Genomic DNA, 57,671 nt, shown 5'->3' with positions numbered 1-57,671 from the left:
CACAGTCGGTAAAAGATATAGCTTTAGAAGCTTCAAAATACAAGCAGAACTAAGAATTATACATAACAATAAAAGAATTTTTCATTAATGAAATGTCTGACAGATAGTTAAAAATCAATTAATGAAAATTTCTTTTCTTTCATTAACAGAATTGAAAATAAGTTGTTTAGAGTCAAAAAATAATTTTTAAAAATGGAACATATTAATTTCCTTGCGTTTGCAATGCCTGCGTTTTTCATTTTTTTATTTTTGGAATATAAGTTGATGCAGCGCAGAAAAAAACCAGAGATTTTCAATTACGAAAGCTCGGTTTCGAATATTAGTATTGGTATTGCAGAAAGATTAATTAATCTTTTTATTGCTGCAAGTTTTTATCAGTTATATTATTTTATTTACAACAATTACAGGCTGTTGGATATTCCGAGCAATATTTTTGTATGGTTTGCCTTAATTCTTGCAACTGATTTTGTGTGGTATTGGTATCACAGGCTTGGGCATGAAGTTAATTTTTTCTGGGCGGCACATATTGTACATCACCATAGCGAAGAATTTAACTTTACTGCTGCTGCCAGAATTACTACTTTTCAGGCTGTCGTAAGAACTGGTTTTTGGTGTGTTCTTCCGCTTGCCGGGTTTCATCCGGCTATGGTTATTACTATGCTGATTGTGCATGGAGCCTATTCATTTTTTACCCATACACAACTTATCGGTAAAATAAAATGGCTGGAATATGTTTTTGTAACACCTTCTATTCACGGAGTGCATCACGCCTCTGACGAAAAATATTTAGATAAGAATTACGGAGATATGTTTACTTTTTGGGATCGTATTTTTGGAACTTTTCAAGAAGAGGAGGAGAAACCAAAATACGGTTTAACCCATCCGTTAAAAAGCTATAGTTTTCTGTGGCAGCATACTCATTATTACTTCGAGATTTATGAATTATGGAAACGCTCAAAGGGTTTTAAAGCGAGATGGAAAGCTGTTTTTGGTAGTCCTGCACACATGGATCAGGATATTAGGCCAACATTAGAAAAACGATTTTTGCAGGATAAAAGCAATCCACATCAAAGATTGCGATTTAGAAATTACCTTTATATTCAATTAGGAATCTGTACTTTGATTCTAACTGTTTTTACTTATTATTTTGATCTTTTAGATGGGATTGATAAAGTCTTTGTATTAGCATTTATCCTGATTACATTAGTGAATTGCGGTGCTTTACTGGAACAGCGAAAATGGATGTATTATCTGGAATATGGCCGAATTTTTATTGTAACAACCTATTTTTTATATGAAGAAGATTTAACTTCATTCTTCTTTATCCCATTAGCCATTATGATTTTTGTTGAACAGTTGTTCTCGCTTAGTAAACGTTATCAAAATGTGGTGCTTCAATTGGATAATTCAGAATATAAGGTAGAATAAAAGAAAAAATGAGTCGTTTGATTTACAAAATCAAACGACTCATTTTTTGAAGATTAAAATTATTCGTGCTGAACGCAAAAAGTTTTTTATTCTCAATCATACTCAATTAGTAGGTTTCCTGTGTTGTTACACACGATTATAATCCCCCTTCCAATTTACAATAGCTTGTTTGATGGCATCGCCGGATAGATTTTCTGCAAGGGCACGATCAATTAAAGATAAAAACTCAGTGTCTGAAGCAAATCGAAAAGCAAAAAGCTGGTCTTCAGTAAATTTATATTCAATAGTTTCAAATCTGGTTCCGGTAAGTACAAAGTAGCGATACCGAAGTTCAAGTTTAACGATTCTGTTTTGTAAAATCAAAGCATAATGCTGGCGCAGCATAAAGGCGAGACAAAAAAGGAATATAAAAATCACGGTTATAAATCCCCATAAAAGTTTCTCAGTAGTTGTAAATGCAAAGTAAATTGCAAAAAGCATGAACACTATCAAAATTGGATAATATACAAAATGATGCGGTGGGTAAAACCGTACATGATTTTTGTAAGATTGTGTTTTCATAATTATTTTCTTGTAAATCTAAAAAAAGCTATCCTAAAATAGAATAGCTTTTAACCTAAATAAATCTAAAGTAACCAATTTTATTTTTTATCTAAATCCTGCTTAAGTTGTTTAGCATGTTGAAGATGTGCAGTCAAAGCGGCAACATTATTTGAAGCCCATGTTTTTATTTCCGGATCATTTGCTTTTTCTGCGGCTTTAGTGAATTTATCGATTGCTTTTTCGTGACCGTCAATCATCATATCGGCAAATTTTTTGTCAAAATCGACACCGGATTTTTCATTTAGTTTGTTATATTCTTCTTTCCCTTCTTCAGTAATCGAAGTTGGTAATGAAAAATTTCTGCTGTCTGCAATAGTTTTTACTTCTCCGGCTGACTTTGTATGTTCGTCTACCAGCATTTTACCAAATTTTTTGACTTCGGCATTTGTACTTTTTGATTGAGCAAGTTTTCCAATTTCGATTTCAGCCAGATTTATTTCTGTTGCATCAACTAAAAATTCAGAATCATCTTCTTTTGAATCAATGCTGTCAAATTTAGCTTCATTTTGGTCTTCAGCAACTTCTTTTGGATCTTCTTGTTTTGATTCATTTTTACAAGAATTTAAACTCAATAACAAAATTCCTGTTCCTAAAACTACTTTGCTTATTAAAAGTATCTTTTTCATAATTTATATGTTTAAAATTTATAATGATAAAATTATTTAAACATCTGCCTGATATTTTACATTTTGAATTCATAATGTTATATCATTCAAACCTATATAAATTCTTTGATGGTTTTCCATTCATTCAGCTTTGTGTCAAATGATTTGCCGGCATTGGCAGGACTTGTTGAAGGCATGGTTATAAAATGATAATCAGTGGTTTTTAATGAAACATGTTTTTTAAAAAAGGCTGCTGCTTTCTGTCCGTTAAAAACAATAGTTTTAATATTGGGGTACTGCTTAAAAAAAAGTTCAAAATCATTTGTGATTTCATTTTTAATAGCACTGTCCAGACTTCCAATTCTATCACAAAATTGCAAAACATCCCATAAGGCGATTTTATTTTTCAGTAAAAGGACCTTTCTCATTTTATAATCAGTAGAGAAATCTTCCTCCAAAATTTCAAACATAAACCGCCAGAAATTATTTCTTATATGACCATAATACTGTTGTATTTCAAGTGATTTTGTACCGGGCATTGTTCCTAAAATCAGAATTGTTGCATTGGGTTGAGCAATTGGAGCAAAAGAAAAACTTTTCATATTTAAACGAATAAGAGAATGTTATAGAAGTAATTATAAAACAAAACTCAAAAATTATATAACATAATTAATGGTGTTCTGAACGAATTTTGTAGTTCAGGTTTTTTTCAATTAAAATAATGAATCTGTGTTTTGTTGACTAAAGATATATTTAAAATTTAAATCCGCCCAAATGAAAATAGTAACTATACATAACGATAAGATTAAAAATATATTTGAAGAACTAACATTAAGCTTAGGAGGAGAAATAATTTTTGATTCAGACGAATATGCCTTAGAAGTCAGCAATAATTTTGCCAAAGGCAGCATTGTAGGATCCTCTTTCAGTGATTCAGTTTCTTGTTTACAGTTTGATATGACTTTTTCTGAAGATGTAAAAATCAGTATTGGGAATCCGGATATTTCGCCAGTTTATTTTGCTTATTGTTCTAAGGGAAGTTTATCACATAGTTTTGGAATGTCCGGAGTTGAAAGAAAGTTAAAAAAATTTCAGACTGCGATAGTTTCATCAAAGCAAAAAGAAGATAATATTTTATTTTTCGACAAAAACACCAATACCAGAGTTACTTTAATTGTAGTAGGAACTCAAAATGCTGATACATCTGAAAATAATTTTTTCAATTTTAAAGTAAAAGAAACTTTCTTTGAAAAAAACAGGGATGGAAATTTTTTCTATCTCGGTTCATATAATTTGAAAATAGCAGAAAAAATAGAACAATTAAATGCTGTTACCCAAACCGGAATTGTTCGGAATTTGTTGAAAGAAGGTATTTTGAAAATTATTCTGGCAATGGAGATTCAGCAGCATTCTGATGATATGAATAATTGTTTGAAAGAAACAAACTGCCTTACTCTAAAGGAAATGGAAGAAATAAAAAAACTTTCAGATCTTATAAAAGAAACTCCCGAAGAGCAATTTACCATTAAATCGCTTAGCAAGAAATCAGGTTTATCACCAAACAAACTGCAGGAAGGTTTTAAAATGATCCATGACAGAACGGTCAACGATTTTATCACTCATATGCGAATATTAAAAGCCGAAATTTTAATTAAAAACTCAGATTTAAATATTTCCGAAATAGTGTATTGCATTGGTTTTACAAGCAGAAGTTATTTTTCTAAAATCTTCAAGCAAAAATTCAACTGTAGTCCAAAAGAATATAAATTCAATCAAAATCAGTTCGCTATTACCGCATAACTACTTTTTTCCCCAATTAGAATTATCTAAAAATTAACCCTGGTCTAATAATTCAATCAGGGTTAATTTTTAATGCATTGTAGTTTTAAAATGGTCAAAAAATTATGGGTAGTTTTTTATTTTGTTTCGATGTCAAATATTTTTTGTCCTTTATCTCCTAAATAATGTTTTAGTAAAGGTTCATATAAGTTACCACCTGTGTCCGAATTGGTAAAAATCAAGAGGCCTTGTTTTGTCTTTGGAAGAATAAATACAATTGTTTGAACACCATAGTCAGAACCTCCGTGAGATAATGCATATTCCTGATTGCCCAAATCATAAATTTCAAATCCCAAACCAAAATGTTTTCCTTTTCTACTTGCTGTCTGAGGTGAATTCATTTCATTAAAAACTTCTTTAGAGAGTCCCTCTGCGTTCATTACATTTACTAAAAAGTTTCCGTAATCTGCAATTGTAGTTAATAAGTCGTCTGCTGCATTTGGTGTTTTGTTTTTTACTGTTTCATAAGCATTACCCTCTTTATCATAGCCAACAGCAAGTCTTGATACATCTACATTTTTATCCCAGATATATTTTGTATCAGCCATATTTAATGGTTTAAAAATGATTTCATCGGCTAATTCCTGAAGTGATTTTTTGAATTTTTTTTCCAATGCTTTTCTTAAATATTCCATTCCTTCACCTGAATATTGATATTTTGTTCCAGGCTCAAACTCAAAACCAAGTTTTTTATCTTCGTTCATCCATCGCCAATTTGAAAAACCTGTCTGATGGCTCAAAATAAGCCTTGTTGTAAGTTTTTTATTTCTCGGGTCGTTTGCAATATCCGGATCAGTCCAATATTTATAAATAGGTTCATCTAGTTTCCATTTCCCTAAACTCACCAATTTTAAGGCAACTATTGCAGTAACAGGCTTGGTTAAAGAAGCTACATTAAAAATAGTATTGTAGGGTGCAGAGATACCTTTTGTAATTTCTCCAAAAACCTTTATCTGTTTCAGTTTTCCATTTTCAATAATTCCTAATCCTAATGTTGGTACATTATTGTTTTTCAGCCATTTTTCAATTTCGGTATCGTTATCAAAAATTGGTTTTTCTATTCGTTTATTTTCATATGGCTGATGATCAAAACTAAATGATACAGCTAATTTCCATACATCATCTTCTAATTTCCAAAGATTACTGAATTTTGCAATTCCGCTTTGAGTTTCCCGTTTTTCAGAAAACAGATGTTCTCCATTATGCACCGCTCCATAGAGTATTCCATTTTTATAAAGCGGAAAAATCTGCGTACTTTCCTTTACTAAAGTTCTTTTTACCTGACGAGTTTCAGGACTTTTGCAAAGCCCGTTTTTTAGATCAGAAAGAAATTTTGCTTTATCAGAAAAGCCGTCTTTGTCATGGTAAAATTTTAGATTTTCACTCAACAAAATTTCGAACTGTTTTATATCACAGGTATTAAAACCAATATTGAATAGTAAACTGTCTTTTGACAGGATTGTTTTATAGAGAGCTGAATTTTTGTCAACCTGAGCTTTACTGTTTAGACTAAAAATAAAAGCAACGATAATGCTTAAGAGAATTTTTTTTGCCATAATAAATTTTGTATAATTATTTTTGACAAAGGTTAAAAACTCCTCTTTGCAGACCTAAAATTCTACCCGACAATAACCCGACAATAATCCGACAGGATTTATATCATGTTGAAATTCAGTTTGTAATGAAGCTTTTTGGTCTTGTCGATTTCTATTGCATTCCGAAGAACAATAAATACATTAGACAAAGCAATAAGTATCATTAGGATTAAAGTAAACTTGTGGCCAAGTTTCAAAAAAATGCCTGTCATAAACACAATAGGTGCTAAAATTGTCCAAACGATTTGAATTGAAATGAGTTGTTTTGATAAAACGTTTTTTTGTTTCATAGTAAACATCAAAACTAACGGAATAATAATATTTAACGGTGGAGTTATAATAAATGGAATTGAAGACAGGTTGATTAATTTTAGATACGAATAGTTCACCGGAATCGATTCTTCTGAGTTTTCTTTTTCTTCTGCAATTTGTGCAATGTTTTGTTTTGACTCTGTGCTAAGTAATTTGTTTTCTTCTACTTGCAATACTTTTGCCAGCATACGAAGGGTATAGCCTTTGGGATTTTTTCCTGTTTCAATACGTTGAATAGTTCTTACCGAAATTCCTGATTTTTCAGATAATTCTTCCTGAGTCAGATTATGTGATTCTCTTATTACTTTAAGTTTTGACATACGATGGCTATTACTGTTAACAGCAGTTTGTTCTTTTTATTAATCAATCAGATAAATGTAACTGATTTGAATTACAAAAATAAAAATTTACGGTTTATAGTATCAGGACAATCCTCAGCAAATTTTACCTGCCAAACCTGTAATATTCCAAATCAGGATTTTCTTTGTCTTTAATAGAATCCATAATCGAATTCATTGCCATTATGCTAAAAGTAATTCCGTTACCGCCAAATCCCAAAATATAGTGTTCGTTTTTATCCGGATCCGGTTTCCCAAAATAAGGCAGACCGTCTTTAGTTTCGCCAAATGTTCCAGCCCAGGAGTAATCTATCTTGAAATTGATTCTGGGAAATTTTTTTTGAAATTTATTTAAAAGAAACTTCTCCTTTTTTGGTAGAAATTTGTCTCGTTTTTTTGGGTCTTTAAAATCTTCATCGCCACCGCCCATTATTATTCGATTGTCAGTAGTCGACCTAAAGTATAAATAAGGTTTAGAAGTATCCCAAAAAACAGCATTTTTAAATATACTTGATAAATTAGGAATGCTTTCAGATGCTATAACATATGTACTTTTTAGATTTACGACTTTTTCTGTAAGTGTTTCGGTACTTTCGTAACCGCTGCAATGTATGATATGATCAGCAACGATATTATATTTATTTTCGGTTTGTGCAATCATCTTACCGTTTAAATCCTTGGTTGATGTTATATTGGTACGATCAAAAATTTTCATTCCGTTTTCTCTGCAATAAACAAATAAATCGTGCGCAAACCTATACGGATCTAATACAGCCGCAGTATTGGATTCGATAGCTGCGAGAGCATTTAATCCAAATTTTTCCAAATCCCATCTTTCTAGCCAATTTACATCAAAGCCATACTTTTTTCTTGCAATAAATTCATTTTTTAGAAAAGGAAGGTCTTTTTTAAAAGAACAAAAATAAATACTCTTTTTAAATTCAAATTGGCAGTCACTTTTTATATCATCAATAATGCTTCTTAAATCGAAAATTGCTTTTTTTCCGTTTTTATAGCTGTCAACGGCACATGCTACACCTCTTAAGTTTATTAGCTCATGCAGAGGAACATCAATTTCATATTGAAGCAAGGCCGTACTTGCTGCAGTACTGCCATTAGCTATATCACGTCGGTCGACAAGTACTACCTTTTTTCCTTCATTAATAAGTTTATAAGCGATTAATGCTCCGGTAATTCCACCTCCAATAATTAAAACTTGCGTATTTATATCTGAATCTATGGATGGATAACTCGTATCCATTGCATGTTTTAGTGGCCAGAAACTTTCTGTTGAACGTAATTTCATGTTTTAGTAGGTTTGACAACGATTTATATAAATATCTTTTCGTTGATGTTTTTATTTTGCCTTAACTTTTTCTTTCCTGACTACTTTATTGCTTTTTTCATTGTAGACAGCATCGAGTATTTCTTTTCCGGTTTTACTGAATATTTTTATTTTAGGATCCTCATGAGTACCCGTAATGGTAATTGGAAAACCAATAATTCCAAAAGGAGGGAGTCCTAAACGCATCCTAAGATCTAAAAGTCCATCGAAACTGGTCGTTCCTTTTATTGTGGGTTTAAAACTCGCCACGCTAAAAGTAAAAGGAGTAATGTGGATGAGGTTATTATCAATTCTTGATTTGATTTCAATGCCTTGCATATCAGGGTTATTCAATCCCTCCTGTCCAGTTTTTGAGCTTATTCCGTCAAATAATTTGAGGCCTTTAATTTTTACATCGCGTAAATTTATAGTACCCATTCCTTCAAAAGACTCATAAATAGGGCTCATGTTTCCATTTAAATCACCTTTAATTTTATAATCCACGGAGATAATTCCTTCTGCTTTTTCTGCAGCGGTGACCATATCATGAAACATCGGAATTTCTTTGTAGGCTCTTTGAACGCTAAAATCTTTTGCTTTAAAATGAGCATCAAAACGTGCTGCTGTAGACGATTCATCCTTATAGGAAGCATCAATCACCAAGGCACAGTCAATAATATTGAATACAGCATTTTCTAAATAAAAATTTCCTTTAGAAATACCGGTTTTTCCATTAAGTTTATTAAAAACAAGCCCATTGTATTCAATTTTATCAGCATTTGCAGTAAGCTTTACATTTAAGTTTTTTGGTACAATTACTACTCCGCTTAATTTAGGATGGTCTTCTTTTGCGTAGGCAACTTCTAAATTCCGATCTTTGTTTTCGCCTTTTTCAAGTGCCATAAATTCGTCAACATTTATAAGTTTGGATTTCATATTGAAATTTCCGCTCAAAGTTCCATTAGATTCTAAAAAATAATTGATTGTATTTATCAGATAGCCGTTGATGTCAAAATCGGATTTTCCATAAGAGGCATAAAATTTTTCAAACCACATTTTTTCGTTTTGAAATCTGAAGTTTCCCTGTTTGATAAAAAATGCTTTTGGAAAAAGTTCTGATGTTGTTTTGATATTTTTTAATAAAATAGTGCCCCTGTTATTTAATTTGTCATACTGACCGGATGTAGCGTAACTTTGTTTTCCCTGAAGCGAAAGATCCGCTTTTGCATAACCTGAAATGTTCATTCCCTTTCGGGCAAATACTTTATAAATGTTGCCCACATTAAGTTCACCTTTTACTTTTGCATTATATGCCAGATCATTAAAGTCAGAAAGTGCTACATTTACATACACTGGATTTCCTTCAAAAACAAAAGAAGCTGGCGCAATTGCTACAATCAGATCCTTATAAGTACCGGCTTTGTTAAGTACATTGGCTACAAAAGTAATGTTAGTAACAGGGTTTGGATAGGAATCCGTTTTTAGCCAGCCGTTGTGTAATGCTATTCCGCCTCTTGTTTTAGGAAATAATTTTTTTGAAGCACTAAAAGTGCCCTTTGCCTGAATATCAGTTCTCAGGGTTCCTTTTAAATCGAGAGCATATAATCCCAAAGCAGCATCAAGTGTAGCGAGATCTAATGCTCCTTTTACACTCGCATCTACATTCATTTCGTTAAAACCTTTGCTTCGTAAATAAGCTGTGAAATAATCTTTTTCGCCAACTTTAAATTTGAAAGTTTTTAAATTGATTAAAAGTTTTTCAATTTCAAGTGAAGGCATAATAGCATTCAGATTCATTTGAAAATCCGTTAATGGGGCAGGAGCATTCTGATAATTAATGGCTCCTTCATTAATTTTCAAATTAAAAGCAAGATCCGGTTTTTGCTTTTTAGCGACATTGTAATTTCCTTTAAAAGTAAAAAGTAAATCACTTTTACCTGAAATTTCGGTCTCTTCAAGCCATGTTAAATATTCCGGAGGCATAACCGAGAACAAATCTTTTACAGTTGTATTTTTTGATGCTGCGTTGATATTGATTTTATATCCGTCTCTTAAAATGGTAAATAATCCTGTAAATTCTAAAGGTAATTTGTTGATCTTTAATTCATTTTTTTGAAGAATAAAAGAAAGAGCATGTGTGTTGATTCGGGTAATTAAATCAGCACGCAGTTCTTTTTTTTTAAGATACGCAGTTCTGTCATAATAAAAGTCAATGTTATCAATTTTGGCATCAGTATTCAAGTCGAAAATATCTTCACTTAAATTTCCTTTTCCAATGTAGTTAAAGCCTTTTGCATCTATCAGTATTTTAGCCGAACGATCATTGTATTTTACATGACAGTCTTTTAAATCAATGCGCTCCAATCGAATTGCGGTTCCTTCTTCGGTAGTGCTGGTGTCTTTTTTAATGTCCTTTGGGGCGATGTAAATATTATAATTGGCTTGCCCTTTTTGATTTACCATTAAATTTATATCTGCTTTTGAAACATACAGTTTGTTGATTTTTACTTCATTGTCAAATAATAATCTTTTAATATTTATTCCAAAAGCAACCTGTTCTGCTTTTAATAAAGTATCCTTTTTAAAAGGTGCTGATCCGGTAAGTGTAACGTCATCGAGGGAGACTGTCAATGATGGAAAATGTGTAAAAAAAGAAAATCTGGATCTAGAAAATTCTATTTTGCTGTCAAGTCTTTCGTTAGCAATTTTTTTAACTTCAGAAGCTACTTTTCCGGGAAAAAGTAACGGAATCAAAAATAGTAACAGCAAAACTGATGCTATTACTATTCCTGAAATTTTGGCAATTTTAAGGCTTATATGTTTCAATTTACTTTGCATATAAATATTTTTTATTCACTGCTGGTTGAAAAATTATTGAAGCTTGATCTTCATAAGGAGTAGATTTTGAATCATTTATTTTTTATCTTTTTCTTTTTTGGCTTCTTCAGCCTTTTTTGCTTGTTCCTCTGCTTTTTTCTTTTCTTCTTTTAATTTTTCCTCTTTTTCTTTTTCAAGCTTTTCAAGTTGTTCTTCCTTTTTTTCTTTTGCTTCTTCCAACTTCTCTTCTTTCTCTTTTTCTTTTTTCTTAAAATAACCTTTTAGCAGGAAATTACTTTTAGCAGCTTCCATGTTTTCGCTAAAACCTTTTGTTCCTTTTTCCAGATTGTTAAGTGTTTTATCCATAGCATTTGCCATTCCCGGATCACGAATTAGTTTTGCCAAAGCACCATTTCCATTGTTCATACTATGACTGAAAATGGCCAATTCTTCAGAAATTACGCCTACATTATCCATGCTTTTTTTGACACTTTTCATGATGTCGTTCATTTCAATTCCACTTAATGAGGCAATTTGTGCATTATTTTCAACTATTTTTTGCGATTTGACACCAGGTGTGATGGTCAATACTTTATCACCCATTAAACCATCAGAACCAATACTGGCTTTGGCATCTGTTTTAATAAATTCGCGAACATCATCCTTAATTATCATTCCCACTACAACAGTAGAGTCGTTTACCAGCTGAATTTCATCTATAGTGCCAATGTTGATACCGGAGAATCTTACGTTATTACCAATTTCTAAACCACTCACGGTTTTAAAACTTGATGTAATGCGGAAGGTAGAACCAAAAAGATTTTTTTGTTTTCCGATAAAATAGACCGCCAGTATAAAAAGCAGCACACCTATTGTTACAAACATTCCTAATTTCCAAGTATATCCAGATTGCTTCTCCATGATTTTGATTTTATATTTTATTCAAAGAATGAGCGTACCCATTCATCTTCACTTTTTTCTAATTCTTCGTAAGTTCCTTCTGCCTGAATTTTACCTTCTTTTAATACAATTATACGATCTGCAGTCAATTTTGCACAGGCCATATCATGTGTGATAATGATAGAAGTTGTTTTACGTTTGTGTTTTATATCCAGTATCAATTCGCTTATTTCTCTTGATGTTATCGTATCCAGACCCGTTGTGGGTTCATCATACAAAATGATTTCGGGCTTTAAAATCAAGGTGCGGGCAAGTCCAATTCTTTTGCGCATTCCTCCGGATAATTCTGAAGGCATTTTATCGATTGCCTCACTTAAACCTACATTATCAAGAGCTTCAATAACTTCTTTCTCTACTTCCTCAGGTTTTAAGTCACGTTTGTGTTTTCTTAGTGTAAAAGCCAGATTTTCTCTTACGATCATGGAATCGTACAAAGCACCACTTTGAAATAAAAAACCAATTTTGACTCTCATTTCGTTTAATTCTGCTTTTGGAAGCTCTAAAATGTTTTCGCCAAATACATTTATTTCGCCTTTATCAGGTTGTATTAAACCTACGATGCACTTTATCGTTACTGATTTTCCTGAACCGGAACGTCCTAAAACAACTAAATCCTCGCCTTTATAAACAACAAAATCTACCCCTTTGAGAACATGATTATTTTTTCCAAAAGTTTTGTGCAAATCTTTGATTTCTATAATGGCTTGTTTATTGTCTGTCTTAGTCGCCTCAGTTGTTATATTTTCTTCTTTTATCATCTTAAAAAAATAAATCGGTTACTTGAACAGCTAACATGTCTATAATAAAAATGCTTAAAGAAGCGGTGACTACAGCAGAATTCGCTGCTTTGCCCACACTTTCTGTACCGTTTGTGGCATTAAAACCTTTGTAGCATCCAATCATTCCAATAAAAAATCCAAAGAAAAAAGTTTTGATTGTCGCCGGAATCAAATCCAGGAACTCAAGTGATTGGAATATTTTGGTGATGTATCTGTAAAAGCTAACATCTCCATGAATATTTATACCCACATATCCACCAAAAATTCCAACAGCATCTGCAAAAAATACGAGGATCGGAACCATTAAAGTGGTAGCTAGAATTCGGGTCACCACTAAATAATTGTAAGGATTAATAGCCGAAACTTCCATGGCATCTATTTGTTCTGTTACTTTCATGGAGCCTAATTCGGCACCTATTCCGGATGATATTTTTCCTGCACAGATCAAAGCAGTAATGACCGGAGCAATTTCACGAATTAAAGAAAGCGCCACCATTCCGGGAAGCCAGGATTCAGCACCAAATTTTACTAATGTTGGTCTTGATTGTAAAGTAAGTACCAAACCCATGATAAAACCTGTTATAGCCACCAATGGTAAGGATTTATATCCCATAACATAACATTGTTTCAGAAATTGTCTGGTTTCATAAGGAGGTATAAAAACCTCTCTAAAAAACCGCGTTGCAAATACAGTTGCATTTCCGATTTCTTCGAATGTATTTTTTAAGGTGAGTATCAAAATGTTTCGTGTTTAAAGTTGTGTATAAGCTGAAAATCAGTTTTTTAACAGTTTGTGCTTCTTTTTTTATTATAGATGAAAGTTACCTCTATACTTGTTAAAATTCTTTACACAACTTTTAACTAACCTTATATAATTTTCATTCTGTATACTATTTATATTAAAATGCCGTTTGCGTAATTTGCTTAACAAAAAAATCCCTTTTCGTTAAAAAAGGGATTGGTTTACAATGTTTTAGTTTTTATGAATTGATAATCATATCTGCCTTTGTTTTGATCAAATCAATTACCCGTGATTCGGACTCCTTAAAATTTTCCATCAATAAACGAGCAGTTAAAAAACAAACTGTCGATTCAGCTCCCTGGTTTAGGTTTACATTTTCTTTTTCAAGACCATCATAACCGCCGCCGCTTATAGGATTGTACATAATTTGATTTAAATGATTTTTTCCTAAAAACCAATTAAAGGCCGTCTTCATATATTCTTTATGCAACGGATTTTTAAAAGCTGTGTAGAAAGAATTTAAAGTCTGAATAATGTAAGAAACATCAATAGGCTGCTCGCCATACTCCTGTGGTTGAGAATCTTTATGATACCAGCCATTATTTGAAATTACTTTGAAACCTTTTTTAGTAAACATTTTTGAAAGTAAAAATTCAAGCGATTCTAATGCTATTTTTTTATAAATAGGTTTGTTTGTAACCAGATAGGCAAATAACATTGATTCCGGTAAAATACCGTTTCCGTATGTCAGATAATTTTCAAACCATTTCCAGTCTTTTGTTGCATGAATTTCGTAATTGGAAACCAATTTTGAATTCAGTTTATTTATAATTGCAGATACATATAAATTTGGAATTGTGCTGTTGTACAGGTAAAGTCCTTTAGTCGCAAAACCAATTGAACGGGGAGACTCGATAGTTTCAGCCCATTTTAAACTGTTTAAAAAGCTAGTTGAGGCCTTTTGAACGATTCCTTCGGGTAAAATATCTTTTATTGAAATCAAACTTCCCAGGGCCCAAACACCTCTTGCATTAGAATCTTCAAGATTTACTTCTGCATTTTGCTCCATATGCTCTCTATTATATTGATCTATATAGTTTGTAAAATCTCCTTCCGGATTTTGACAGCGGATGATAAAATCAAGATAAATTAGTATATAAGGTAAATCGGCTTTGTCGTTTGTCAATTTATAATGCATGCAAAGTGCCACCAATGCTCTGGCGTTGTCATCTAAAGTATAACCTGTTGATAAATCAGGAACAGAAATTTTACTAAACTGAATAATTCCTAAATCGGTTGTCATTTTTTTAACATGAGCCAATTCAATAGAAGGGTAGTTAAATTCAATTTCTGAAGGGTTAACCATTAGGTTTTTATAGGTTTCCATATGTTTTATGGCAACATTTTCCCAAGATGAAGCTCTGGTTTTACGAAAAGCATTAATACCCATTTCTTCTCTCAGGCTATCATCAGAAAGCAATTTTATAGCGGCTTCTGCAAATTGATCACTATTTCCAATATCAACTAATATTCCGCAATCAGAAGTTAAAACTTCTACAGTATGAGGAATTTTTGATGCCACCAGAGGACATGCACAACTCATTGCGTAAGCAAAAGTGCCGCTTACAGCCTGATTAGGGTCTTTTGAAGTAAACATGTAAACATCAGTAGCTTTTAGATAGTTTAAAAGCTCGTTGGTATCTAAATATTGATTTATAAATCGAACATTTTTTTCCAGATTTAAATCCTTTACAATACCTTCCAGTTTATCACGATACGCATCTACACCTTCTTCAATCAAATTTGGATGTGTTCTTCCAATGACAAGATATAAAACATTTGGATGGTTTTTGATGATTTTCGGTAATGCGTGTAAACCGGTTTCAATACTTTTACCTTCACCTAAAAGCCCGAAAGTTGACAAAACCATTCTGTCCTGCAAATCAAATTTTGCTTTGGCTTCTTCCGGTTTTTCATAAATTACAATATGGGTTCCATGTGGTACACAAGTAATAATTTCCTTTTGAATGTCATAATCTTTCATCAGAATTTCCTGAGATTTTCTTGTCATTACAAAAACTGAATTGCTGTAAGAAAGTAATAGCTTTACAAAAGTCTTTAATTCACTATTTGGATTTTGAATTACACTGTGAAAAGTAAATGTTACAGGCTTTTTTATCACATTTAGAAAATCTAATAAATGATCTCCATAGTTACCATCAAATAATCCAAACTCATGTTGAATATGAATCAATTTTACAGCATCATCATTGTTGATTTCATTTGCAACACGTGTATAATCTTCTCTGTTTTTAGTATTTAATGTGTAGGCCTGAGTTGGGGTTTCTAAAGGAGATTTTACCAGCTCGCAAATTTCACAGGTAATTGAATTTCCGTAAACATCATTAATTCCTTTTATGGTATCCTGCGTGTAAGTAGCTATTCCACATTGTGTAGGTGGAAAAGTAGACATAAAAATTATCTTTGATTTAGCTTGTATCGTTTTCATAGGAATTATTTTTTAGTTCGTTTAATAAATCATTTTGGTTTATACAGAGAGAATTTTACCATTTAAATGCTTAATGAATTTGTCAAATGTTTTGCTAAGCTTCCATTTTGATTTCTTTTTAAACTCAGTTTTTTGTGGCTAATTTCTTCGATTAAAAATATTTTGTATAAAATTATTCTACAAATAGTCCTATACTTAATCCAATCGGCTAAAAAATTAACTCAAAAGATTTTATATGGGAATTATATAAGAATACCAAAGGGTCTGCATGAACTTTTATAGTCAATAATAAAATCAATAGGATTAAAGCGAATCATTTTATTAAACAAAATTTGTATTGAGCTTAAAAACATTAATTTTTTTTCAGGCTTCAATCAATAATAAAATACATTATGAAGGCTACTACAAAATCTCAGGAAAAATTAATGACCCTTTTAATTACAAAACCTGAATTGGCTATAGAGAAATTAGATCTGGTTTATGTAAGTGATAAATCAATGCCTATAGAAAGATGTAAGGAAGGAAATACTTTTGTTTATAAAAAAAATGGAAGATGTATTAAACAAAAGAGCGAATTAAAACGAATTAATAGCCTGGTGCTTCCCCCTGCCTGGGAAAATGTAAAGATTTCAGAATTATCAAACGGGCATCTTCAGGCTGTTGGTTTAGATCAAAAAAACAGAAAGCAATATCGGTATCATCCGAAATGGAATTTAATTAGAAACCAGACCAAGTTTTATAAAATAGCAGATTTTGGAACAAGATTGCCTGCTATAAGAAAACAAGTCGATGCCGATTTAGAAAAAAAAGAATGGTCTAAAAATAAGGTTGTAGCACTCGTAATTCGTTTAATGGAGGAAACCCATATCAGGATAGGAAATGAAAAGTACGCCAAGGACAATAAATCGTACGGACTTTCTACTTTAAGAAAAAGGCATATTAATATCAATAAAGATGCAATACGTTTTGAATTTATAGGAAAAAAAGGAAAACAGCATTCAATTACGATCAGGAATAAAAAACTGATTAAACTAGTTAGTAAATGCGAGGAGATTCCAGGTTGGGAAGTTTTTAAATATTATGATGAGAATGGGGAGCGAAGAATCCTGGACAGCCATATGGTCAATGTATATCTCCATGAAATATCAGGCGAATATTTTAGTGCGAAAGATTTCAGGACCTGGTCTGCATCTGTGATTTTCTTTGAAACCTTAATGGAATTAGGTATTACTGAAGATGAAAAAGAAATCAAAAAAAATATTCTTACGGCCTATGATGCTACAGCAGAAGCTTTAGGAAACACAAGAACTGTTTGTCGAAGTTATTATGTACATCCTTTAATAGTGTCGACGTATGAAGACGGATCGATTAAGCAATATTTTGAAAAGGTTAAAAATTGCCGCAGTAATGAACAATATTTTTCACATACAGAAAGAGCATTTTTAGAATTAATTCAGGATTATCAGCCTGAATTATCTATTTGAAGAATAATATTTTCGTGTTATAAATGCAATAGGAAGTCCGATGCAGAACATCAGAATTAAAATTGAAATGATTAAAGTAAAATCCAGATGTTTCTCTGGCAATGCAGGAAATGCAATTGGCAAAACAATAAGATTCATCACAATCCAGACAAAAAATCCGTAAAGCAATCCCGAAATTAAAGGGTTCCTTTTTAAAAACGGCAAATAAGGATAAATTACAAAATAAAACCATGCAAAAGTCATGGCTATTAAGAAGTGTAAACTGAGTCCGTACCAAGCCATTTTTGTGCCGCCTTCGTATGCTTCTTTTTTAAAAATACCACTGGCGATAGACTGAAGGAGTTTTATTGGCGTTGTTTTTTGCAATATAAATCCATAAACCACAATTGCAGCAGTAACATCTAAAGTACCTGCAATTAAACCCGACAAAAAAATAGTTTCGGTTTTTGATTTCATATAAATTTTCTTTTACAGATTTATACGCTAATTTACAATTTATTTAAATATTTAAAATGTTATATATTTGATTTACATTTGTTTATGTTTAGTGGGATGTGAAATAAAATCCATTACTGAATGATGGATTTTTAAAAATCCGATGAATCATACAGATGTAATCCACCACACATTCCCAAACGGATCTGTTACGCCGCAAGTTCTGCCGTAGTCCTGATCGCTCAGTTTCATTAAAGAAACAGCACCGTTTTCTAATGCTTTTTTATACGTTTCATCTGCATTTGGAACATATACAAATAAATTTGCAGTTTGTTTTGCCCAATCTGTAATTTCATCAGTTACCATTATTGTACTTCCGTTTAGGGTAATTTCGGCATGCATAATAGTTCCGTCTTCCCGAAGTGATTTAGTATTGGTTTCAGTTGCACCAAAAACAATTTTTGTAAAATCGATAAATTTTGAAGCCCCTTGTAAAATTAAATAAGGCATTATTGTCTGATGTTCTGCCGGTATATTCATTTTGTAATATTTTAAAAATTAGTATTCTTAAAATTACAATTTTTATTTTATGTTTTATAATCAGTTGATTACGAATTTACAAGAGTACTTCACAATGAAAACCATGCGAATTTAAAAGTTCGATTATTTTATGACTGGAAATAGATGAAGCATGGATTCGCAAAATCTTATCACAATCCTCAAGATCAAAGTTGATAGTGCTGTTTGGAAAATATTCAAGAAGTTTCCCAATAATTATATTGCATTGTTCGGCTTCCTGAATATTTGTTTTGAAAACTTCTACCATGATTTATGGTTTATAAAGCGTTGTTTTTATACCGGTTTATTTTGTGATAATAGATATAGGATATTGCTAAAATCACCAGTACAATCAGCGGGAAAAAGCCATCAAAAGTAACTCCGTCAACCGCAAAATGACTAATGGAAGCAAAGATAAAATCGAAGCCAAAACCTGCATAAGCCCACTCTTTTACATTCCCGGGAACTTGCGGAATGATTAATGCCAGAACACCTAAAATTTTGAAAACAACTAATGCATTTCCAAAATATTCCGGATAGCCCAAATGTCTGATTCCTTCTTTAGCCATTTCTGATTGTGATGTCAATGCAGGCATAACGCCTTCAAATAGAAAAATAAGAATTGTTGTCGTCCAAAAAATAATTTTAGCTTTTTTCATGAAATAGTTTTTAATGGTTATCAGTTAATGTAATACAAAGTTACACGTTTTGTATTCTGATAAAACGGACATTTCTGACTATTTTAGGGGCATTTGGGACAAGATTATGTGTTTCGTTAACACCACAGTTTGTCATCCTGACCAAGGATCTCCACAAATAGCTGTATAAAGATTGATTAAGGATAATCAGATTAAACTGTATTGGAAATTGGAATTTTTAAGTATTGGAATTTAAAACATAGTTTTTAATCAAAAATAAATCTTCAAAACCTAATCGTGTATAAATGTCTTTTCCCATAGCTGATGCTTGTAAATGTGCAGTTTCAGCATTTAAATCGATAGAAAGGTTCATTGCAAATTTCATGATTTCTTCGGCGAATCCTTTTCTGCGCATTTCGGGAATTACGCCAACGCCATGAATACCCATATCTTTTCCGGTTTGGTAAAGCATAAAAGTTCCTATTGGTTTTTTATCTGCAGCAACCAAATAAAAATGCACGTTTTGATAATCCTGAATTAGAATTTCCTTACTGATGACATAACCAAAAGCATTCGGATAAACATCGGCCCAGATTTTAGCATCTTCTTCAGTAGTAACTTTTTTGAAAGTTAAATTATTTTGAAGCGTGAATTTTTGATTCAGTTTTAAAAACATACCCATTTGTTCAGTTTTGATTTCGAAGCTGTTTTGTTCGAGAAGCTGATTGGAATTACTCTCAAAAATATCCCAATAAGGAATTATCAAACCAGGATTTTTATGTAAAATTTGAATGATTTTTGAAAGATCTTCAGAAGTAATATCTTCTTTAAACCATAATTTATTTGGCCAGCCAGAGTTTTTTATTTTACAATAGGCAATAGAATCATTTTTATAATAGGCAAGGAAGGGAGTTCCAATGGTTTTCCAGAATCCGGTTAAATTGTCAATATTATCTTTGATGAGGTCTGTGTTTTTCATTTTTGGGAGACGAATTTAAATCATACCGCAAAGATAAATTTAGCTTTTCTGAAAAGCCTTTACATATGTTGATTTACAAATCTTTTTCGAGACTTTTTCTGATTCGGCTTAACTGCGTAGGTGTAATGCCTAAATGTGATGCAATATGCAATAGCGGAACGCGGTCTGCAATTTCGGGATGTTTTTCAAGAAGTTTAACATATCTTTCAGTAGCGTTTTGCATAACTAGCGCTACTTCTCTTTGTTCTTTTTCAATAATCCAGGTTTTTTCTAAATGAGCAATATAGAAGTTTTTCAGATCGTCATTTTCGTTAATCAGCTCCATATATTTTTTATAGTTGATGTTGATTAAAACACAGTCCTCCAGAGCTTCAATTGTAAAATTCGAAGGTGTCTGCAGCATTAATGAAACTTTAGACCCTGCAAATGAATTTTCAGGAAAAAGGTTTTTATTGTAAAAATTTCCCTGCTGGTCTGTAATGAATGCTCTCAGAATTCCTTTTGCTATAAAATGAAGGTTTTTAGCAATTTCTCCATTTTGTAATAGTGTTTTTCCTTTTTTAAGGGTTTGAAATTCTGTGCTGTTTTGAATTAGTTTCCATGATTGCTCAGAAATTGGATAATAACTTTCAATAGTTAGTTTTAGATTGTTGAGGTATGTTTCTTTATTGAATGTCATTTTTGTTTTATTCGAAGCTAACTCTTAAGGTATTCTCTACTCTGGCCTTATTTCCTTTATAGGTTCCGGGTTTCCAATTGTTGTAATCTTTTCTTAGAGTACTTAAGGTTAAGTTAATTATATCTTGTTTGTATTTTTTGTCAATGCCTTTTTCATTTACCCAATTGGTTTCTTTTAAGTTACTTATTGTCCCATCTTTTTCTACAATAAAATTGATATCAGTAAATAGATGATGCATACTTTTTCTATTTATAGGTAAATCTGTTTTTATTGTTGTGTAATAATCACTTTCAATAACAATTTTTGGGTTTAATATTTTTGGTTTTTCATTTGGCTCTAAATCGTAGATACTAATTATTTTATTATTGATGCTGATATTTTTTATGAGAATATTTATCGCCTCATTTTCTATTTCTGACCTATAATTTTCTCCGTATTTTGCTTTCATTTTTAAATCTATATAAGCCCTATAACAGCCTTGTGTTTGTCCGTCATAAATGACGCATCCTAAATCCTGAATCCCTAGTTTGAACTTTTTCCTTTTTAAAACTTCTTTAATTTCTTCTTCATAAGGTTTAAAATCACATCCAAAACATATTGTATGAACATAAACTCCATCGTATTTTAAAAGATCATTTTTTGCTATTTCAATTTCACCATTGCATAAACTATCTGTCTTGGGAACGTTTCTCATATATTTTTCATAGTCTAATGGTGGAAGAGGTTTGACAATTTTGGTTCTGTCTATTTCTGATGTATTAGATATTTTTTGATCCTTCTTGCAGCTAATTGTAGATATAAAAATGATAAAGAATATGAAGTAATACTTTTTCATAAGGTCATTAGAGGTTGATGTAATTTACATGAGTAAATATATGAAATTATAAAAATATACTGTGAGGAGTTTCGCGTGAAGATCCTTCCTATATGAGGATAACAAAAATGAAGATAAATCTGAAAGAATATTTTTTATGAAAACCGATGTCTTAGCCGTGATAGAAGCGGCATCCTTTTATGCTGGCGTTCACCATAAAAGATACAGCAGATTGCTTCGCCAATTGCAGGACACAGCTCCTAAAAAAAAACGCCATGAAGCTAAAAGTTTCACAGCGTTTAAAAGTTTTTGTCAGAATGTATTATTCATAACAGGTATAATCTATTTTGATTGTTTTAGCAGTACCATCTTTGGTGAAATTGAAGGAATCTACCAAATTGAAGTCATCTAAATGAAATGTTCCCCATAGTTTGTAATTATCATTTTGATCGGCGCGTTCTGCTTCAGAGTAATATTTATCATAGGTTCTATCGTTTTTTTTCTCTATTTTGGATTTTCTGAACTGAAGGACTTCTTTATTCTGATAGGAGGTGTAGGTATGAATATACGGAAACTTGTTATTTGGACCACCACAATTATACGACCAGACAACATTATTAATAGAATAGGAGATACAGTTGTTTTCGAATTTTTCTTCTGTAAAAGTATTCATGTATGAAAACTTGTCATCTGTCATTAGGGTATATGATTTTTGTAATAATTTACTATTTTCAAGCCAAAAAACAGTTGTTTCATTGGCATCTCCAATATTTTCAGTAAATATCATTTTGTTATCATCATAATTAATAGAGGAGGTTGTCTGATCCGCTTTTATGATTTTTGTAAGCATGCCATCTTTGTAGATTAATTCTTGTTTACTCTTGTTTTTTCCTTCATCCTCATAGTAAGTTATGATCAAAGGAAAGCCTTCATTGTTGAAAGAAACGCTTTTTAGAGGAACCCGGACTCCTTTCTTTTTAAGAAAATAGGATTCCAGCGTTTTTAATTTTGCAGTTCCCTGCTGAAAAACAGGTACGTTATCTGCTTCAATATCTGGAAAAGGTAACGAGTAACCGCTTAGCAGTTCTTTCATCACTTCTTTAGATTTTGAAGTGACCTTGTTTTTACCTAGTAATGAAGCAACTTCTTTTTTGTATTTTCGGGTATTGATAACATATGAAGATTCTTTTTTTGTTTTCAACTGTTCCGCAACAAATTCAGTAGCCATTCTTTTGCCTTCTTTAATCTGTACTTTATCATCTATTTTTCCGCTCCAGTAAGCAAAAGCCTGAAAAGAATTTCCGTTTCCGGTAATATCTAATGTTTGTTTGTTTTCGAAAAGGACGTAGGTATATTTATTAATGGTTATGATTTCGAGGTTCTCTTTTGGAAAATTGCGTTTCAATTCGGCTTTTTCAGAGTTATCATCATTGCCAGCTTCAACAGTATTTCCTTGTCCGGAAAACTCGCTCACATCGACTAAAAAGACATACTTTTTCCCTTTTTGTATTTGTAGGGTATCCGGCATTATCTTTTCATCTTTCATTTCTATTGTTGGCCCCCCTTCCTGAACTGCTGTAATTTTAGTTTTTGGTATTGGTTTTTTTTTGCCTTTTTTTTGAGAATATCCCTGAAATGAGAATGTTAGAATAAGAAGGATGCTTAATAAGTGTTTCATTTTTAACAAGTTGATATTTTTTATTTATAATTTCTTACAAATATAATTATTTTAAATGTTAAAAATAATCATTTTCTTATATTTTAAATTATCGGATTCATAGAGAGAAAGATTTTACTTATAATCACTAAAAATGTTTTCTTCCGTTATTTATAGAAATCAGAAAACGCCATGATACCTAAGTTTCATAGCGCTTTCAGAAATAAATAATTAAAAACGGGTATTATCTCCAACCTCCGCCTAATGCACGATATAACTCGGTATTAGCAGATAATTGTTCTCTTTTTATGTTTGCAAGTTCTAACTCGCTTTGCAATAAATTTGCCTGTGCAGTTATTACTTCCAGATATTCAGCCATTCCGTTTTTGAATAACAAATTCGAATTTTTAATGGCTTGCTGCAAAGTTTTGACTCTTTCTTTAAGGAAACCTTCCTGTAATTGTAATTTTTCTACTTTTACCAAAGCATCTGAAACTTCGCTAACAGCTACCAAAACAGATTGTCTGAAACTCAAAACTGCTTTTTCCCTTTCGGCAACCGCAATATTATATTGCGTTCTTACTTTTTTGTTATTCAGTAAAGGTTGTGTTAAACCTCCTGCAACCGTTCCGAATAAAGAAGCGGGAATATTAAACCAACTGCTTGTTTCAAAAGAATTTACTCCGCCTTGTGCTGTAATTTTAAGAGAAGGGTATAAGTCGGCTTTTGTAATTCCAACATTGGCATTCGCTACTTTCAAGGCCAATTCAGCACTTTTTACATCCGGTCTTCTGCTTACTAAAGAAGAAGGGATTCCGATTGCAGTATTGTTTTTTACCTCAATTGAACTTAACTGAATGCTTCTTTGTTTTGAATTTGGAAAAGAGCCTGTCAAAACACTCAAAGCATTTTCCTGAATGGCAATATTTTGCTCTAGTAATGGAATCAATTGCGCTGAACTTAGCCTTTGTGCTTCAGATTGTTGAATTCCCAAAGAAGTAACTTGTCCGGCATCAAACTTTAACTTGATGATATTGGTTGTACTGTCGTTTAATTGTACATTTTTCTTTGCGATATCCAATTGTGCGTCTAACATTAAAAGATTATAATATCCTTTCGAAACATTCGCAACAATAGTAGTCTGCAATGCTTTTTTTACTTCTTCAGACTGAAGGTAACCGGCATACGCCCCTTTTTTCTGATTGCGGATTTTCCCCCAAATATCAGCTTCCCAGGAAAGTGATGCTCCGGCAGAATAATCATCTATATGTTTTTGACCTAAAGCCTGATTGAGGTTCATTCCGGTAAAACTGTTGTCAGACGGATTGCTTGTGCTTGCATTCACAAACAAATTGACCTGAGGAACATTTCCCCATTTAGATTGTGTGAATCTGTATTGTGCAATTTCTATGTTTTTAGTAGCGATTTGTAAATCGTTATTTCTGGCCACCGCGCTGTCAATTAATTGAATAATATCCTTTTCTGTAAAGAAATTTTTCCACTCCAAATCTCCAATACTAGTCGTGTCTGTTGAAGCCGATGCACTCCTGAAATTTTCAGGAAATGCATCTTTTGGAGTTTCAATATCCTTAGAAACTTTACAGGATATTACTGTGGCGATCAAAATAGCGATCATCACAATTTTGGTTATATATTTTTTCATTTTATAAGATGTCATTAAATTTCTGTACAAGTATCTTTTTTAGCTTCAAGATCTTTTGAGATTCTGTACGATATATAGCCGATGCCAAACAGAATGGTCACCAGAATTGTCGTTATATAATTTTCCATATTATTTTTCTTCGTTATGAATTACAGCTACCGGTTTTCCGGAAACTTTTTCTTGTAAATGCTGGAATACGATAAATAAAACCGGGATGATCAACAACCCAAGAATTACTCCGGAAACCATTCCTCCGGCAGCACCAATACTAATTGAGTGGTTACCCTGAGCCGATGGACCTTTTGCGCTCATCATTGGTATTAAACCAACAACGAAAGCCAGTGACGTCATGATAATTGGACGTAAACGTAATTTAGCGGCATCAATAGAAGCTTTGACTAAGGCCTGTCCGGATTTTCGTTTTTGGACGGCGAACTCTACAATCAGAATCGCATTTTTGGCAAGCAGTCCGATAAGCATTACCAGTGCAACCTGTACATAAATATTGTTTTCGATTCCGGTTAAACCAATCGCAACAAATACTCCAAATATACCTGCAGGAATCGATAAGATTACAGCCAGAGGCAAAATGTAACTTTCGTACTGTGCAGCAAGTAAGAAATAGATAAAGATCAGACACAGTAAGAAAATAGTTGCCGATTGCCCTCCGGAAGAAATTTCTTCACGGGTTTGTCCTGAGAATTCGTAACTATAGCCTGCAGGTAATTGTTGGGCGGCCACTTCTTCGATTGCTTTAATGGCATCTCCGGAACTAAATCCAGGTTTCGGAATCGCATTAATCGAAATCGAGTTGAACAAATTATATCTTGAAGCAGTTTCAGAACCATAAATACGGCTTAGCTTTACCAAAGTATTTATCGGAACCATTTCGCCATTTTTGTTTTTTACAAAAACACGGTCAATAGCTGTAGGATCTGCTCTGTCGGCAATATCAGCTTGAACAACCACTCTGTAATATTTACCAAATCGATTAAAATCTGATGCCTGTGCACTACCAAAATAAGCCTGCATGGTTTGCAGAATGTCTTTTACTTTGACACCTAACTGATCTGCTTTTTCGTCGTTGATATCCAGTTGTAATTGAGGATAATCGGCTTTAAAACTGGTAAAAGCTACCGCAATTTCCGGACGTTTCATTAATTCACCAATAAATTGCTGAGAAATTCCGCTAAACTTATCCAGTTTGCCTCCGGTTTTATCCTGAAGAACCATATCTAAAGCCTCAACGTTACTAAATCCGGGAACAGTTGGGAAACTAAATACGAAGAAACTTCCACCTGAAATCGCCCCTAATTTTCCGCGGACTTCATTCATAATTTCGTCAATATTTTTAACATCTCCACGCTCTTCGTTTGGTTTAAGCAATACGAAAACAACTGCAGATGATGGACTTGTAGAATTCGTCAATAAGTTGAAACCTGAAATAGCAGTTACAAATCGTGATGAACTTAAACCTCTTAAAGTATTTTCTGCTTCAGTCATTACTTTTTGAGTTCCGTCTAAAGATGTTCCAGATGGAGTGTTAACTGCAATTGCAATAAACCCTTGATCTTCTGTTGGGATAAATCCGGCAGGAGTAGTTTTTACCATTACAATCGTAGCGAAAGCAATTAAAGCCAAACCTCCTAAACTAACCCATTTGTTACGGATTAAGAATTTTAATCCGCCAACATAACGGTTGGTCAAATTCTCAAAACTGTTATTAAATCCGTTAAAGAACTTTTGTTTAAAACCTTGTTTTACGTATGGAGTTTCACCATTGTGTGCGCCGTGATTATCTTTTAAGAATAAAGCGGCAAGGGCAGGGCTTAAAGTCAAAGCATTTACAGCTGAAATAACAATTGCAATTGCCATCGTAAAAGCAAACTGACGATAGAAAACTCCTGTTGAGCCTTCCATAAAACCAACCGGCAGGAATACAGCAGCCATTACCAGCGTAATCGAGATAATAGCACCCGTTATTTCGTGCATTGCTTCATGCGTGGCTACTTTTGGAGACAAATGTTTATGCTCCATTTTCGCATGCACGGCCTCGACCACTACAATCGCGTCATCTACCACAATACCAATCGCCAGAATTAATGCGAAAAGCGTTAGAAGGTTGATCGAGAATCCGAATAACTGCATGAAGAAAAACGTTCCTAAAATTGCTACAGGTACAGCAATAGCCGGGATTAATGTTGATCTGAAATCTTGCAGGAAGATAAATACCACGATGAAAACTAATATAAAAGCTTCAAGTAAGGTATGCTCAACCTGTTCGATAGATTGGTCTAAAGATACTTTTGTACTATAAAAAATATTGTGTTTTATACCAGAAGGAAAATCTTTAGAAGCTTTTTCCATCATTTTATTGATCGCAATCTGAATATCATTTGAGTTAGAACCCGCTAACTGAATAACCCCAATTACAATTCCTTTTTTACCATTCAGACGGGTTAAACTGTTATAAGAATACGCACCCAATTCAACTCTGGCAACGTCTTTTAAACGAAGTACTGAACCATCAGCATTAGAACGAATGGCAATGTTTTGATAATCCTCAGGTTTGGTTAGTTTTCCTTTGTATTTGATTACATATTCAAAAACTTCTTTACTTCTTTCTCCAAATTTACCGGGAGCAGCTTCTAAACTTTTGTCCTGGATTGCTGCCATAACTTCATTTGGCGTAACATTATGAGTTGACATTTGTGTCGGGTTTAACCAAACACGCATTGAGTAATCTTTTACACCTCCAAAAATACTCGCAGAACCCACACCCGGAATACGTTTTAGTTCCGGAATAATATTAATCTGGGCATAATTGGCAACAAAAGTCTGATCGTATTTAGACTCATCATCAGTATACATACCGATTGCCATGATGAAACTGTTTTGTTGTTTCGCCGTGATTACTCCTTGCTGAACCACTTCTGCTGGCAGTTGACTGGTCGCCTGAGCCACCCTGTTCTGAACGTTTACAGCAGCCTGATCGGCATCTGTACCTAATTTGAAGAAAACAGTAATCGCTAAAGTACCATCGTTACTGGCAGTAGAGCTCATATAAGTCATGTTTTCAACACCATTTATAGATTCTTCCAGAGAAGGTGCCACAGAACGTAAAACCGTTTCTGCGTTTGCTCCCGGGTAAACCGCCGTTACCAAAACTGATGGCGGCGCAATATCAGGAAACTGTTGTAAAGGCAATTTCGTAAGTCCAAGTACTCCCAGAATCACCAGTAAGATGGAGATTACGGTTGCCAGTACGGGTCTTTGTATAAATATTTTGAACATTTTCGTAAAAATTATTTTTTGTTAGTTATTTGAGCAACCTTAGCAGCTTTATCAGGTTGGATCACTTGTCCTTCCTGAAGTTTGTCAATACCACTTAATACAATTTGGTCACCTGATTTTACACCGTCTTTTATAAGATAGTTGGTACCGCTTTTACCCACTACAGTAATTGGCATTTTTGTAACCTTGTTGTTTTTATCTACCGTAAAGACAAATACTTTATCCTGCATTTCAATCGTAGCCGATTGCGGAACCAGAATAGCATCGTCATGCTGTAATCCTAAACGGATTCTTCCTGTGTTTCCTGAACGTAAAGTTCCGTTTGCATTAGGAAAAGTAGCTCTCAGCGTAATAGCACCTGTAGTTTTATCAAACTGACCGTCAACCATATCAATTTTTCCTGTTTGCGGATAGGCGTTGTTATCAGCCAATATCAAAGAAACCGGAGGTAATTTTTTGATTTTGTCTCCAATGCTGTTTCCGGAATATTGAGATTTAAAATTGATAAAATCTGTTTCTCCCAAAGAGAAATAAGCAAATACTTCATGTACATCAGAAAGTGTAGTTAAAGGTTCAACATCTGTTGCAGACACCAAACTCCCTTGCTTTTTAGGCAGTCTTCCGATGTAACCGCTTACCGGAGCTGTAACATTAGTATATCCTAAATTGATTTTAGCAGAAGCGACCATTGCTTTTGCCTGCTCGATATTAGCAGCAGCAATTTTTTGAGAAGCTTTCGCTGTTTTTAACTGATAATCAGAAACCACTTTGTTTTGTACTAAAGGAGTTAATTTATCTACTTCTAACTGAGCGTTGATCAAAGCAGCTTCAGCAGCATGAAGACTAGCCAAAGCATTGTTTAACTGCTCACGAAAAGGACGTTCGTTTATTTTGAATAAAGTCTGGCCTTTGCTTACATAAGCGCCTTCATCTACCAAAACACGATCAAGGTTTCCGCTTACTTGTGGGCGAATCTCAACATCTACAGTTCCTTGTATCGAAGCCGGATATTCATTATCAGTAGTCGTATTTTCGCTTGTTATGGCTGCAACAGGTAAAACAGGAGGTGGTGGTGGAGCTGGTGCCTGTGATTTATCTGCGCAACTGCTTAATACAAGTGCCAAAATAAAGCTGGTTATAATTACATTTTTCATTTTCATATTGGTTTTAATTTGTTGGACATTCTCGTTTTTAAAATTTTTATTTCTGGTATGCTTTAGATTCATTTTAAGGGTATTAAATTTTCTAACATTGTTAAGTTAATGGATACAAAAAATTAAATAATTGTGTTTTTAATCTGTTTTATAATCGGTATTAAATTATTTATCGGTGTTAAGTAACGAGCTAAAAAAAAAGTCTTTTTTATGTTAATTAAATCATTTATCACTGTTAAGTAAAAGGGTAAAAAAAAGGATTTGCCAAATTACCTATTAAATCATTTACCGCTGTTAAGTAAAAATGAAATTTTTTTATTGAATTGATTTTGTAATGCCACCAATTGCATCTTTTAGAATCTGATTATTGATTGTTTCCATTATATCACTCTTGTTAATGATATTGATTGCAATCAATCCATGAATTACTGAAAAGAAAGTGAAATATTTTTGTTTGATAACTTCTTCAGTCGGGTTATTGTTTTTCATAATCTCTGCAATAACTCCTGTAAATAATTTATAAGGCATTTTTGCAGCATCACATTGTTCCGTACAACAATTCATCTGAACACCAAACATTACCTGGTACATCTCAGTATCCGTAAAGGCAAAATCCCAATATGCCATCCACATAGCTTCTATTTGATCTTCAGGTCTTTCAAATTTAGATTTAGCATTTTCGAGCTCTTTTCCCAATTTGACAAAACCTTTACCGGTTAATTCTCTTAGGATTGCATCTTTATTTGAAAAGTATTCATATATGATAGGAGCAGTATATTCGATTCTGTCGGCAATTTTACGCATACTCAAACCATTCCAGCCTTCTTCTTTTACGATATCATAAGCAGCGCCAAGAATATTATTTCTGGTCTCTTCTTTTTGTCTTAAAATACGATCTTTACTAGCCATTTTAAATGAGTATTAAATTGTTTAACACTGTTAGGCAAATGTAGGGCGGTTTTTCGAATTACGCCATAATTTTATCATAATATTTTCTTATCGTACAATAAGTGATCTTGAAAAAGCTTGTGAGGTGTTGAATTACTTCAAGTTTAGGATTTTAATTTTTTTTTGAAGCAGAAGGATTTTGACGTTTTAAGACCTTTTGTCCCGCTCTCCATTATATCTTTTGTGGTGAACCCCACCACAAAAGGATACCATTTCGATCAGGGCTAGGCGAGAAGCTCTCATTTTTTATAATTTTTAATCCAGATTCTTCTAAGGATATTTCCACATAATAAAGAAAAATTTTGATAGGAATTATAAATTAAATTGAACCGACAAATGAGTTCCATACGAGCAGGATATGTTTAACCGGAAATGAATATGCTTCGATACTACGGATCTTTTTCATATGCTGTTTCTTTATAACCGGATTAAAATCCCGCCTTACAATATTGATTGAGCCGAATGGCTCTTTTTATATTTTTCATGTTAGTTTTCTCGAAAGGCAAGGATAAAAAATGCGATACAAAACCAGTTTTTCCTGTCTGTTGAATAGGTAATACGGAATCAAAATTTTGGAAATAACTATTTTTAATGTCTGATTATTAATAAAGTATTTGAGATAAAGTTATGATTAATCAAAATACTCAATTAGTTCTTTATCCTCCATTACAATATGATCTGTGATATGAAAGACTTCTTTAATCCAAGGGTGATCTAACGCTTCTTTTCTATCTAGAATATATCCAAGAATTTTATGGTTCCAGGGAGATTCTTCTTTATCCATTAAGCCTATTTGATATTCGTCATTATCACCAATCCATATTCTAAATGGAAATGAAAATCTATTTTTAGGCTCATCATCTGTACCCCAATCACCAATGCTGATTATTCCAATTGCAAATTGATCATCATGACTTTTTGTGAATCTCAAATAATAAATGGCAAACGCATCTTCATTTTTATAGACAAATCGGGTTAGTTTAATTGTTTCATTGTTGCAGCAATCACAAACTTCGAGGATAGGTTCTTCAAATTCGATTCTTATCATTTTACAGGCTTCAAATATTTTTTCAAATGTATTAATTTTTGATTATGATTTACATTTTAGCTTTAGAGGTAATGTGAGAGCAAAAAAACTCTAAACGGATTAATATACTTTACAAACAATTTTTGCAAAAACATTTTGTATTATTACAGAAAAAGTAAAAATGAAACCAGCTTCAATTATAAAAATTGCGATTGTTACTTTAATTGTGCAATCAGCAAAGGCTCAGGAAACTAAAAAGGAGACAACTCCAACAGAAATAAAATATTCGCTTGAAAACTGTGTGAATCATTTTGACCTAAACAAAGCCACAAAAACAAAAGTGGGTTATCAATATTGGTTTGCCGATAAAAATTTCACTCAGGAAAATACACTTAAAATGAGTATCGTCGAGCCTGGGAAATCAACACACGCGCCGCATCATCATCCTGAAGAAGAGTTCTTTTATATCTTAGAAGGTTCTGCTTCTTTTTTCTTAGACGGAAAAACGGTTATTGTTGGCCCAAATACAAGCTTATATTGCCCTCCAAATGCTGAACACGGAATTAGTAATGCCGGAAAAACCGATTTAAAATATTTGGTGATTAAGAAGGATTTGAGATAGTTTTTATGGGCTATTTGCATCAATCACAAGGTTTGCATAGCAGGATTATCTTTAAAAATATTTTTTAAAGTAAAAAACTTAAAATATTTAATAAAGAAACATGAAAATACTTAGTATTTAAACTTCTGTTTAATATTTTTGAGGATTATTAACTTAAATTATATAAATGAGAAAATTAGTTTGTGCTGCTTTGGCTATAATGTTGACAGCAAGTATTTTTGCACAGGAGCTTAAAGTCAAAAATGGAGAAGTAAAACTTGATGATAAGATAGTTGCTTTCATTGAAGGTAAAAAGCAAAATTTTAAAGTTTTAAGTTTAGATAAGCAGTACTCTGTTGATGCAGAATTAAAATTTTTAGAACAATCAGGAAAAAGATGGATGGTTTTGAAAAGTGATAAATCAGGAAAAAGCAACGAAGTTGATTATAAAAAATTTAATCCCTTAAACCAGCAAAAAAGTGCAATGGAAGCATTTATTGATAAAGGTTTCTTAAGCGCCGAAGGATTAAATACAGAGGCTATCGAAAATTTCCTGAACGGAGAATCAACCGGAGTTTCCAGTAAAATTAAAGCAGATGCAAATGCTGCCGATGACGCCCAACGACGTATAGCTGGTTATAAAGTTACCATAGATGATTCAGGAAATATATACAGAGTAATTGGACAAAATCCTGATAAAGTAAGATTTGGCAATATTAAAATTGTGTCAACAACAAGTTTAGGAGTTCAAAAATACGAAGTATATGATTTAAATAATGTATTGACCGGAACCTGGTATAATATGAGTAGTAAACATCCGGGATATGATAAATTTTTATACGAAGAGTTAATCACATTTGACAACAAAGTTTTTAATATTAAATACGACAGTTTTGGTAATACACTGCAATACAAAATGAGTTTAGACAGAACTGCTCTGAATATTGTAAATGTTTTGATTGACAACGGATACCTGAAAAAATAAATTTCAGCAGAAAGATTTAAAAAATTACCCTTACATTTCGTTGTAGAGTTTTGAAAAAGGGCTTGACGTGTTGGTTAGGGTAAGAATAAAAACCTTCGCCAAACTACCCAAATGGATAGAAAGACGAAGGTTTTTTATATATATTATTTTGCAAATACCTTTATTTTAGTATAAATTGTTAGAGAAATTTTATTCGAGAGATGATGTATCTTGATAGAATGAATCAAGAGAATATCTAACTGACTCTTCTGTCAGCAGGTCTGAAATACCAGGATAAAAAGGTAAGCAGTAAAAGTAACGTTGGTCCAAAATATTCCACAGCACTGTCACCAACCGCAAAATGCGAGAAAATTGCTCCCGTCATCACAAAGAAAAAACCTGCATAAGCCCACTCTTTCAATAATCCCAATTTTGGAAGTAAGATTGCAACTGCACCTAATAATTTCCAAACACCAATAATCGTCAAAAAGTACGCAGGGTAACCTAAATGTAAACTCGTTTTATCCACTTCTTCTTTCAGTTTAATAAGCTGTACGATTCCCGTTGAAACCATTCCTAATGCCAGCCAAATGGTAGCGATCCAATAAATAATTTTGTTTCTTTTTTTCATTAGAATATTATTTTAGTGATGATACAATTTCCTGTAGTCTGTTGTGTGCCATATTGATTCCCAGTGCAAACGGCATTTTAAGCAGTTGATCCCTGAATTCGATGGACTTAAACACAATCTGCATGGTAAGTTTGCTGGTAGTTTCAGTCCTTTTTTCAAATTCAAGGTATTCCAATTGGACTGGAAAAGGTGTGTTTTCCATTTCAAAGGTTCTTGTGATTTTTTCGTTTAAAACAAACTCATGAATTACGCCGTTTGCCTTAAATACTACATTTCCGTCATATGAAGTTTCAAAGGCATAACTGCCGTGTTTTTTGCTTTCCAGTTTCAAAACTTTTGTACCCATCCATTGTTCAAAAAGGTCTGCTTCTGAATAGGCTTTGAATACCAATTCTACAGGCAGGTCAAATTCCCGGGTTATGGTTAATTCCTGTTTGCCGTCTTTGGCATGTACTTTTGTTTTTTCTTCCATGTTATTCTTTTTTATAATTTTTCATGACTTCTTCCAGTTTATTGAATTTAGTATCCCACATCTTGCGGAAGGGTTCTATAAATTCGGCTATTTCTTTTATTTTATTTGGGTTAAAATGATAATAAATTTCCCTCCCTTGCTGCTCTTGTCTGAGTAGTTCACACTCAGTCAGTATTTGTAAATGTTTTGAAACTGTGGGTCTTGCAGTATCAAAGTTAGAAGCAATGGCTCCCGCTGTCATCGATTGTGTCGTAAGCAACAACAGTATCGATCTTCTGGTAGGATCGGCAATGGCCTGAAATACGTCTCGTCTTAAATTCATTATGAAGTTATTTGACTACAAGTATATGCGTAGTTATTTAACTACGCAAATTTTTACAGTTATTTTTCATGTAATTTTTGGGTAAGTGCAATAATTACAGATTCTTAGAAGCTAAAATCTATTTGAGGTTCGAAATAGAGGATTTAAAAATAGTATAGATCAGGAATACTTTATTCGCTAATTATTTCATTCCCCTAACATTCATCTCTAGCGTATAAACGCTTTTCCCTGCAGTAATAAATAAGGTTTTGAATTTTTTTCCTCCAAAACACACATTTGCTGTCCACAGTTCTTTTACATCTATATGAGCAATTTTTTCTCCTTTTGGATCAAATACAGAAACTCCTTTTCCGGTTAAATAGATATTTCCGGACTCGTCAATTGTAATTCCGTCTGAACCGGATTCGGTAAAAAGTGTTTTTTCACCTAATGTTCCATCATTGTTGATTTTATAAGAGTAGGTTTTGTTTGCTTCAATATCAGCAACGTATAGTATTTTTCCATCCGAAGTTCCAATAATGCCGTTGGGTTTTATGAGGTCGTTGGCAACGTTGGTAATTTTAGTTTTATCAGGTGATAAATAATACACAGATTCTTTCTTTATTTCTTTGGAGGTATGAGCCCAGTAGTCTCTTTGGTAAAAAGGATCTGTAAAATAAATTCCGCCTTTCGGGTCAACCCAAAGATCATTAGGACCGTTGAGCCTTTTGCCTTCAAAATCATTTACCAATACCGTAACATTTTTGTTTGGATCAATTTTCCAAATTTCATTTTTTTCATCGGCGCAGGCCAAAAGATTCCCTTCGCGGTCAAAATACAAACCGTTGGCTCTTCCTGCATTTTCCATATAAACAGAAAGCACACCCTCAACAGACCATTTCATGATTCGGTTATTAGGCTGATCCGTAAAAAAAATATTGCCTTTTTTGTCTGCAGCAGGCCCTTCTGTAAAACTGTATTGATCTGATAATTTTGTGAGAACTGCTCCTTTTGCTATTAAGTTGTGATTTTCTGACATCTGAGAAAATATGAAATTTGTACAGGAGAAAGTGAAAAGAAAGAAAACAAGTATTTTTATTTTAAGTTTGGAGTGATTCATAATGAAATGCTGAATAATTTTAAGGATTGTATTTTTTTATAAACTCCTTTGCATCACTTAGACTCTTAGGATAATTTACTTTCAAAAAGACATTTTTTTCTATTTGTTCATAAACTGCTTGGAATTTAAAACCATTTTCAACTAATAGTTTTGCCATTTCCCAACTTTTTATTTCAGATTTTTTAGGAGGTTTGAATTTATGATTTACCAAAATCATTTTTTTGCCACATTGAGGACAATTAGATTCTGTTTGATTTTCATAATCATTCCCTTTGCTATATGAAGTTCTGCATTCTAAGCAGATATTTTTATATCCCATTTTTTGATTATAAACTTTAGAAATGATTTAGTGATTTTGATTGACAAATTATTGGTAACGTTGTAGCTGTTACCGCAAGTATTTAATTTTCTATTGCCTCAGGTTGAATCATTTCAGGGCTCATTTTTAAAGGATAATCTTTGTGCGATTCGGCAAATGGTACATCTTTGTTCATTTCCTCCAAAGTTTCCTTTTTACCTTCTTCGCATTGGTATCTCATTAACTCCTTCAAGACTCTATTTCTAATTCTTTTTTGTTCATTATTACTCAGGAGTGGGTCTAATCCCGTTAAAGTTTGGTCAGCAATTTTTTCATTGTAAACTACCCGAATGGAATACCAGTTGCATCCTATTATTTCTTCAGGTCCCTCTTTAAAATAAAGTATGTAATCAGGTTTAATGAAATGATTTTTTACATCTTTCAATTTGGAAAGTAATTTAGGCTCTTTTATGCTATCAATGGAATAATCTTGACAAATTTTTTCCCAGGCTAAGCTATCCAAACAGGTTGGGCTCATGTCTCCAATTTCCGATGTCTCTGAATTAGTAAATTGACAACTATTAAGAACTAACATTGTCAATGTTATAAGCGGTATTGTAATTGTAAGTATTCTTTTTTTCATTAAAACTAATTTACGACTTCCTAAAGTCTTTTTTGTTTTCGTTATATTTTTTTACTAAAGTCGGTTTGGGATTAAATTAAGCCCATTCGGATTTTTTACCCGAGCGACAAGCTAATCATCAAAAAAAATAATTTTCCATTTAAGCCTATTGCCTAAATTCGTTGTAATTGTTGTTGGCTGGCATTTTTTACGTTTCTATTAGTCGTTTTTATATAATTCAATTTTTCTTCCATCAATATCAACAATTATAACCATAAATCCATATTCTGTTTGTGTTGGAGGTAACAAGAATTCGACTTCTAATTCTATTAATTTTTGAATTGTGGTATCAAAATTTTCAATTCCAAACCCTAATCTAATATTTTTGTCAGCTTCAATTTGACTTTTTGTCAAAGGATAAATTTCTAAAACTGTTTTTCCAATGGTTGCAGAATAATGAAATGGCGAATTTCCGTGTTTATGATAATCAAATGTCAACCCAAATACACTATAAAAGTCAGAAAGTTTTTTAGTATCGCTTGTTCTTAAAACCAATAAACGTATTTCCATTTTTAATTTCTTTTTTGAATTTTCTGTTTTTTTACGCTTACCGCCAACTTACTTATACCTAACCACAAAATGACTCCAAATAATTTTAATAAAGCTAGCTTTGTTAAATAAAAATATTTTTTAATACCTCCGCTAAAATAATCCTTTTTTGTTATCAATAACAAAATGACATTTGTTGAATGATTTTTCTGCATTTATTGTAGTTAGTGTGAATTAGCATGTTGATTAAAAAAACAAGTAAATCTTATTTAAAATAAACCAACCTCAAAACACATAATTTAACACATTCCCTCCAAAACCCAAAAATTAAAAACCCAAATCATAACCCATAATTAATTGAAAGTAATATTTTTACGAAACAAATACAAAAAACACACACATGCAAGTAGGAATAATAGGATTAGGGAAAATGGGATTCAATCTCGCCTTGAATTTAAAACGGAACAACTATCAGGTTGTGGCACAGGATGTCAACACCGATTTTGTTTCAAAAATAGGTCAGGAAGGAATTGAAACCGCTTATACTGTTGAAGAACTTTGCCAAAAACTAACCGACAGAAGAGTCATTTGGCTCATGGTTCCGGCTGGCGAAATTGTAGATGGGGTTATTACTTCATTACTTCCGTATTTGTCCAAAAACGATATTATCATTGATGGTGGAAATTCGAATTACAACGATTCGAAACGCCGATATGCGCAACTAAAAGAACACGGAATTGATTTTCTGGACTGCGGAACTTCTGGTGGAACTTCGGGAGCTTTAAACGGCGCTTGTACCATGATTGGCGGAGATGCTGCCGTTTTCGATTATGTAGCCAACATTTTTAAGGATATTTCGGTTGAAAACGGTTTTCTGTATACCGGAGCTGCCGGAAGCGGGCATTTTACCAAAATGGTCCATAACGGTATCGAATACGGCATGATGCAGTCTATCGCAGAAGGATTTGAGGTTTTTGAGCATTCCGAATTTGATATCGATTTTCAAAAAACGGCAAAACTCTTCAATCACGGTTCCGTAGTACGCAGCTGGCTGATGGAACTGACAGAAAATGCCTTTTCAAAAGATGCCAGACTCGACGGAATAAAAGGAATCATGCACTCTTCAGGCGAAGGAAAATGGACACTCGAAACTGCTTTGGATTTAGGCGTTCCAACTCCGGTAATTGCCCTTTCGATTATGATGCGTTACCGTTCTCAAATGTCGGATACCTTTTCAGGAAAAGTCGTAGCAGCACTTCGAAACGAGTTTGGAGGACACGCCGTAGAAAAAAGCGAATAATAGTTTAAACGTTTAATTTAAACACATAGAAACATAGGTTTTTCTTTTTTTGAAAATATAAAAGAGACACTTATTTCTCAACACATAGCTATGAGTTTTTAAATAAGTGAAACGCCTTAATGAGCTTACAAAATCTATGATTCTATGTGTTTAAAACAATTATACCCAAAGAATAGTATTCATTTATCATTTCGAAACCTATGTCATTACTGATTCTGATTGCCAGTATTCTTTTATTGCTAATCCTGATTTCCGGGGTGAAACTCAATGCTTTTATTGCCTTGGTTATTGCGGCCTTTTTTGTGGGAATTGCAAAAGAAATGCCTTTTACGGATTTAATCAATTCGATTCAGCAGGGAGTCGGAAGCACGTTAGGTTCTTTGATTTTGATAATTGCTTTTGGCGTTGTATTAGGAAATCTGCTTTCTGACAGTGGTGCTGCACAACGGATTAGTTCGGTTATGATTCGTTCTTTCGGGGTCAGGCATATCAAATGGGCGATGGTTATTACCGGTTTCTCAGTTGGGATTTCTATGTTTTATAATGCAGGTTTCATCATTTTGATTCCGATGGTTTTTGCTGTAGCCAAAAGTACAAAACAACCCATTATTTATCTCGGTATTGCGATGGCTTCGGCGCTTTCAATCACACACGGTTTTTTACCGCCGCATCCGGGACCCACAGCAATTGCGGTTATTTTTAAAGCCAATATCGGCAAAACACTTTTATATGGACTTTTGGTTGCCCTTCCTGCGCTTTTTGCTGCCGGAATTGTGTTTCCTGAATTCATCAAAAAAATCAATGCTTTTCCGCCAAAAGGATTATTCGAAAGCAAGACATTTACAGAAGCAGAAATGCCTTCTTTCGGAATTAGTATTTTAACGGCATTGGTTCCGGTTTTTTTAATGGGAATGGCAACCCTCAGCGAATTGGCTTTACCGGAAGAAAGTACATTGCGTTCTGTTTTGCTTTTTATAGGAAACCCAACCACTTCTATGCTGATTGCGGTACTTTTTGCTGTATTTTCATTGGGTATTTTTCGCGGAAGAAAAATGCAGGATATCATGGATAAGTCGGGTAGTGCCATGAGCTCTGCCACGATGATTATTTTGATTATTGGGGCAGGAGGGGCTTTTAAACAAGTACTCATCGATAGCGGAATGGGAACAGATTTGAGTCAGTTTTTCGAAAAATCATCGCTTTCTCCGCTGGTATTGGGCTGGCTGATTGCGACAATAATCAGGATTGCTTTAGGATCTGCCACGGTTGCCGGATTAACAGCAGCAGGAATTGTACAGCCTTTGGTAGTTGCTTCGGGTGTAAATCCGGAATTAATGGTGCTTTCCATTGGTGCCGGAAGTTTGATGTGTTCGCATGTCAACGATACCGGATTCTGGATGTTCAAGGAATATTTCGGCATCAGTGTTTCAGATACTTTTAAAACCTGGACCGTAATGGAAACCATTATTGGGGTAATGGGACTACTAGGTGTATTATTGCTGAATTTATGTATTAAATAAAAAAATGGAAAAACTTTATATAGGAATAGACATAGGAACTACAGCTACAAAAGCAATCTGTTTTGATGTACACGGAAACGTAATCAGGCAGGTTTCACATCCGTATACTATGTACCATCCCAAACCGAATTGGAGTGTGCAGCATCCACAGGAAATTTTAGAAACGGTTTTAAATTGTATCAAAGAAATTACAAAAGGCATTCAGCCAGAGTTTATCAGTTTTAGTTCGGCCATGCAGAGTATTATCGCCATTGATGAAAACGGAAACCCATTGACAGATGCTGTTTTATGGGCTGATAACAGAGCCAGCGGAATTGCTAAAGAACTTAAAAATTCCGAAAAAGGAAAGCACTTTTACGAGAAAACCGGAATCCCGATTCATCCTTTTTCACTCATGACCAAAATAGCGTGGTTTAAGGAATTTGATTCGGAAGTGTTTTCCAAAGCCTTTAAATTCATAAGTATTAAAGAATATGTCTGGCATCATTTAACCAATGAATATTGTACAGATACTTCAATGGCTTCGGGTACAGGATTATTAAACATCCATACTTTAGAATGGGATGATGAAGTTTTGGAATATTTAAATATAAAACCTCAACAATTATCGAAAGTCTGTGAAGTCACGCATCAATGCAAAGGCATTTCAGATGATTTTCTGTATGTGATTGGAGGAGGAGATGGTGCTTTGGCCAATTTGGGAACCGGAGCGATGAACAAAAATTGTATGGCGCTGACCATTGGTACAAGCGGTGCAGTGCGATTGCCTATTGAGAAACCGTATGTAGATGAACAGATGCGTACGCAATGTTACCATTTAATAGATAACCAATATCTAACTCTGGGAGCTGTCAACAATGGTGCTATTATTTTGCAATGGCTCAGGGAAACTTTATTAAAAACAGACCAGTCTTTTGAAGTGCTTTTTGAAGAAGCAGAAAAAATCTCTGCCGGTTCTGAAGGTTTGCTTTTTGTACCCTATCTGTTAGGTGAAAGAGCACCAATCTGGGACGCTTCTGCACAAGGTTCTCTTTTAGGAATACAGATAACTCATACGCAGGCACATTTGGTAAGGGCAACTTTAGAAGGTATTTTGTTTGGGTTGTTCCAAATCACAGAAATTTTGCTTCCTGATCCCGAAAAAAGAAAACAAACCAAAGTCATGGCTAGCGGTGGATTTGGAAAAAGTGAATTGTGGCTTCAAATGGTTGCAGATATTTTTCAAATGACAGTAGAAACCTCGCAAACCATTGAAGGTTCTGCCTGGGGAGCTGTTTTAATAGGGATGAAATCCTTAGGAATTTACATAACCACCGAAAACAAAACCGGAAAGACTTTTCTACCGAATGCTGTGCATAAAAAGGTATACCAAGATGCTTTTACTAAGTTTAAAAAGGTTTATCCAGTATTGAAGGATTTGTAGTGACTCTTTTTATTTCAATGTTCCATCATCATTTATGTAGTTAAATGGATGTTTTCCGTCAATTATTTCTCCTCCTAAACTTAAGAATAAACCAAACATACCTGTCCAATCTTCTAAGTCGATTTCTTTTTCCGTATCCCAACGAATAACACCGTGAAAATTTGGGTTATCAGTCTCAGATTTAACAACTAGACCAAATTCTCCGTTAAGATGAACTTTCATTCCAGGATTAAAATCTTTTTCCATTTATATGATTCAATAAGTATCAACCACTGTTACCAATAAATCAGAATCTGCCAAATTAGATGGCGAAACTACTTTTTCTTCCAGTGGGATGTCGTTGCCATATCTTTCTTTCAGAATTTTTTTAACCCTCTCATCTGTTAAATTGAAATCTTTCAGGTGCTGTAGTTTTGATAATTCGATATTGGCTCCGTTTTTATAGACTTTCCAGACTAACTCCGAGCAATAAATTCGGGTATTGGTCCATTCAAAAAAAGCGTCGTATTCTTTACCCATAAATTGCTGGCTGTAGTCTTTCATTTTTTGCAGCGTATCCGGAGTCAATACTTTGGCGGCATTTTTTAATCTTTTTACGACATAATTTTTATCCCTTCCATGCGTAATCCAATCTTCCAGACGGGTTAGTTTTACGGGCTGAACAGCTTCAAAAACAAACAAGTTTCCATTAATTTCATAAATAATTCCGCAATGTGAAAACTTGGAATTGGTTGCAATTCGTACCGCCTCACACTGAGGAGATTCTGATGTTTGAAAGATAATATCGCCATCCTGAATTTTGTCAGGCAAACTTGTCGTTCCTTTTGTTTTGGATGCTAAAAATGGATTGTTAGGAAAAACCTGCAGTGTTACATACAGTGCACAACAAAAACTAAGCAAAAAGGTAATGAGGGGCAGAAGGTATTTTTTCTTTTTCATGTTGAATTTTAAAACTTAAAAGTATTATTTATTTTTTAAAACATCTATTTTTAAAATAAAAGATGATAAATATGTACCAATAAACCATTAATTTCTACCTGATACCAATTCCTATGATTAGTTCACAAGACCATATTGCGTCAATCACAGGCAGGTAATACTGAATACAATAGCCGATTTACTGGATAACGGAATATTAAAGTCAACACTAAAAGAAACTTTTATTGGACTTACCCCCGATAATTTAAAAAGACCATCAAAAGCAGGTATCAGGCAAAACGGCAGGAAAGATTTCAATTAAGTTTTAAAAAGACAAAACCCTGCTTTTTCGCAAGCAGGGTTTTGTAATGAAATTGTATTATTGGGTATTCTTAAACATTAGTTGGCTGCACTTCTTCAGTTTCTTCTTCATCTTTACTAGGATAAATACCGTAAATAATAAGACCGATAAGTAAAGTTAAAATTACTTTGCCGCCATATCTTGTATAAAGTCCTAATTGCAGAAGACTTTCTTTATCTAGCTTGTTATCTTTCATAATTTCAGCTAGCTGTTGATCTGTAAGCTCATAATATACATCGGAATCTTTTTTTGCCAGTACTAATTTTGGTTCCTGTGTAATCCATGCCGGAATTACCCATGCGATATTATATTCCTGATGTAATGTGGCTAAATCCAGATATTCTTTAGAGCCTTCACTAACAGTATATTTTTCATTATCAGGTAAATTCGCTACGATTTCAATTTTATCAATTTTGCCAAATGGAATTCTAACCTTTGCAGACGCCATAATGGAAACTGAGAACGCAATTATTGTCATTAAGAATGCTTTTTTTGTCATATCTGTCATGTTTTAAATTTATAATGCTTTAAAGATTTATTTTACAAATATAAAGTTAAAATTAGTTGTTTTTAGTAATCATATTTAGTGATTTTGTAATCGGTTTAGATCAAAAAAGAGGTTTAAAACTGTAAAAAGTATTAGTTACAATATCCAAAAGGCTGAAATCCTTTTTGCGGCTCTAAAAACAAGGAAAAAATAGAGTTACCCCGTTGGGTGAAATTGATTTAAAAAATTGATTTGATTATAAAAAGTATAAAATCGGGAGTAAAACCTCATTTATAACTTAAGGAATTGATGTCATCCTGAGTCCATTCGACTTCGCTAAGGATGAACTAAGTCGAAGGCTTTTGAACACGAAAGGGCTTCAACTCCGCTAAGTCTGATAGTTATTTTTATTTCACCCAGCGGGTTATAGTTATTAATTTATATCGAAAAAATACCCTCCCATCAGATAACTAATGGGAAAATTGAAATAAAAGTTCAATCAAGATTTTTCTAAAATGAAAAAACACAACAATTAAGATTTATTATTGTGTTTTTTGTTGGTATTATTTGACGTAGTTAGGAGAAACACACGCTGACCAATAATTTACAATTATTTTAATAGTTTCTCTAATTTCGTTATAATTGGAAGGTTTTACAAAAAAGCCCTGTATGGATTTTGAATAGGCATCTACAACGTGATTCTGTTCAGCACTTGTCGAAAAAAACAAGTAAGGAATCGACTTGAGTCTTAAATCCTCATTTTGATGAATTTTTTCCCGAAGTTCCATACCACTTAACTTTGGCATATTGATGTCAGAAAAAATAATAAAAGGTTCCACTTCTGTTACTGTCAAATAGGCCAGTGCCTTTTCTCCATCATCAAAAAAAATGATTTCATTTTTATAATCAAGTTCCTTGAAAACATCTGTTAAAATATCCTGATCATCTAAATCGTCTTCAATTATAATTATAGGACCGCCTTTATTCATTTTTTACTTTTTGATAAAGGTAACTTATTTATTCTGGTTGTTTATTTTTATTTACAAAACTACTAATGAGCTGCTCAGAATGGGATTGTTAAATATGATTATTCATTACTTTCAGCCAGTTCAAAATCCATTGTTTTAATGAGATCATCTTGAAACATATAAATGTGTTTTACCATTCCGTCAAATTCACTCATAATTATATTTGTTTGGTTTGTATCTATTGGATTACCGGCACTTACTTACATTTTGTTCTACTAACGCTTGTTTTTTTTCACTCCATTTAAAACAGCGTTCTTTTTCTAAAACCATTTTGTTTTTAATGACTTTGTATTCTGCTGTTGTGACACTTGATCCTGCGCAGCATTGGTTTGTTTCAATAATTCTTTTTCTTTTCTGATCAAATTCTAACGATGTTCCGGAAAAAGTGCTTTCAAAGTATTTTTTTGTATTTGGATTATAAAGAAAGTATAAGCTTGAAGTATTTGGACCGGCGTAACTGGATTCAAATATAGAAAAATCGGTAAATCCGTCAAAATTAAAATCTCCGGTTGAAACACAGTATAGACCTCTAAATTGACAATCAACATCAAATTTTTGAATTAGTTTATCTGTCTTTTTTTGAAAAATTTTAATTTCACTCACAGCTTGATAATCTGTCACTATCCTGAAATAATGATCATCGGCAGAAGCATATTGAATAATCCCTTCGTCAATTTTCGATTTTTTGGATAAAGTAATTTTTAACTGTTTTTCATTTTTAAGATCTTTCCAAATTCCTTCTATTGATTCACTTTCAGGATTAAATTTCTCAAAAGTCATGGTTGCGCTTTTCTTTCCTTTGGAGTCTTTTTCAAATAAAATTAGTTCTTCTTGTTCCAGATTTCCTTCCAAAATTATTGGACTATCAAAAGTGGAGTAAACATAAACTCCGTATGAGTTTCCGGAAGTGTTGATTTCTGCAGATAATTCAATAGGATATTTACCTATAAATCCCGAATAGTTAATTTGACTAAATACATTTTTTGAACTAAAAATTATAAGGAAATAAATCAATTGTTTCATATTCAGTTTGGTGGAATTATGATTTAAGTTGTTGATTATGATTGAATTGGTATTTTAAACGGATTGGTTGAGTATTTTATGCTTTTAACTATGTCACAATATGCTCTGCCCAAAAGTTAGCAGATTATTGTCAGGATCAAGTAGTGCAAATTCTTTTTGCTCCCAGGGTTTAACTTGTAAATGCCCGTTTGGATGTATGTTTGTTTTATTATCTAAAAGTGATTGATAAAACGTATCAATATCGTCTGTTCTGATATAAACCTGACCATAATTTTCTTTTGGATCTTCTTTAAATTCAAAAAAATGAATTTGAATAGCATCTTTTTGCAGCATTAGATAATGATCAAAATCAGCATTTCCAAATTCCTTAAAACCCAACTTATTGATGTAAAACTCTTTTGTTACAGTTTTATCACGCATGGGTAATTTTGGACTAATATCTGTAAGCATAATTATAATTGTTTAACTGATAAATATTTTTTCTAATCTCTTCCTTTTTTTGGAGGTACTGCTTTTAGAGTTAAGGATTATTTTTTTGGTTGGTACAGGAGTTTAAAGTTGCAAAAAAGCGAATATTGTGAGATAAAACAAGCTTCTAATTTTCATATGATATAGTTTAATATTTGCTATAACGTCCTCCGCGGGATCCAGTTGACGTTTGAAACTAAATGTAGCCTTGTATTCAGGTTTTTCAAATGATTTTAAAAATTCAGAAAATTGCTCAAAATCAATTATAACAGTTGTTGAACAATGTTATTTATTTGTTAGTGGTTTTTCAAATTCCGGCCTTAGCGTAATAGGTTTATTACTAAATTCGATTGCTCCTAAATCAGTATTTAAACTCTCTAATATTTCTATCATAAATTGATCTAAATCTGATGGAATTTTCATTTTGCTTTTTTGAAATTGATTTATAAGAATTTGTAGATATTCAGATACAGTTTTTTGTCCATCGGAGTCTAAAAACATTTCTTGAGACCAATAATCCAAAGTTATCATTTTTACTTTTTCATTACTGTATTTTTCTGATATATAGATTTGTTCAGCGTTTAACCAATCCCATTTTCTTATTCGTGAGAAATACATATCCTTTTTCGAATATTTATTTATGATATTGAATTCAGGAATTTCATTCTGCTTTTTAAATAAATTAAACATATTAATTGTTTTGTTTTAGGTACTTCGCATGTCTAATTAAGTTAGATAGTGTTTATTGTCTGATTAATAAGTTTTACAAATCCAATATTTATTAGAAAGCTGTTGTTGCCAATTACCTTAAATAATTTTCTTTTTTTGGTTTTTTGAATTTTTTCATATTCGTTTTCAAAACCTGAATATGTCATTCTATTTTGAATTAGGAGGCTTCCGGCAAAACTTCTTTTATCTGCCAACATTGCAAAAAGGATATGTTCGGCTTTGATTTCGCTTTGACGATATATCCATGCGTAATACGCAGAAATTTTTAAAGCACGCTCCATCTCTTTTGTCATATACATATTTTCAGGTATTGTTTCTAATTTTCCTTTTTGAAGGTGATCTGTTAGATATTGAAAATCCAATTCTTTTTGATCAAAAATAGTATGAGGTAAATTTTTCGAACTCACCATGGCAAGAAGGAAATGATAAGATGAGATATAGTTCTCACCTAAATTTAGTGCAATTTTTCTGCTGGTTTTAATTATTTCTTCTATTTCTTGATTGAATTGCATGTTTAAAATATTGCTTACTGATTCTTTCAAATATATTTCTTTTTCTTTCAAGTAAGCAATAAGTAAAATGAAAAAAGCTTAGATAGCGATGAGTTATAACAATCTGTGCTAAGTTACAAGACTTCACAGTGCTGGAACAGTTATTTTATTTACATTAGCGTATAATTCTTAATATATGTTTTCCAATCTAATGAAAAAGGGATCTTTATGAAGTTACCTTCTGGTGAAATCAATATTTTTGTTGGATATCCGGATACTTCAAATAAATCATTGGTCTGTTTGTCAACCTCACTTACCGGAAATGTATATTTATTATCGTTCATGAACGCCAATAAATTTTGAGAGCCAAATGAGAATGTATAAATCCTTAATTTGGAATTTTTATTGCTACTATTTGCTGTAAAAAGAGATTGTAATTCCGGTAATTCTTCTCTACACGGGCTACACCAGGTTCCCCAAACATCAATATAAATCCAATTCTTTGGTTTTTCGGTTAAATTTAGTTCTTCATTTTCATATTTTATTTTAACCTTCGGAACTGGCTTGCCCATTTTATGAATATAAGTTGTCCAGTAATCAGAAAATGGCAACTCATATTTTAGCTTTTCATAATATTCGCGCAATGACTTTATGTTAGAATCTGATGGATTTGTAAACGCGATATTGCACAATAAATTTAATGCTTCAGTATTTCGATTGTTTTCAGTCAGATATTTTTGATATTTAGTCTGAAATCCGAATTCTCTTGTATTCCCGGTTAAAAGAGCAGCTTCATAAAAAAAGGCATGTTTGTTTAACCAATCATTTAGGTCGGGACTGTAATCTGAAGCTTTTTTTAAGTATTCTTCCTTAGGATTAATACTGTATAAATAATTGTAGCTATAGGCTAATAAATATCTGTACCAAGCTCTTTTTTCACCATCCAATCTATCAGCCTTAATTTTGAGGATATAAGGATAAGACTCTAAACTGGTTATATTTTTGTTTAAGATTTTTTCTTTGCTTTTGATATCGATGGCGTTCTTTCTTTCTAACTCCTGTAAGATCAAAAGACTATATCTTTCTGTTTTCGAATCATAATTTGCACTGTCTTTTAGGATACTATTGAGATCTTCCAAAATTCCCTTCAGATCATTTTCGTTGGTTGCCTCCATCGATTTACTCCACAAGTGAATTGGAGTTATGATAGTATTAATTTTATTGTTTTCCTTCAAAAGTAATTGTTCCAGATATTGTTGTCCATACAATCTTGGAGCATTCTGTAATTGTTGGGCAAGTGTATTATGAATTCTGTTTATAAACATTGGTGGGTATAAGTGATATAGTTTAACAGAAGATTCGACTGCTGTTTCTGTTTCACCATTACGCCATAAATCACTAAGAGAATTTGTTAATGCGAATGCTTCTTTAGGAATTTGTCCCATACATAAGCTAAAAGTGGAAAGACCAATAGCTAATGTCATCAATATTTTGTTCATAATGTCTGGTTTTTATAGTTAGTAAAGATGAATATGTTTGTCAAAAGAATTCTAATCATACTATATTAGCCTGACCTGAAAATGACTTATTCATGTTTCCCCAAATGTAGAAAATAATAGTCACAAACCTACAAATATTCATTTTTTTACGATTTTCGTTATAGCTTCAATAAAGGTTAAATCTTGTATTTTATCTTACTTCTAAACTAAAAATACTCATAAATAGTGATTTTTAATGTAATACTAATCTGTATTTTTGCCTTTTGAAATAGAAAATAACTTATGAAAAAAATTACAATTTCGTTTGTATTACTTTTTACAGCAATCTTTTTTGTTGCCTGTAGTGATGATTCTTCAGATTCTACCCCAGATTCTACTGGTGATTACTGGCCAACAAGTGTCGGGAATAATTGGGTTTACACTAAGGATGGTACTGATGCTTCGGCTACAATAACAGGAGTAAAAGAAATAAATGGTACTAAGTATTACGCATTTAATCAATTACCTATATTTAGGATTTTTAATGATTATACACCTTTGTTTATTAAGAAGAATAAAGGCGATTATTATATTAAAGCTGATGAAATCAATAAAACCTACGAAGGTGTTACTATTAAAATCACCGGATATGAATTCCCTTTTTTTAAAGATTATTTAGACGTTAATGAAACCTGGGAAGGAACTTATACTTATACAGATACAAAAACCAGTAATTCTTCTAATCCTCGTATTATGGAAACAGAGGTAACCTATACCGGAGAGATTTTAGAAAAAGGAGTTTCATTGACTGTAAACGGAATCGTTTTTAATGATGTAATAAAATTTAGATTTTCTCAAATTATTGATGACAAAGATGACATCTGGCCTACCTGGGATTTTACAACCGATTATTGGATTGCAAAAGATGTTGGCATCATAAAATTTGGATATAATGGGGAATATAAATCACATGTAATAAAATAACAGTATAAAATTAAAGAGTCCAAAAATTTTTGGGCTCTTTAATTTTAGAAAAATCCTAATTGGCTATCAGGTCAATTTGTCCTAGATAAGCTTGTTACATTTGAAACAGGCTTTAATTCTATATTATCCTTAAAAAATTGGGTTATCAGTATATGTTTTTTCTATCGCAAGTGTTTTGGTTTAAGATGCTGTTCTGCACTTTTTACAATTTCGTCAATGCGGTTTTGTCTGGTTTCTTGTCGTTTGGCAAGTACAATCCAGCTTAATATTATTTTCCTTGCCGATTTACTCAAACTTAGAAAATAGTCTTTTGAACCATTGTGTTTCCGGAATGCATCTTCGAGGTCATTCGGTATTATCAGTTCTTCAACTTCGTCCAAAATGGTCCACGATCCGTTTTGTTTTGCAGTTTCGATACTTTTGTAACCCGCTTTTGTCATTCGTCCGCTGTCAATCAGCTGTTTAATTTTTTCTTTGTTAATCTTCGACCAGGTACTATTAGGTTTACGTTTGCTAAAAAACTGTATAAACGACGAATCGTCAATCGTTTTTCTTGTGCTGTCAATCCATCCAAAACAAAGTGCTTCATCAACTGCTTCACTCCAGTTAATTGTTGGAATATTCGACTTTTTTGTATAATAAATAAGCCAGACAGACTGTTTTGACTGGTGATTTTTTTCCAGCCATTTTCGCCAGTCAGTTTGGCATTCAGGGCAATATGTTTCTATTTCTTTTTCAGTCATACTTATTTCGTAACAGTTTTATGATTTATGACGCAAATGTATACCTGACATGTGACAGCCCTATGTCAGGAGTCAAAAAAAATTAGTGACATTCCCCAAACTATTCTGATAAAGTAATTTTGTGTGATCGAATTTGCAGGCAACTTGAATTTGGCTGGAAATGTTGAAAAAGATTTAAAGTTGAAAAGCTCAATAGTATTAGTAGTATTTTTTCATGACGAAAACTGTTAATACTCATTTTATTACTTCGTAAAGATTACAGTTTTATTTGTATTTGCTGCTGTCAAAGTCAATGAAATACAGATTTTCTTTAAATCGATCGCCGTCTTTTTCTTGTCTTGAAAAATAAAGTCTATTCTCTTTTTCGTGAACAAATGGGCAAAACTCTGCAAATTTTGAGTTAATCGGAACACCTAAATTTTTTGGAGTCGTCCATTTATTTTTTCTGTTAAAAGAAATGTACAAGTCTACTTCTCCAAATCCCGAATTATCAGAAGAAAAATAGATGATGTATTTTCCATTTGGCGAAATATACGGGTTTGATTCTCTTTCGTTTGTATTAATAGGGAAACCAATATTTTGAGGCTCCTGGTATTTCCCATCCTTTAATATCGAATAATAGATATCAGACAGTCCAGTCTTGTTGTCGTTCTCTTTCATGAAATAAATGGTGCGATCTTTTGTCATTGAGGCATATGACTCAGAAGCTTCCGAATTAATATTGCCTTCCAGTCTGTAAGGTTCTGACCAGCCTGCATCGGTAAGATTTACTGCCCAAATATCAAAATCTTTCCTGTCAGATGCTCTGTTGGTGTTTCTGTTTGATTGAAAAAGTACCGTTTTGCCATCAGGAGAAAACATAGGATCAATATCTTTCCATTGCCCAGCTGCTGCTGAAAAAGAAGCAATACGGGCTTTAGTCCATTGTCCATTTTCTTTTACAGATTCCATTATGGTCAATGTATCTCTTTTTCCTTTTGACAAAACCCATAGTGCTATTTTGGAATCCGGTGAAATCGTTAAACCAAATACACCATTATTTGAAATGGTATTGGGTTCAAATAGAGTAGGGGCTTGCTGTGCATTTGTGTAAAGCGTCAAAAATAGTAGTATAAAAGAAAATGTAATTCTCATATTGGTTTCTATTTATTAAGTGTCGTGTCGCTAATTTAAAAAATAATAAATATTAACGTCTTGTAGATTTTATCAGTAGGATGATTTTAATATTTACTTCTAAAGATAACTAAAATTCAGCTTATTAATCATAACTAATTGTAATAATAGATTCCCGCGTTTGGATATCTTTAATTTTCAATCCAACTATAGAATTTGGTGTTGTCCCAACCGTAAATAGAAATACTGACACCAGAATTTTTTTAGACATTAATGTCTATTGAATATTGATCGATTTTATCCCAGTTCTTTCCGTTTCGTGTATTTTGTCTAATTTTTTCATTATTGATTGATTTTGATATTTGTGAGAGTGGGAGGTTAGCTTACCCATACCAAAAAAAAACTTTTTCGTATTTCTTTTCCTCAAAACATTTTAAGCTTGATATTATTATTTCTAAATGTTTCTTCAAATCTTCACTTATGTATTTTTTCCATTTTTCAAGATTCTTAGAGTTCTGAGAAACTTTGTCAATATAACTTTCTAATTCAGTAATCAAACTAATTAATTTGCTTGTTGATTGAAGGTTTGTTGGTATCCATTCTTCATCATCATTTAAATAAACAATGTTTGTCAAAGGCTGAATATCGATTTTGGAATCAATGGAAATTTGATATAGGCATGATTCTATTTTTGTTTCAAAAAGATACTCTGAAATTAAATTATAATAAGATCGGTCTAAAAAGATGTCACAAGAGATATCTATCTGATTATTCTTGTCAATTGCTCCAATTCCTATATTGAATCCCATAGTTGTTTTTAGTTTAATACATATCCACCAACATTCTGGTATTGCAGCAGGTTTGGTAAAATTAACCTCATTATTTGGATTTGACAAATCATTCCAATATAACTCTGGCACCATAAAATACAATTCTCTGTTAACGCTGAGTACATTCTCCCGTTTGGATATCTTTAATTTTCAATCCAACTATAGAATTTGATATTGTTCCAACCGTAAATAGAAATACTGACACCAGAATTTTTTTCAATATTAGCAGAATAATTGTTTAAAGTAGTCGCCAGATTCTTAAATTCCTGAACATTCTCATATTTAAAAAATCTTGAAGGATGATTGACCCAATTTCCGGTAGTTGTTTTAGGATAAGGTATTCTTCCTTCGCCCTCGAACTCAAATTCTGTAAAATCCGCATTTTGCTTTATCAAGGTATAAAAATCAGTATAAATTTGCGTATTATTTTTATTCGTTCCGCACACATAGGCAAATGAATTTGTCGGAATTCTAAAAGTTTTGTTGTATAATGAGGTTGTGAAGTGCTTTTCAATGGTTGCGATAGCTATTTTCTGGTCATTAATGTCTATTGAATAGTGATCGATTTTATCTCCGTTTATAAACGTTATTTTGTCTGTGTTTTCCGGTAAGTCGATGTAAGAGATTGCCGGTCCAATTGCAGTAAAACAGCCACCAGGTTCTGCTATTTTGTCGAATCGCACGATTAGTTCGTTTCCTTTTGAAAACTGAGTCGTGCTTATACCATAATTAATGCACGGAAATTCCTCTTCGGTAATAAGTTTTAATTTTAAAACTGTTGATTTTGAGGCGTCTGCACCAGGATATATTTCTTCCGGCATAAAATTAATAGCTGAGACAATAGACTTTTTGGCAATGTAGTCGTTATAGTTGGAGTTATTGTTCTTGTCATCATCAGAACTGCAGGCATTCATCATAAATCCAATCAGGAGTAGTACTATAATTTTTTTCATAAAAAGCTGTTTTATTTATATAGATGATTATTTTACAGAAGGTTGCGTAAAATGGCTAAAGTATAAAATTGAAATATAACTTTTTTGCTGGCCTCTTATTTTATTAGAAATGCAATTCGCTCTTAAAAGTGTTCCTAGTACTCTAAATGTTTCAATCTGTTGCTCATTTGCAACGAGTATACATTGTGTTTATAAAAACTAAATAAAGCGTTTGCAAAAGAGGTTTTTTAGATAGATTGTCTACATAAATATAAAAACTTTTTTGTTTTAATAACCGTTTTGCAAACACTGGAATTTATCTTTTAATTGATCTAGGTACTCGCTGTAAAAGGTGTATCAAAGATTCAATCAAATATTTTTTTAATCTTGCACAGATTAAAAAATAAAATAAAATACTTTTCCTACTTTAGCGCGAATAAATTTTGAAGTGAATCCAAGACAGCATGTACCCTGACAAAGTTTTTGTCATCGGAAATTGAAAAATTTATGATGTATTGATTATTAGTGTATTAGTTCAATAACGTTAAGTCGGAAAACTGAAACAGCGACTTTAAAAGATCTGAAAGTAGGGCAATTATACAATTTTAATTCATGAAGAAAATTACTTTTTTATTATTAATCAACTTTTTTTTTAACAGTTATTCTTATTCACAGTTAACTTTAGAACATTCGTATAGTTCTGGTATACAAAAATCAGATATGTCAGATGTTCTGGGAATTAATACAGCTAACGGATTAAAGTATTACACATTCAACAGAACGACAAACGTTGTAGAAATTTACAGCCAGTCTCATGTCCTTGAAACTTCTTTTACAATTCCTTTAGATGCAGGGCATTTTCTTTCAGAAATTATTTTCATAACAGACAAACTTTTCAATAGTGATAACCAAATTGAGTTTTTGTACAAATCATATAAGATTGGCGATTCTAATAATAGAAAATTATACTTATGTAATGATAGCGGAGTTCTTTTGCAAAATTTCCCCGGTAAGTACTATGCCGGAGTAGTTAAGGATAATTCGAACAATTATAAATTGATTATTACGGGTTCAGAGCAAAATCCTGCCACAAATGCATACGATTATGATGTGTATGGGTTAACAGGAACATTATCAGCTGAGCAACAGGATATTTTAACGAAAAAAGCTTTTGTATTCCCTAATCCGAGTAATAATGTAATCAATATTTCGAACATAAGCAGTACAGGAAAAGCTGTAACACTACAAATATTTTCTGTAGAGGGTAAAAAAATATTAGAAGAAAACCATTCAGAAGAAGAAATTAAAATAGACGTTACCGGATTTCAAAATGGAGTTTACATTTACAAACTTGGCAACAAGTCCGGAAAATTTATAAAAAATTAAATCTGTTGTAATATTGAGTCACTCAAACAGTTTGAGAGGCTTAATATAAAAATCCTGATTGCATATATTGTAGTCGGGATTTTTATTTTTAGTAGTAGATAAGAATCATAAATGACTAACGTACATCTTTTTCTTCAAACATCTTCCATGCGCTCCTGCATGTAAGGAATTGTGCGGGAGCGGGGCAGTTTTCATGAGAACACTTAGTAGAGCAGGCGTAGTTATTGCTTTACGGCTATTGCTACTCTATAAAACTCATATCCTTTTTCATCCCGATTTGGCAGATATTTTAAACGATATTCAATAGCGCCCATATCTTCAATGAGCATCATGTCAAATGATTTTAAATAATCTGATAGTTCTTCCGGCTTAAAGCCAAAAGTCCATTTTTCTTCAAGCTTGTCGAGGTCGGTCAAAAGTTTTTCACCTCCTAAAAATGAACCTGGATTTTCGAGAATATCATTGTGAACGTAAGTAAAAATGACATAGCTGTTCGTTGTGAATTTTTTAATAAACTCAAATGTGTTTTTTATTGCATCTTCTGTGAGATAATTGGTAACACCTTCCCAAATGACGGTAGTAGGTTTTGTAAAATCAAAATTATGCTGCTTAGCCAATTCTTCAAGGCTTTGTTTATTAAAGTCAATTTGATAAAACTCAATATTTTTTGGAAGCTGGCCAATGCGGCTTTTATAAGTTGCCATTTTAAATTTTGAAGTATTTGGATGATCAATTTCTATGACAGGAATTGATTCCAGAAAGTCCAGTCGTAATGCTCTGGTGTCAAATCCTGCGCCTAAAATTATGACTTGTTTTACTCCATTCGTAATTGTTGATTTTAATAAATCATCAATATATTTTGTTCTGGCGATTCCTGATGAAAGCGCTCCCGGTATTTTCTTCTGAATGGTATTACTAATATATTTTCTGATAATAGCATATTTAGAGATACGTGATGCAAATCTCAATTTGGCTTCAAGAAAATGTATTGCATATTCGTCAGAAAATAATTTATCATTTGAATTGCGTTTTGTTTCCAATGCCCTGAATAAAGCCATATATTGAGCTGTTCGGCTTGTTTTGTGTGTTTTCATCTTTTTATATTGATTGTACTAGACTATTACCGGTAATGTTCTGGCTGTCTAAATGCAGTTCTGTAAAATTATATTTTTTAATTTACATAGGGTCCGCCTGTTGCCCCCCAGTCCCATTTTGGCATAGGTTCGTTCGAGTCTGTTAGATTTTCTGTTAGCTGAGAATTTATAACAGCCAGACGGGTGCCCCATTCGATATAGCCAACGAAAGCCGAACGAAATTCGGGGTCGCTTTTTAATCCAATTTCATCCGAAGTCTGCAGCAGTAAATGAACCCAGCGCTGCCTCATTTCTTCTGTCAGCATTTTGCCAATATGTTTTCCTATCATTTTTGCATGGCTGCCATTGTCATTGGAAGTGTATAACTTTTCACCACCAAAAACTTCAGCAACAAAATGCGCTACATGTTCAACGTGATCAGGTGACATATTTTTGAAGACCTCACCCAATGTTTCGTCATTCAGTACTTTTTCGTAAAATTTAGAAAATAAAGTCTCAAAGGTCTGCATATCGCCTGCCCATTCATACAATGTTGGTATATTTTTCATTCTTTTATATTTTACAATAGTTGATGGATAATTGTCTTATGTTAAAGAGAATAAATGAAATACTTATTTGATTTACAGTGTGTTATTTAACTCAAAAATATAAAAAAATAATTACAAAATGATGTTTACTTTTCATAAGAATACTTTATAGAGCACGTTAAAATGCCCATATGAAAAGATTCGGGCGGAACCGGGTTATTACCGTTTAAAAACGTTTAGTAAAAAGTCGGGAGACTTTTGAGATATTTAGGATTATAATAGCATTAAAAAAATTGCGCAAAGTCAGAGCCATTTGCACAGCTTTTCATGAGAACACTTGTTAGAGTGGGTATTCCAATTTATTCCATATTATGCCATTCATGAAAACAACCCTTTTTACATTGTGTTTTTCGGCGAATTGTGTCAGCAACTTTGAAAACTGTAATTAAAGTTATAAAGGCTTTTCTACGTTCATCTTCTGGAAGCTTTACTATTTTGTCTAATGCTTCTTCAAATCCTTTTGTTTTTAATAAGACAATTGGAGTTACGGTTTGTTTTAGTGGTACTAACTTTATAGCATTTTCAACGGTTTCTTTTTTAGGATGACATTGATGCAAACAAAACTTTAAAGTATATAGTGTTTTGAGCTTCTCTTCTGAGTTCAAACTTTCAAACCAAACAAGAACATCTTCAAGATTATTCTTTTCTTGAGCATAACTATTTATCATTATTTCGTCTTTGTCCAGCATATTAGATTTTAAGTACTCTATTAGCATTCTACTAACTTTTTGGTACTACAGGTGGTTTGGGACTAAATTAAGCCCTATTTATGCGATCGCTTATCTATTTTATGGTTTCTTTAAAAAGAATATTAATTCATCATTGTAGCTATAAAGAAATAATTCTTTTGAATTTTCTGTAGTTATTAAAAGGCTTTGCGGATTGAAATCATTTTTGCCTGAAATTTTAAAACAAGCCAATTTTTTACTTTTTAGATCTGTTTTGAGAAGTTTTGTAAATGAAGTTCCAATATTACTTTCAATTGTTTTGTTTTTATCATCAAGAATTTCACCTAATTCGTCTCCTGGAAATTGATTCCTAGGATTGTCTTTGATTATTTTCAATGTGTGTTTTTCTTTTATGAAAAAATACGGCGAATTATTCTCATAAAGAAACGAGTCATCTATGTTTTTCACTATTGCGGTTATATCAATTTTGTTATCCTTAATAAGAATTGTTTTTCCTATAATTCCTTTTGGTAATTCAAATTTTTCTGAAGGACCTTTGAGGACATGGTTTGTTTTTACATCAATAATTTTCCAATTACCGCTATAATCAAATTGTGACCACATTAATTGACTTAACAATAGGAATATCAGAATAATTTTTTTCATTTTTTAAATCTTTATGTTTGAGACTCTCTAAAAGTGTCGCATAACGTTCTGGTACTATAGCGGGTTTGTGACTAAATTAAACTCTATTCTCGGGTTTGCCAAATCTTCCAAATACAAAACCAATTCCAAATTAAGCAAAATCCCCAAATTGCTTGTAGTGTGTGTTAGGAGATGGCCTTTTTCTGTTTCTTAAAAATCCCAATTATTAAATTTATAATATAAATTGGTTGTCCAACAAATAATATCAATATAGATAGAATTACAAGTGTTTGGTTAATTAACTGATAATTGTCGAATAAGGGAAAAGGAGTTTCAAAAAAAACTTTGCTATATCCAATTACTAACCAATAAACTAAAAAACTTCCATTAAGAATTACGGAATGAATTATCGTCAATACATTTATTAGTTTTCTCTTCATAGCTTTTTGCACAACCCAATATCCAAGTCCTATCAGATAATAAGTTAAACTCAAAAAAAGAGCAATATAGAAATGTGCAATTACAAAATATGTGTCATGAATATTTATATCGAAAGTTGTATCTTCATTATTAGTCTGAATTAATCCAATCACTAGTATTATTAAAGCAACTAACCAGAATAAATTATATATTTTGATTTTTCTTAAATTCATGAAAATTTTATTCATTTTTTTCTTCGTTACTTACGGCTATCTCCTAACTCGTTTATATGCGTATAAATTTA

Annotated in this window: 60 protein-coding genes (1 of these 60 only partly in view); 11 read left to right on the top strand and 49 right to left on the bottom strand. The window is 32.6% G+C overall.

All coding sequences use genetic code 11. The features are described 5' to 3' along the window. Together JE46_RS08165 and JE46_RS08160 are read left to right on the top strand one after the other, a co-directional pair. Window positions 1-53, top strand: the 3' end of a protein-coding gene (locus JE46_RS08165; RefSeq protein WP_031454777.1) for a Glu/Leu/Phe/Val family dehydrogenase. The gene continues 1,234 nt to the left of window position 1, outside the view; 53 of the gene's 1,287 nt are visible here — the last part of the coding sequence; its start codon lies off the left edge, out of view; the stop codon is at window positions 51-53. A 139-nt stretch (window positions 54-192) separates the two neighbouring features. Next, a complete protein-coding gene (locus JE46_RS08160; protein WP_031454776.1) occupies window positions 193-1,428 on the top strand; it encodes a sterol desaturase family protein in 1,236 nt (411 codons plus the stop codon). Window positions 1,429-1,554: 126 nt separating this feature from the next. Here JE46_RS08160 and JE46_RS08155 read toward each other — a convergent pair whose 3' ends face one another. From JE46_RS08155 to JE46_RS08145, 3 genes are all read right to left on the bottom strand, one after another. Continuing rightward, complete coding sequence (locus JE46_RS08155) at window positions 1,555-1,989, bottom strand: DUF6526 family protein (RefSeq protein WP_031454775.1); 435 nt, start codon at window positions 1,987-1,989, stop codon at window positions 1,555-1,557. An 80-nt stretch (window positions 1,990-2,069) separates the two neighbouring features. Further along, complete coding sequence (locus JE46_RS08150) at window positions 2,070-2,657, bottom strand: DUF4142 domain-containing protein (RefSeq protein WP_031454774.1); 588 nt, start codon at window positions 2,655-2,657, stop codon at window positions 2,070-2,072. A gap of 92 nt (window positions 2,658-2,749) precedes the next feature. Continuing rightward, window positions 2,750-3,238 carry a DNA-deoxyinosine glycosylase gene (locus JE46_RS08145; RefSeq protein WP_031454773.1) on the bottom strand — a complete coding sequence of 163 codons (489 nt, stop codon included), beginning with the start codon at window positions 3,236-3,238 and terminating at the stop codon, window positions 2,750-2,752. Between the two features lie 172 nt (window positions 3,239-3,410). On the opposite strand from JE46_RS08145, the gene JE46_RS08140 reads away from it, so the two are divergent. Continuing rightward, window positions 3,411-4,436, top strand: coding sequence for a helix-turn-helix domain-containing protein (locus JE46_RS08140; RefSeq protein WP_031454772.1), 1,026 nt, complete (start codon window positions 3,411-3,413; stop codon window positions 4,434-4,436). 116 nt (window positions 4,437-4,552) lie between these two features. Here JE46_RS08140 and JE46_RS08135 read toward each other — a convergent pair whose 3' ends face one another. The 8 genes from JE46_RS08135 to JE46_RS08100 all read right to left on the bottom strand — a co-directional run bounded on the left by JE46_RS08135 (window position 4,553) and on the right by JE46_RS08100 (window position 15,851). Then, the gene (locus JE46_RS08135) at window positions 4,553-6,031 is read right to left on the bottom strand and encodes a serine hydrolase (protein WP_031454771.1); all 1,479 of its coding nucleotides are present in this window, start codon (window positions 6,029-6,031) and stop codon (window positions 4,553-4,555) included. A gap of 98 nt (window positions 6,032-6,129) precedes the next feature. Continuing rightward, a complete protein-coding gene (locus tag JE46_RS08130; RefSeq protein WP_031454770.1) occupies window positions 6,130-6,702 on the bottom strand; it encodes a helix-turn-helix domain-containing protein in 573 nt (190 codons plus the stop codon). A 124-nt stretch (window positions 6,703-6,826) separates the two neighbouring features. After that, complete coding sequence (locus JE46_RS08125; RefSeq protein WP_031454769.1) at window positions 6,827-8,026, bottom strand: NAD(P)/FAD-dependent oxidoreductase; 1,200 nt, start codon at window positions 8,024-8,026, stop codon at window positions 6,827-6,829. A 51-nt stretch (window positions 8,027-8,077) separates the two neighbouring features. Continuing rightward, the gene (locus JE46_RS08120) at window positions 8,078-10,882 is read right to left on the bottom strand and encodes an AsmA family protein (protein ID WP_031454768.1); all 2,805 of its coding nucleotides are present in this window, start codon (window positions 10,880-10,882) and stop codon (window positions 8,078-8,080) included. A 75-nt stretch (window positions 10,883-10,957) separates the two neighbouring features. Then, window positions 10,958-11,782 (bottom strand): MlaD family protein, encoded by an 825-nt coding sequence (locus JE46_RS08115; protein ID WP_031454767.1) that lies wholly within the window; start codon window positions 11,780-11,782, stop codon window positions 10,958-10,960. A gap of 17 nt (window positions 11,783-11,799) precedes the next feature. Continuing rightward, window positions 11,800-12,579 carry an ABC transporter ATP-binding protein gene (locus JE46_RS08110; protein ID WP_031454766.1) on the bottom strand — a complete coding sequence of 260 codons (780 nt, stop codon included), beginning with the start codon at window positions 12,577-12,579 and terminating at the stop codon, window positions 11,800-11,802. Between the two features lies 1 nt (window position 12,580). Then, a complete protein-coding gene (locus JE46_RS08105) occupies window positions 12,581-13,339 on the bottom strand; it encodes an MlaE family ABC transporter permease (protein WP_031454765.1) in 759 nt (252 codons plus the stop codon). A gap of 241 nt (window positions 13,340-13,580) precedes the next feature. Beyond that, window positions 13,581-15,851, bottom strand: coding sequence for a glycosyltransferase (locus tag JE46_RS08100; protein WP_031454764.1), 2,271 nt, complete (start codon window positions 15,849-15,851; stop codon window positions 13,581-13,583). A 392-nt stretch (window positions 15,852-16,243) separates the two neighbouring features. On the opposite strand from JE46_RS08100, the gene JE46_RS08095 reads away from it, so the two are divergent. Beyond that, the gene (locus JE46_RS08095; RefSeq protein WP_031454763.1) at window positions 16,244-17,335 is read left to right on the top strand and encodes a DNA topoisomerase IB; all 1,092 of its coding nucleotides are present in this window, start codon (window positions 16,244-16,246) and stop codon (window positions 17,333-17,335) included. Here JE46_RS08095 and JE46_RS08090 read toward each other — a convergent pair. The 13 genes from JE46_RS08090 to JE46_RS08030 all read right to left on the bottom strand — a co-directional run bounded on the left by JE46_RS08090 (window position 17,324) and on the right by JE46_RS08030 (window position 31,202). Next, window positions 17,324-17,791, bottom strand: coding sequence for a DUF1440 domain-containing protein (locus JE46_RS08090; RefSeq protein ID WP_031454762.1), 468 nt, complete (start codon window positions 17,789-17,791; stop codon window positions 17,324-17,326). The genes JE46_RS08095 and JE46_RS08090 overlap by 12 nt on opposite strands. A gap of 147 nt (window positions 17,792-17,938) precedes the next feature. Next, window positions 17,939-18,310 carry a VOC family protein gene (locus JE46_RS08085; protein WP_031454761.1) on the bottom strand — a complete coding sequence of 124 codons (372 nt, stop codon included), beginning with the start codon at window positions 18,308-18,310 and terminating at the stop codon, window positions 17,939-17,941. A gap of 76 nt (window positions 18,311-18,386) precedes the next feature. Further along, on the bottom strand, window positions 18,387-18,596 hold the full coding sequence (locus tag JE46_RS08080; protein WP_031454760.1) for a hypothetical protein: 210 nt from the start codon (window positions 18,594-18,596) through the stop codon (window positions 18,387-18,389). Window positions 18,597-18,606: 10 nt separating this feature from the next. Beyond that, complete coding sequence (locus tag JE46_RS08075) at window positions 18,607-18,987, bottom strand: DoxX family protein (protein WP_031454759.1); 381 nt, start codon at window positions 18,985-18,987, stop codon at window positions 18,607-18,609. Window positions 18,988-19,204: 217 nt separating this feature from the next. Next, on the bottom strand, window positions 19,205-19,945 hold the full coding sequence (locus tag JE46_RS08070; RefSeq protein ID WP_031454758.1) for a GNAT family N-acetyltransferase: 741 nt from the start codon (window positions 19,943-19,945) through the stop codon (window positions 19,205-19,207). Between the two features lie 73 nt (window positions 19,946-20,018). Further along, window positions 20,019-20,624 carry a Crp/Fnr family transcriptional regulator gene (locus JE46_RS08065; protein ID WP_031454757.1) on the bottom strand — a complete coding sequence of 202 codons (606 nt, stop codon included), beginning with the start codon at window positions 20,622-20,624 and terminating at the stop codon, window positions 20,019-20,021. Between the two features lie 7 nt (window positions 20,625-20,631). After that, window positions 20,632-21,459, bottom strand: a complete 828-nt coding sequence (locus JE46_RS08060) for a hypothetical protein (RefSeq protein ID WP_031454756.1) — start codon at window positions 21,457-21,459, stop codon at window positions 20,632-20,634. A gap of 301 nt (window positions 21,460-21,760) precedes the next feature. Continuing rightward, the gene (locus JE46_RS08055) at window positions 21,761-23,116 is read right to left on the bottom strand and encodes a hypothetical protein (RefSeq protein WP_031454755.1); all 1,356 of its coding nucleotides are present in this window, start codon (window positions 23,114-23,116) and stop codon (window positions 21,761-21,763) included. Window positions 23,117-23,339: 223 nt separating this feature from the next. Further along, complete coding sequence (locus JE46_RS08050; RefSeq protein ID WP_031454754.1) at window positions 23,340-24,758, bottom strand: TolC family protein; 1,419 nt, start codon at window positions 24,756-24,758, stop codon at window positions 23,340-23,342. 129 nt (window positions 24,759-24,887) lie between these two features. Continuing rightward, the gene (locus JE46_RS08045; RefSeq protein ID WP_031454753.1) at window positions 24,888-28,052 is read right to left on the bottom strand and encodes an efflux RND transporter permease subunit; all 3,165 of its coding nucleotides are present in this window, start codon (window positions 28,050-28,052) and stop codon (window positions 24,888-24,890) included. Window positions 28,053-28,063: 11 nt separating this feature from the next. Beyond that, window positions 28,064-29,212, bottom strand: a complete 1,149-nt coding sequence (locus JE46_RS08040; RefSeq protein WP_394332079.1) for an efflux RND transporter periplasmic adaptor subunit — start codon at window positions 29,210-29,212, stop codon at window positions 28,064-28,066. 309 nt (window positions 29,213-29,521) lie between these two features. Beyond that, a complete protein-coding gene (locus JE46_RS08035; protein ID WP_031454751.1) occupies window positions 29,522-30,115 on the bottom strand; it encodes a TetR/AcrR family transcriptional regulator in 594 nt (197 codons plus the stop codon). A 670-nt stretch (window positions 30,116-30,785) separates the two neighbouring features. After that, window positions 30,786-31,202 (bottom strand): hypothetical protein, encoded by a 417-nt coding sequence (locus JE46_RS08030; protein WP_031454750.1) that lies wholly within the window; start codon window positions 31,200-31,202, stop codon window positions 30,786-30,788. 160 nt (window positions 31,203-31,362) lie between these two features. Between JE46_RS08030 and JE46_RS08025 the strand changes: the two genes are divergently transcribed. Together JE46_RS08025 and JE46_RS08020 are read left to right on the top strand one after the other, a co-directional pair. Continuing rightward, on the top strand, window positions 31,363-31,803 hold the full coding sequence (locus JE46_RS08025) for a cupin domain-containing protein (protein ID WP_031454749.1): 441 nt from the start codon (window positions 31,363-31,365) through the stop codon (window positions 31,801-31,803). A gap of 166 nt (window positions 31,804-31,969) precedes the next feature. Further along, a complete protein-coding gene (locus JE46_RS08020; protein WP_031454748.1) occupies window positions 31,970-32,767 on the top strand; it encodes a hypothetical protein in 798 nt (265 codons plus the stop codon). 235 nt (window positions 32,768-33,002) lie between these two features. On the opposite strand, the gene JE46_RS08015 is transcribed toward JE46_RS08020, so the two are convergent. The 7 genes from JE46_RS08015 to JE46_RS07985 form a co-directional block, all read right to left on the bottom strand. Further along, window positions 33,003-33,377, bottom strand: a complete 375-nt coding sequence (locus JE46_RS08015; RefSeq protein WP_031454747.1) for a DoxX family protein — start codon at window positions 33,375-33,377, stop codon at window positions 33,003-33,005. Window positions 33,378-33,384: 7 nt separating this feature from the next. Beyond that, window positions 33,385-33,849, bottom strand: a complete 465-nt coding sequence (locus JE46_RS08010) for an SRPBCC family protein (protein ID WP_031454746.1) — start codon at window positions 33,847-33,849, stop codon at window positions 33,385-33,387. 1 nt (window position 33,850) lies between these two features. Beyond that, a complete protein-coding gene (locus tag JE46_RS08005) occupies window positions 33,851-34,171 on the bottom strand; it encodes an ArsR/SmtB family transcription factor (RefSeq protein WP_031454745.1) in 321 nt (106 codons plus the stop codon). 181 nt (window positions 34,172-34,352) lie between these two features. Then, window positions 34,353-35,189, bottom strand: coding sequence for an SMP-30/gluconolactonase/LRE family protein (locus JE46_RS08000; RefSeq protein ID WP_236010789.1), 837 nt, complete (start codon window positions 35,187-35,189; stop codon window positions 34,353-34,355). 100 nt (window positions 35,190-35,289) lie between these two features. Next, entirely contained in the window at window positions 35,290-35,589 is a 300-nt protein-coding gene (locus JE46_RS07995) for a hypothetical protein (RefSeq protein ID WP_031454743.1), read from the bottom strand. 82 nt (window positions 35,590-35,671) lie between these two features. Next, on the bottom strand, window positions 35,672-36,211 hold the full coding sequence (locus tag JE46_RS07990) for a hypothetical protein (RefSeq protein ID WP_031454742.1): 540 nt from the start codon (window positions 36,209-36,211) through the stop codon (window positions 35,672-35,674). Window positions 36,212-36,409: 198 nt separating this feature from the next. Further along, the gene (locus JE46_RS07985; protein ID WP_031454741.1) at window positions 36,410-36,760 is read right to left on the bottom strand and encodes a VOC family protein; all 351 of its coding nucleotides are present in this window, start codon (window positions 36,758-36,760) and stop codon (window positions 36,410-36,412) included. A gap of 379 nt (window positions 36,761-37,139) precedes the next feature. On the opposite strand from JE46_RS07985, the gene gnd reads away from it, so the two are divergent. The 3 genes from gnd to JE46_RS07965 all read left to right on the top strand — a co-directional run bounded on the left by gnd (window position 37,140) and on the right by JE46_RS07965 (window position 40,982). Next, complete coding sequence (gnd, locus tag JE46_RS07975) at window positions 37,140-38,039, top strand: phosphogluconate dehydrogenase (NAD(+)-dependent, decarboxylating) (RefSeq protein WP_031454739.1); 900 nt, start codon at window positions 37,140-37,142, stop codon at window positions 38,037-38,039. Between the two features lie 200 nt (window positions 38,040-38,239). Continuing rightward, window positions 38,240-39,559, top strand: coding sequence for a gluconate:H+ symporter (locus tag JE46_RS07970; protein ID WP_031454738.1), 1,320 nt, complete (start codon window positions 38,240-38,242; stop codon window positions 39,557-39,559). A gap of 4 nt (window positions 39,560-39,563) precedes the next feature. Further along, window positions 39,564-40,982, top strand: coding sequence for a gluconokinase (locus tag JE46_RS07965; protein WP_031454737.1), 1,419 nt, complete (start codon window positions 39,564-39,566; stop codon window positions 40,980-40,982). A gap of 9 nt (window positions 40,983-40,991) precedes the next feature. On the opposite strand, the gene JE46_RS07960 is transcribed toward JE46_RS07965, so the two are convergent. The 9 genes from JE46_RS07960 to JE46_RS07920 form a co-directional block, all read right to left on the bottom strand. Then, the gene (locus JE46_RS07960) at window positions 40,992-41,228 is read right to left on the bottom strand and encodes a hypothetical protein (RefSeq protein ID WP_031454736.1); all 237 of its coding nucleotides are present in this window, start codon (window positions 41,226-41,228) and stop codon (window positions 40,992-40,994) included. A gap of 9 nt (window positions 41,229-41,237) precedes the next feature. After that, on the bottom strand, window positions 41,238-41,921 hold the full coding sequence (locus tag JE46_RS07955; RefSeq protein WP_031454735.1) for a YiiX family permuted papain-like enzyme: 684 nt from the start codon (window positions 41,919-41,921) through the stop codon (window positions 41,238-41,240). A gap of 371 nt (window positions 41,922-42,292) precedes the next feature. Beyond that, the gene (locus JE46_RS07950) at window positions 42,293-42,739 is read right to left on the bottom strand and encodes a hypothetical protein (protein WP_157505892.1); all 447 of its coding nucleotides are present in this window, start codon (window positions 42,737-42,739) and stop codon (window positions 42,293-42,295) included. Window positions 42,740-43,311: 572 nt separating this feature from the next. Continuing rightward, on the bottom strand, window positions 43,312-43,737 hold the full coding sequence (locus JE46_RS07945) for a response regulator (RefSeq protein WP_031454733.1): 426 nt from the start codon (window positions 43,735-43,737) through the stop codon (window positions 43,312-43,314). 225 nt (window positions 43,738-43,962) lie between these two features. Continuing rightward, window positions 43,963-44,799: an XAC2610-related protein gene (locus JE46_RS07940; RefSeq protein WP_031454732.1), complete on the bottom strand. Its 837-nt coding sequence runs from the start codon at window positions 44,797-44,799 to the stop codon at window positions 43,963-43,965. A gap of 93 nt (window positions 44,800-44,892) precedes the next feature. After that, window positions 44,893-45,249 (bottom strand): bleomycin resistance protein, encoded by a 357-nt coding sequence (locus JE46_RS07935; protein ID WP_031454731.1) that lies wholly within the window; start codon window positions 45,247-45,249, stop codon window positions 44,893-44,895. 303 nt (window positions 45,250-45,552) lie between these two features. Further along, a complete protein-coding gene (locus tag JE46_RS07930; RefSeq protein ID WP_031454730.1) occupies window positions 45,553-45,957 on the bottom strand; it encodes a hypothetical protein in 405 nt (134 codons plus the stop codon). A gap of 41 nt (window positions 45,958-45,998) precedes the next feature. Then, the gene (locus JE46_RS07925; RefSeq protein WP_031454729.1) at window positions 45,999-46,559 is read right to left on the bottom strand and encodes a Clp protease N-terminal domain-containing protein; all 561 of its coding nucleotides are present in this window, start codon (window positions 46,557-46,559) and stop codon (window positions 45,999-46,001) included. Between the two features lie 98 nt (window positions 46,560-46,657). Continuing rightward, on the bottom strand, window positions 46,658-47,986 hold the full coding sequence (locus tag JE46_RS07920; RefSeq protein WP_083480860.1) for a TlpA family protein disulfide reductase: 1,329 nt from the start codon (window positions 47,984-47,986) through the stop codon (window positions 46,658-46,660). A 282-nt stretch (window positions 47,987-48,268) separates the two neighbouring features. On the opposite strand from JE46_RS07920, the gene JE46_RS07915 reads away from it, so the two are divergent. Further along, window positions 48,269-48,949, top strand: a complete 681-nt coding sequence (locus JE46_RS07915; protein WP_031454727.1) for a hypothetical protein — start codon at window positions 48,269-48,271, stop codon at window positions 48,947-48,949. 161 nt (window positions 48,950-49,110) lie between these two features. Here JE46_RS07915 and JE46_RS07910 read toward each other — a convergent pair whose 3' ends face one another. The 4 genes from JE46_RS07910 to JE46_RS07895 form a co-directional block, all read right to left on the bottom strand. Further along, a complete protein-coding gene (locus JE46_RS07910) occupies window positions 49,111-49,692 on the bottom strand; it encodes a YdeI/OmpD-associated family protein (RefSeq protein ID WP_031454726.1) in 582 nt (193 codons plus the stop codon). Window positions 49,693-49,956: 264 nt separating this feature from the next. Next, window positions 49,957-50,826, bottom strand: coding sequence for a TolB family protein (locus JE46_RS07905; RefSeq protein ID WP_051872848.1), 870 nt, complete (start codon window positions 50,824-50,826; stop codon window positions 49,957-49,959). A gap of 362 nt (window positions 50,827-51,188) precedes the next feature. Further along, window positions 51,189-51,728, bottom strand: a complete 540-nt coding sequence (locus tag JE46_RS07900) for a hypothetical protein (protein ID WP_031454724.1) — start codon at window positions 51,726-51,728, stop codon at window positions 51,189-51,191. Window positions 51,729-51,778: 50 nt separating this feature from the next. Further along, window positions 51,779-52,588, bottom strand: a complete 810-nt coding sequence (locus JE46_RS07895) for a hypothetical protein (protein ID WP_031454723.1) — start codon at window positions 52,586-52,588, stop codon at window positions 51,779-51,781. A 591-nt stretch (window positions 52,589-53,179) separates the two neighbouring features. Here JE46_RS07895 and JE46_RS07890 point away from each other — a divergent pair. Beyond that, window positions 53,180-53,953 carry a T9SS type A sorting domain-containing protein gene (locus JE46_RS07890; protein WP_031454722.1) on the top strand — a complete coding sequence of 258 codons (774 nt, stop codon included), beginning with the start codon at window positions 53,180-53,182 and terminating at the stop codon, window positions 53,951-53,953. 221 nt (window positions 53,954-54,174) lie between these two features. Here the strand turns inward: JE46_RS07890 and JE46_RS07885 are convergent, their stop codons facing one another. From JE46_RS07885 to JE46_RS07865, 5 genes are all read right to left on the bottom strand, one after another. Further along, the gene (locus JE46_RS07885) at window positions 54,175-55,047 is read right to left on the bottom strand and encodes a class I SAM-dependent methyltransferase (protein WP_031454721.1); all 873 of its coding nucleotides are present in this window, start codon (window positions 55,045-55,047) and stop codon (window positions 54,175-54,177) included. 77 nt (window positions 55,048-55,124) lie between these two features. Continuing rightward, on the bottom strand, window positions 55,125-55,595 hold the full coding sequence (locus JE46_RS07880; RefSeq protein WP_031454720.1) for a group II truncated hemoglobin: 471 nt from the start codon (window positions 55,593-55,595) through the stop codon (window positions 55,125-55,127). A 338-nt stretch (window positions 55,596-55,933) separates the two neighbouring features. Continuing rightward, the gene (locus JE46_RS07875; RefSeq protein WP_051872846.1) at window positions 55,934-56,350 is read right to left on the bottom strand and encodes a DUF5958 family protein; all 417 of its coding nucleotides are present in this window, start codon (window positions 56,348-56,350) and stop codon (window positions 55,934-55,936) included. Window positions 56,351-56,422: 72 nt separating this feature from the next. Further along, on the bottom strand, window positions 56,423-56,968 hold the full coding sequence (locus tag JE46_RS07870; protein ID WP_157505891.1) for a hypothetical protein: 546 nt from the start codon (window positions 56,966-56,968) through the stop codon (window positions 56,423-56,425). Window positions 56,969-57,132: 164 nt separating this feature from the next. Further along, the gene (locus JE46_RS07865) at window positions 57,133-57,600 is read right to left on the bottom strand and encodes a cbb3-type cytochrome c oxidase subunit I (protein ID WP_167343421.1); all 468 of its coding nucleotides are present in this window, start codon (window positions 57,598-57,600) and stop codon (window positions 57,133-57,135) included. Window positions 57,601-57,671 lie beyond the last annotated feature (71 nt).

It is taken from the genome of Flavobacterium chungangense LMG 26729 (assembly GCF_000735715.2).
In the GTDB taxonomy this organism is placed as follows: Bacteria; Bacteroidota; Bacteroidia; order Flavobacteriales; family Flavobacteriaceae; genus Flavobacterium; species Flavobacterium chungangense.
The sequence above is the reverse complement of the archived record's forward strand: the minus strand, read 5'-3'. Positions and strand labels throughout refer to the sequence as shown.

Excerpts from the sequence above, each read along its gene's own strand:
- JE46_RS07945 (WP_031454733.1), bottom strand. The coding sequence starts at position 43,737 with ATGAATAAAGGCGGTCCTATAATTATAATTGAAGACGATTTAGATGAT.
- JE46_RS08130 (WP_031454770.1), bottom strand. The coding sequence starts at position 6,702 with ATGTCAAAACTTAAAGTAATAAGAGAATCACATAATCTGACTCAGGAA.
- gnd (WP_031454739.1), top strand. The coding sequence starts at position 37,140 with ATGCAAGTAGGAATAATAGGATTAGGGAAAATGGGATTCAATCTCGCC.
- JE46_RS08045 (WP_031454753.1), bottom strand. The coding sequence starts at position 28,052 with ATGTTCAAAATATTTATACAAAGACCCGTACTGGCAACCGTAATCTCC.
- JE46_RS08070 (WP_031454758.1), bottom strand. The coding sequence starts at position 19,945 with ATGAAAAACACAGACCTCATCAAAGATAATATTGACAATTTAACCGGA.
- JE46_RS07985 (WP_031454741.1), bottom strand. The coding sequence starts at position 36,760 with ATGGAAATACGTTTATTGGTTTTAAGAACAAGCGATACTAAAAAACTT.
- JE46_RS08035 (WP_031454751.1), bottom strand. The coding sequence starts at position 30,115 with ATGGCTAGTAAAGATCGTATTTTAAGACAAAAAGAAGAGACCAGAAAT.
- JE46_RS08000 (WP_236010789.1), bottom strand. The coding sequence starts at position 35,189 with ATGTCAGAAAATCACAACTTAATAGCAAAAGGAGCAGTTCTCACAAAA.
- JE46_RS08040 (WP_394332079.1), bottom strand. The coding sequence starts at position 29,212 with ATGAAAATGAAAAATGTAATTATAACCAGCTTTATTTTGGCACTTGTA.
- JE46_RS08050 (WP_031454754.1), bottom strand. The coding sequence starts at position 24,758 with ATGAAAAAATATATAACCAAAATTGTGATGATCGCTATTTTGATCGCC.
- JE46_RS08015 (WP_031454747.1), bottom strand. The coding sequence starts at position 33,377 with ATGAAAAAAAGAAACAAAATTATTTATTGGATCGCTACCATTTGGCTG.
- JE46_RS07965 (WP_031454737.1), top strand. The coding sequence starts at position 39,564 with ATGGAAAAACTTTATATAGGAATAGACATAGGAACTACAGCTACAAAA.
- JE46_RS07895 (WP_031454723.1), bottom strand. The coding sequence starts at position 52,588 with ATGAAAAAAATTATAGTACTACTCCTGATTGGATTTATGATGAATGCC.
- JE46_RS08115 (WP_031454767.1), bottom strand. The coding sequence starts at position 11,782 with ATGGAGAAGCAATCTGGATATACTTGGAAATTAGGAATGTTTGTAACA.
- JE46_RS07955 (WP_031454735.1), bottom strand. The coding sequence starts at position 41,921 with ATGAAAAAGAAAAAATACCTTCTGCCCCTCATTACCTTTTTGCTTAGT.
- JE46_RS07890 (WP_031454722.1), top strand. The coding sequence starts at position 53,180 with ATGAAGAAAATTACTTTTTTATTATTAATCAACTTTTTTTTTAACAGT.
- JE46_RS08160 (WP_031454776.1), top strand. The coding sequence starts at position 193 with ATGGAACATATTAATTTCCTTGCGTTTGCAATGCCTGCGTTTTTCATT.
- JE46_RS07865 (WP_167343421.1), bottom strand. The coding sequence starts at position 57,600 with ATGAATTTAAGAAAAATCAAAATATATAATTTATTCTGGTTAGTTGCT.
- JE46_RS07970 (WP_031454738.1), top strand. The coding sequence starts at position 38,240 with ATGTCATTACTGATTCTGATTGCCAGTATTCTTTTATTGCTAATCCTG.
- JE46_RS07990 (WP_031454742.1), bottom strand. The coding sequence starts at position 36,211 with ATGAAAAAAAGAATACTTACAATTACAATACCGCTTATAACATTGACA.
- JE46_RS07930 (WP_031454730.1), bottom strand. The coding sequence starts at position 45,957 with ATGTTTAATTTATTTAAAAAGCAGAATGAAATTCCTGAATTCAATATC.
- JE46_RS08125 (WP_031454769.1), bottom strand. The coding sequence starts at position 8,026 with ATGAAATTACGTTCAACAGAAAGTTTCTGGCCACTAAAACATGCAATG.
- JE46_RS08060 (WP_031454756.1), bottom strand. The coding sequence starts at position 21,459 with ATGAAAAAGTATTACTTCATATTCTTTATCATTTTTATATCTACAATT.
- JE46_RS07880 (WP_031454720.1), bottom strand. The coding sequence starts at position 55,595 with ATGAAAAATATACCAACATTGTATGAATGGGCAGGCGATATGCAGACC.
- JE46_RS08150 (WP_031454774.1), bottom strand. The coding sequence starts at position 2,657 with ATGAAAAAGATACTTTTAATAAGCAAAGTAGTTTTAGGAACAGGAATT.
- JE46_RS08155 (WP_031454775.1), bottom strand. The coding sequence starts at position 1,989 with ATGAAAACACAATCTTACAAAAATCATGTACGGTTTTACCCACCGCAT.
- JE46_RS08090 (WP_031454762.1), bottom strand. The coding sequence starts at position 17,791 with ATGAAATCAAAAACCGAAACTATTTTTTTGTCGGGTTTAATTGCAGGT.
- JE46_RS08145 (WP_031454773.1), bottom strand. The coding sequence starts at position 3,238 with ATGAAAAGTTTTTCTTTTGCTCCAATTGCTCAACCCAATGCAACAATT.
- JE46_RS07870 (WP_157505891.1), bottom strand. The coding sequence starts at position 56,968 with ATGAAAAAAATTATTCTGATATTCCTATTGTTAAGTCAATTAATGTGG.
- JE46_RS07950 (WP_157505892.1), bottom strand. The coding sequence starts at position 42,739 with ATGACAATAATTGCGTTCTCAGTTTCCATTATGGCGTCTGCAAAGGTT.
- JE46_RS08020 (WP_031454748.1), top strand. The coding sequence starts at position 31,970 with ATGAGAAAATTAGTTTGTGCTGCTTTGGCTATAATGTTGACAGCAAGT.
- JE46_RS08065 (WP_031454757.1), bottom strand. The coding sequence starts at position 20,624 with ATGACATTCAATAAAGAAACATACCTCAACAATCTAAAACTAACTATT.
- JE46_RS07920 (WP_083480860.1), bottom strand. The coding sequence starts at position 47,986 with ATGAACAAAATATTGATGACATTAGCTATTGGTCTTTCCACTTTTAGC.
- JE46_RS07995 (WP_031454743.1), bottom strand. The coding sequence starts at position 35,589 with ATGGGATATAAAAATATCTGCTTAGAATGCAGAACTTCATATAGCAAA.
- JE46_RS08085 (WP_031454761.1), bottom strand. The coding sequence starts at position 18,310 with ATGAATATACCGGCAGAACATCAGACAATAATGCCTTATTTAATTTTA.
- JE46_RS08095 (WP_031454763.1), top strand. The coding sequence starts at position 16,244 with ATGAAGGCTACTACAAAATCTCAGGAAAAATTAATGACCCTTTTAATT.
- JE46_RS08075 (WP_031454759.1), bottom strand. The coding sequence starts at position 18,987 with ATGAAAAAAGCTAAAATTATTTTTTGGACGACAACAATTCTTATTTTT.
- JE46_RS07915 (WP_031454727.1), top strand. The coding sequence starts at position 48,269 with ATGAAAAAAATTACAATTTCGTTTGTATTACTTTTTACAGCAATCTTT.
- JE46_RS08080 (WP_031454760.1), bottom strand. The coding sequence starts at position 18,596 with ATGGTAGAAGTTTTCAAAACAAATATTCAGGAAGCCGAACAATGCAAT.
- JE46_RS08030 (WP_031454750.1), bottom strand. The coding sequence starts at position 31,202 with ATGATAAGAATCGAATTTGAAGAACCTATCCTCGAAGTTTGTGATTGC.
- JE46_RS07875 (WP_051872846.1), bottom strand. The coding sequence starts at position 56,350 with ATGCTAATAGAGTACTTAAAATCTAATATGCTGGACAAAGACGAAATA.
- JE46_RS08055 (WP_031454755.1), bottom strand. The coding sequence starts at position 23,116 with ATGAAACACTTATTAAGCATCCTTCTTATTCTAACATTCTCATTTCAG.
- JE46_RS08120 (WP_031454768.1), bottom strand. The coding sequence starts at position 10,882 with ATGCAAAGTAAATTGAAACATATAAGCCTTAAAATTGCCAAAATTTCA.
- JE46_RS07905 (WP_051872848.1), bottom strand. The coding sequence starts at position 50,826 with ATGAGAATTACATTTTCTTTTATACTACTATTTTTGACGCTTTACACA.
- JE46_RS08010 (WP_031454746.1), bottom strand. The coding sequence starts at position 33,849 with ATGGAAGAAAAAACAAAAGTACATGCCAAAGACGGCAAACAGGAATTA.
- JE46_RS08110 (WP_031454766.1), bottom strand. The coding sequence starts at position 12,579 with ATGATAAAAGAAGAAAATATAACAACTGAGGCGACTAAGACAGACAAT.
- JE46_RS07885 (WP_031454721.1), bottom strand. The coding sequence starts at position 55,047 with ATGAAAACACACAAAACAAGCCGAACAGCTCAATATATGGCTTTATTC.
- JE46_RS07935 (WP_031454731.1), bottom strand. The coding sequence starts at position 45,249 with ATGCTTACAGATATTAGTCCAAAATTACCCATGCGTGATAAAACTGTA.
- JE46_RS08135 (WP_031454771.1), bottom strand. The coding sequence starts at position 6,031 with ATGGCAAAAAAAATTCTCTTAAGCATTATCGTTGCTTTTATTTTTAGT.
- JE46_RS08025 (WP_031454749.1), top strand. The coding sequence starts at position 31,363 with ATGAAACCAGCTTCAATTATAAAAATTGCGATTGTTACTTTAATTGTG.
- JE46_RS07940 (WP_031454732.1), bottom strand. The coding sequence starts at position 44,799 with ATGAAACAATTGATTTATTTCCTTATAATTTTTAGTTCAAAAAATGTA.
- JE46_RS08005 (WP_031454745.1), bottom strand. The coding sequence starts at position 34,171 with ATGAATTTAAGACGAGACGTATTTCAGGCCATTGCCGATCCTACCAGA.
- JE46_RS08140 (WP_031454772.1), top strand. The coding sequence starts at position 3,411 with ATGAAAATAGTAACTATACATAACGATAAGATTAAAAATATATTTGAA.
- JE46_RS07960 (WP_031454736.1), bottom strand. The coding sequence starts at position 41,228 with ATGGAAAAAGATTTTAATCCTGGAATGAAAGTTCATCTTAACGGAGAA.
- JE46_RS07900 (WP_031454724.1), bottom strand. The coding sequence starts at position 51,728 with ATGGTGCCAGAGTTATATTGGAATGATTTGTCAAATCCAAATAATGAG.
- JE46_RS08100 (WP_031454764.1), bottom strand. The coding sequence starts at position 15,851 with ATGAAAACGATACAAGCTAAATCAAAGATAATTTTTATGTCTACTTTT.
- JE46_RS07910 (WP_031454726.1), bottom strand. The coding sequence starts at position 49,692 with ATGACTGAAAAAGAAATAGAAACATATTGCCCTGAATGCCAAACTGAC.